This window comes from Rhodococcus sp. SJ-2 (assembly GCF_053750035.1).
Map to the genome: position 1 here is coordinate 5,723,303 of NZ_CM132340.1, position 50,613 is coordinate 5,773,915.

The 50,613-nt window shown below is 65.3% G+C and carries 73 protein-coding genes and 1 tRNA gene (1 of these 74 running past the window's edge); 11 read left to right on the plus strand and 63 right to left on the minus strand.

Annotation, left to right across the window (positions count from 1 at the left end; translation table 11 throughout):
• Nucleotides 1-795, plus strand: partial view of an AMP-binding protein gene (locus tag ACSYG9_RS26725; RefSeq protein ID WP_440125270.1) — the 3' portion only. Its footprint begins 735 nt before the window's first position; only the last 795 of its 1,530 coding nucleotides appear in the window; the start codon falls outside the window, past its left edge; the stop codon is at nt 793-795.
• Here the strand turns inward: ACSYG9_RS26725 and ACSYG9_RS26730 are convergent.
• Complete coding sequence (locus ACSYG9_RS26730) at nt 774-1,139, minus strand: YybH family protein (RefSeq protein WP_440125271.1); 366 nt, start codon at nt 1,137-1,139, stop codon at nt 774-776. The two genes, ACSYG9_RS26725 and ACSYG9_RS26730, sit on opposite strands and share 22 nt — an antisense overlap.
• 70 nt (nt 1,140-1,209) lie before the next feature.
• On the opposite strand from ACSYG9_RS26730, the gene ACSYG9_RS26735 reads away from it, so the two are divergent.
• Nucleotides 1,210-2,085, plus strand: coding sequence for a LysR substrate-binding domain-containing protein (locus tag ACSYG9_RS26735; protein ID WP_440125272.1), 876 nt, complete (start codon nt 1,210-1,212; stop codon nt 2,083-2,085).
• Here the strand turns inward: ACSYG9_RS26735 and ACSYG9_RS26740 are convergent.
• Nucleotides 2,080-2,361, minus strand: coding sequence for a cupin domain-containing protein (locus ACSYG9_RS26740; RefSeq protein ID WP_454840558.1), 282 nt, complete (start codon nt 2,359-2,361; stop codon nt 2,080-2,082). The two genes, ACSYG9_RS26735 and ACSYG9_RS26740, sit on opposite strands and share 6 nt — an antisense overlap.
• 185 nt (nt 2,362-2,546) lie before the next feature.
• Between ACSYG9_RS26740 and ACSYG9_RS26745 the strand changes: the two genes are divergently transcribed.
• Entirely contained in the window at nt 2,547-2,819 is a 273-nt protein-coding gene (locus tag ACSYG9_RS26745) for a hypothetical protein (protein ID WP_440125273.1), read from the plus strand.
• Between the two features lie 23 nt (nt 2,820-2,842).
• Here ACSYG9_RS26745 and ACSYG9_RS26750 read toward each other — a convergent pair whose 3' ends face one another.
• On the minus strand, nt 2,843-3,514 hold the full coding sequence (locus ACSYG9_RS26750; protein WP_440125274.1) for an NAD-dependent epimerase/dehydratase family protein: 672 nt from the start codon (nt 3,512-3,514) through the stop codon (nt 2,843-2,845).
• 61 nt (nt 3,515-3,575) lie between these two features.
• Between ACSYG9_RS26750 and ACSYG9_RS26755 the strand changes: the two genes are divergently transcribed.
• Both ACSYG9_RS26755 and ACSYG9_RS26760 read left to right on the plus strand, forming a co-directional pair.
• Nucleotides 3,576-4,331: an alpha/beta hydrolase gene (locus ACSYG9_RS26755; RefSeq protein ID WP_454840559.1), complete on the plus strand. Its 756-nt coding sequence runs from the start codon at nt 3,576-3,578 to the stop codon at nt 4,329-4,331.
• Nucleotides 4,332-4,409: 78 nt separating this feature from the next.
• The gene (locus ACSYG9_RS26760) at nt 4,410-5,093 is read left to right on the plus strand and encodes a type 1 glutamine amidotransferase domain-containing protein (RefSeq protein ID WP_454840560.1); all 684 of its coding nucleotides are present in this window, start codon (nt 4,410-4,412) and stop codon (nt 5,091-5,093) included.
• 98 nt (nt 5,094-5,191) lie between these two features.
• Here the strand turns inward: ACSYG9_RS26760 and ACSYG9_RS26765 are convergent.
• From ACSYG9_RS26765 to pgm, 5 genes are all read right to left on the minus strand, one after another.
• Nucleotides 5,192-5,264, minus strand: a tRNA-Ala gene (locus ACSYG9_RS26765).
• Nucleotides 5,265-5,389: 125 nt separating this feature from the next.
• Entirely contained in the window at nt 5,390-6,139 is a 750-nt protein-coding gene (locus tag ACSYG9_RS26770; RefSeq protein WP_440125277.1) for a thioredoxin domain-containing protein, read from the minus strand.
• Entirely contained in the window at nt 6,136-6,666 is a 531-nt protein-coding gene (locus tag ACSYG9_RS26775) for a MauE/DoxX family redox-associated membrane protein (protein WP_440125278.1), read from the minus strand. The genes ACSYG9_RS26770 and ACSYG9_RS26775 overlap by 4 nt, the downstream gene beginning before the upstream one ends.
• 25 nt (nt 6,667-6,691) lie before the next feature.
• Nucleotides 6,692-7,927, minus strand: coding sequence for an MFS transporter (locus ACSYG9_RS26780; RefSeq protein ID WP_454840561.1), 1,236 nt, complete (start codon nt 7,925-7,927; stop codon nt 6,692-6,694).
• Between the two features lie 62 nt (nt 7,928-7,989).
• On the minus strand, nt 7,990-9,618 hold the full coding sequence (pgm, locus tag ACSYG9_RS26785) for a phosphoglucomutase (alpha-D-glucose-1,6-bisphosphate-dependent) (protein ID WP_440125280.1): 1,629 nt from the start codon (nt 9,616-9,618) through the stop codon (nt 7,990-7,992).
• 311 nt (nt 9,619-9,929) lie between these two features.
• On the opposite strand from pgm, the gene ACSYG9_RS26790 reads away from it, so the two are divergent.
• The gene (locus tag ACSYG9_RS26790) at nt 9,930-10,598 is read left to right on the plus strand and encodes a DUF2637 domain-containing protein (RefSeq protein WP_454840563.1); all 669 of its coding nucleotides are present in this window, start codon (nt 9,930-9,932) and stop codon (nt 10,596-10,598) included.
• Nucleotides 10,599-10,693: 95 nt separating this feature from the next.
• On the opposite strand, the gene ACSYG9_RS26795 is transcribed toward ACSYG9_RS26790, so the two are convergent.
• The 17 genes from ACSYG9_RS26795 to ACSYG9_RS26875 form a co-directional block, all read right to left on the minus strand.
• Entirely contained in the window at nt 10,694-12,268 is a 1,575-nt protein-coding gene (locus ACSYG9_RS26795; RefSeq protein ID WP_454840564.1) for a hypothetical protein, read from the minus strand.
• Between the two features lie 2 nt (nt 12,269-12,270).
• Nucleotides 12,271-12,606 (minus strand): phage tail fiber protein, encoded by a 336-nt coding sequence (locus ACSYG9_RS26800; RefSeq protein ID WP_454840566.1) that lies wholly within the window; start codon nt 12,604-12,606, stop codon nt 12,271-12,273.
• A gap of 1 nt (nt 12,607) precedes the next feature.
• The gene (locus ACSYG9_RS26805; RefSeq protein ID WP_454840568.1) at nt 12,608-12,928 is read right to left on the minus strand and encodes an LtfC-like domain-containing protein; all 321 of its coding nucleotides are present in this window, start codon (nt 12,926-12,928) and stop codon (nt 12,608-12,610) included.
• Nucleotides 12,925-13,332, minus strand: a complete 408-nt coding sequence (locus ACSYG9_RS26810) for a putative phage holin (protein ID WP_454840569.1) — start codon at nt 13,330-13,332, stop codon at nt 12,925-12,927. The genes ACSYG9_RS26805 and ACSYG9_RS26810 overlap by 4 nt, the downstream gene beginning before the upstream one ends.
• Nucleotides 13,329-13,469, minus strand: coding sequence for a DUF7620 family protein (locus ACSYG9_RS26815; protein WP_454840570.1), 141 nt, complete (start codon nt 13,467-13,469; stop codon nt 13,329-13,331). The genes ACSYG9_RS26810 and ACSYG9_RS26815 overlap by 4 nt, the downstream gene beginning before the upstream one ends.
• Nucleotides 13,470-13,531: 62 nt before the next feature.
• Nucleotides 13,532-13,816 (minus strand): hypothetical protein, encoded by a 285-nt coding sequence (locus tag ACSYG9_RS26820; protein WP_454840572.1) that lies wholly within the window; start codon nt 13,814-13,816, stop codon nt 13,532-13,534.
• A 3-nt stretch (nt 13,817-13,819) separates the two neighbouring features.
• Complete coding sequence (locus ACSYG9_RS26825; protein WP_454840574.1) at nt 13,820-14,176, minus strand: hypothetical protein; 357 nt, start codon at nt 14,174-14,176, stop codon at nt 13,820-13,822.
• Complete coding sequence (locus ACSYG9_RS26830; RefSeq protein WP_454840575.1) at nt 14,173-15,426, minus strand: peptidoglycan DD-metalloendopeptidase family protein; 1,254 nt, start codon at nt 15,424-15,426, stop codon at nt 14,173-14,175. The genes ACSYG9_RS26825 and ACSYG9_RS26830 overlap by 4 nt, the downstream gene beginning before the upstream one ends.
• Before the next feature lie 2 nt (nt 15,427-15,428).
• The gene (locus tag ACSYG9_RS26835) at nt 15,429-15,890 is read right to left on the minus strand and encodes a hypothetical protein (RefSeq protein WP_454840577.1); all 462 of its coding nucleotides are present in this window, start codon (nt 15,888-15,890) and stop codon (nt 15,429-15,431) included.
• Between the two features lie 10 nt (nt 15,891-15,900).
• The gene (locus ACSYG9_RS26840; RefSeq protein WP_454840578.1) at nt 15,901-17,736 is read right to left on the minus strand and encodes a fibronectin type III domain-containing protein; all 1,836 of its coding nucleotides are present in this window, start codon (nt 17,734-17,736) and stop codon (nt 15,901-15,903) included.
• Nucleotides 17,733-18,143, minus strand: a complete 411-nt coding sequence (locus ACSYG9_RS26845; RefSeq protein ID WP_454840580.1) for a phage gene 29 protein family protein — start codon at nt 18,141-18,143, stop codon at nt 17,733-17,735. The genes ACSYG9_RS26840 and ACSYG9_RS26845 overlap by 4 nt, the downstream gene beginning before the upstream one ends.
• Nucleotides 18,143-19,825 (minus strand): Gp37-like protein, encoded by a 1,683-nt coding sequence (locus ACSYG9_RS26850; protein ID WP_454840582.1) that lies wholly within the window; start codon nt 19,823-19,825, stop codon nt 18,143-18,145. Before ACSYG9_RS26850 ends, ACSYG9_RS26845 begins: the two co-directional genes overlap by 1 nt.
• Nucleotides 19,826-20,740 carry a hypothetical protein gene (locus tag ACSYG9_RS26855; RefSeq protein ID WP_454840584.1) on the minus strand — a complete coding sequence of 305 codons (915 nt, stop codon included), beginning with the start codon at nt 20,738-20,740 and terminating at the stop codon, nt 19,826-19,828.
• Complete coding sequence (locus tag ACSYG9_RS26860) at nt 20,737-24,609, minus strand: phage tail tape measure protein (protein ID WP_454840586.1); 3,873 nt, start codon at nt 24,607-24,609, stop codon at nt 20,737-20,739. Before ACSYG9_RS26860 ends, ACSYG9_RS26855 begins: the two co-directional genes overlap by 4 nt.
• Before the next feature lie 282 nt (nt 24,610-24,891).
• Nucleotides 24,892-25,287 carry a DUF7426 family protein gene (locus ACSYG9_RS26865; RefSeq protein WP_454840588.1) on the minus strand — a complete coding sequence of 132 codons (396 nt, stop codon included), beginning with the start codon at nt 25,285-25,287 and terminating at the stop codon, nt 24,892-24,894.
• Nucleotides 25,288-25,524: a hypothetical protein gene (locus ACSYG9_RS26870; protein ID WP_454840590.1), complete on the minus strand. Its 237-nt coding sequence runs from the start codon at nt 25,522-25,524 to the stop codon at nt 25,288-25,290.
• A gap of 5 nt (nt 25,525-25,529) precedes the next feature.
• Nucleotides 25,530-25,952, minus strand: coding sequence for a DUF7426 family protein (locus ACSYG9_RS26875; protein WP_454840591.1), 423 nt, complete (start codon nt 25,950-25,952; stop codon nt 25,530-25,532).
• 71 nt (nt 25,953-26,023) lie between these two features.
• Here ACSYG9_RS26875 and ACSYG9_RS26880 point away from each other — a divergent pair, with 71 nt between their 5' ends.
• Nucleotides 26,024-26,224, plus strand: a complete 201-nt coding sequence (locus ACSYG9_RS26880; protein ID WP_454840592.1) for a hypothetical protein — start codon at nt 26,024-26,026, stop codon at nt 26,222-26,224.
• A gap of 10 nt (nt 26,225-26,234) precedes the next feature.
• Here ACSYG9_RS26880 and ACSYG9_RS26885 read toward each other — a convergent pair whose 3' ends face one another.
• The 38 genes from ACSYG9_RS26885 to ACSYG9_RS27070 all read right to left on the minus strand — a co-directional run bounded on the left by ACSYG9_RS26885 (nt 26,235) and on the right by ACSYG9_RS27070 (nt 47,540).
• Nucleotides 26,235-27,677 (minus strand): polysaccharide deacetylase family protein, encoded by a 1,443-nt coding sequence (locus ACSYG9_RS26885; protein ID WP_454840593.1) that lies wholly within the window; start codon nt 27,675-27,677, stop codon nt 26,235-26,237.
• An 86-nt stretch (nt 27,678-27,763) separates the two neighbouring features.
• A complete protein-coding gene (locus tag ACSYG9_RS26890) occupies nt 27,764-28,528 on the minus strand; it encodes a phage tail tube protein (RefSeq protein ID WP_454840595.1) in 765 nt (254 codons plus the stop codon).
• A gap of 11 nt (nt 28,529-28,539) precedes the next feature.
• The gene (locus ACSYG9_RS26895; protein ID WP_454840597.1) at nt 28,540-28,977 is read right to left on the minus strand and encodes a minor capsid protein; all 438 of its coding nucleotides are present in this window, start codon (nt 28,975-28,977) and stop codon (nt 28,540-28,542) included.
• A 145-nt stretch (nt 28,978-29,122) separates the two neighbouring features.
• Nucleotides 29,123-29,437, minus strand: a complete 315-nt coding sequence (locus ACSYG9_RS26900; RefSeq protein WP_454840599.1) for a hypothetical protein — start codon at nt 29,435-29,437, stop codon at nt 29,123-29,125.
• A complete protein-coding gene (locus ACSYG9_RS26905; protein WP_454840600.1) occupies nt 29,434-29,601 on the minus strand; it encodes a hypothetical protein in 168 nt (55 codons plus the stop codon). Before ACSYG9_RS26905 ends, ACSYG9_RS26900 begins: the two co-directional genes overlap by 4 nt.
• Before the next feature lie 8 nt (nt 29,602-29,609).
• Nucleotides 29,610-29,942, minus strand: coding sequence for a hypothetical protein (locus ACSYG9_RS26910; RefSeq protein ID WP_454840602.1), 333 nt, complete (start codon nt 29,940-29,942; stop codon nt 29,610-29,612).
• Nucleotides 29,936-30,349, minus strand: a complete 414-nt coding sequence (locus ACSYG9_RS26915) for a hypothetical protein (protein WP_454840604.1) — start codon at nt 30,347-30,349, stop codon at nt 29,936-29,938. The genes ACSYG9_RS26910 and ACSYG9_RS26915 overlap by 7 nt, the downstream gene beginning before the upstream one ends.
• 149 nt (nt 30,350-30,498) lie before the next feature.
• Nucleotides 30,499-30,687 (minus strand): hypothetical protein, encoded by a 189-nt coding sequence (locus ACSYG9_RS26920; RefSeq protein WP_454840605.1) that lies wholly within the window; start codon nt 30,685-30,687, stop codon nt 30,499-30,501.
• The gene (locus ACSYG9_RS26925; protein WP_454840607.1) at nt 30,687-31,688 is read right to left on the minus strand and encodes a major capsid protein; all 1,002 of its coding nucleotides are present in this window, start codon (nt 31,686-31,688) and stop codon (nt 30,687-30,689) included. Before ACSYG9_RS26925 ends, ACSYG9_RS26920 begins: the two co-directional genes overlap by 1 nt.
• 18 nt (nt 31,689-31,706) lie before the next feature.
• Complete coding sequence (locus tag ACSYG9_RS26930) at nt 31,707-32,342, minus strand: hypothetical protein (RefSeq protein WP_454840609.1); 636 nt, start codon at nt 32,340-32,342, stop codon at nt 31,707-31,709.
• 85 nt (nt 32,343-32,427) lie between these two features.
• Nucleotides 32,428-33,630: a phage minor capsid protein gene (locus tag ACSYG9_RS26935; protein WP_454840610.1), complete on the minus strand. Its 1,203-nt coding sequence runs from the start codon at nt 33,628-33,630 to the stop codon at nt 32,428-32,430.
• A gap of 3 nt (nt 33,631-33,633) precedes the next feature.
• Nucleotides 33,634-35,250 (minus strand): hypothetical protein, encoded by a 1,617-nt coding sequence (locus ACSYG9_RS26940; RefSeq protein ID WP_454840611.1) that lies wholly within the window; start codon nt 35,248-35,250, stop codon nt 33,634-33,636.
• Nucleotides 35,247-36,536 (minus strand): terminase large subunit domain-containing protein, encoded by a 1,290-nt coding sequence (locus ACSYG9_RS26945; RefSeq protein WP_454840613.1) that lies wholly within the window; start codon nt 36,534-36,536, stop codon nt 35,247-35,249. Before ACSYG9_RS26945 ends, ACSYG9_RS26940 begins: the two co-directional genes overlap by 4 nt.
• A 2-nt stretch (nt 36,537-36,538) precedes the next feature.
• Nucleotides 36,539-37,063 (minus strand): helix-turn-helix domain-containing protein, encoded by a 525-nt coding sequence (locus ACSYG9_RS26950; protein WP_454840614.1) that lies wholly within the window; start codon nt 37,061-37,063, stop codon nt 36,539-36,541.
• A 223-nt stretch (nt 37,064-37,286) separates the two neighbouring features.
• Entirely contained in the window at nt 37,287-37,964 is a 678-nt protein-coding gene (locus ACSYG9_RS26955) for a hypothetical protein (protein ID WP_454840616.1), read from the minus strand.
• A 75-nt stretch (nt 37,965-38,039) separates the two neighbouring features.
• Nucleotides 38,040-38,483: a hypothetical protein gene (locus tag ACSYG9_RS26960; protein ID WP_454840617.1), complete on the minus strand. Its 444-nt coding sequence runs from the start codon at nt 38,481-38,483 to the stop codon at nt 38,040-38,042.
• Complete coding sequence (locus ACSYG9_RS26965) at nt 38,480-39,058, minus strand: hypothetical protein (RefSeq protein WP_454840618.1); 579 nt, start codon at nt 39,056-39,058, stop codon at nt 38,480-38,482. Before ACSYG9_RS26965 ends, ACSYG9_RS26960 begins: the two co-directional genes overlap by 4 nt.
• The gene (locus ACSYG9_RS26970) at nt 39,055-39,390 is read right to left on the minus strand and encodes a hypothetical protein (protein ID WP_454840620.1); all 336 of its coding nucleotides are present in this window, start codon (nt 39,388-39,390) and stop codon (nt 39,055-39,057) included. Before ACSYG9_RS26970 ends, ACSYG9_RS26965 begins: the two co-directional genes overlap by 4 nt.
• The gene (locus tag ACSYG9_RS26975) at nt 39,387-40,112 is read right to left on the minus strand and encodes a phage antirepressor N-terminal domain-containing protein (protein WP_454840621.1); all 726 of its coding nucleotides are present in this window, start codon (nt 40,110-40,112) and stop codon (nt 39,387-39,389) included. The genes ACSYG9_RS26970 and ACSYG9_RS26975 overlap by 4 nt, the downstream gene beginning before the upstream one ends.
• 121 nt (nt 40,113-40,233) lie before the next feature.
• Nucleotides 40,234-40,995, minus strand: coding sequence for a hypothetical protein (locus ACSYG9_RS26980; protein ID WP_454840622.1), 762 nt, complete (start codon nt 40,993-40,995; stop codon nt 40,234-40,236).
• Between the two features lie 151 nt (nt 40,996-41,146).
• Nucleotides 41,147-41,335 carry a hypothetical protein gene (locus ACSYG9_RS26985; protein ID WP_454840624.1) on the minus strand — a complete coding sequence of 63 codons (189 nt, stop codon included), beginning with the start codon at nt 41,333-41,335 and terminating at the stop codon, nt 41,147-41,149.
• Nucleotides 41,332-41,589 (minus strand): hypothetical protein, encoded by a 258-nt coding sequence (locus ACSYG9_RS26990; protein ID WP_454840626.1) that lies wholly within the window; start codon nt 41,587-41,589, stop codon nt 41,332-41,334. Before ACSYG9_RS26990 ends, ACSYG9_RS26985 begins: the two co-directional genes overlap by 4 nt.
• Nucleotides 41,586-41,975 (minus strand): hypothetical protein, encoded by a 390-nt coding sequence (locus ACSYG9_RS26995; RefSeq protein WP_454840627.1) that lies wholly within the window; start codon nt 41,973-41,975, stop codon nt 41,586-41,588. The genes ACSYG9_RS26990 and ACSYG9_RS26995 overlap by 4 nt, the downstream gene beginning before the upstream one ends.
• A complete protein-coding gene (locus ACSYG9_RS27000; RefSeq protein ID WP_454840629.1) occupies nt 41,972-42,142 on the minus strand; it encodes a hypothetical protein in 171 nt (56 codons plus the stop codon). The genes ACSYG9_RS26995 and ACSYG9_RS27000 overlap by 4 nt, the downstream gene beginning before the upstream one ends.
• A gap of 94 nt (nt 42,143-42,236) precedes the next feature.
• Entirely contained in the window at nt 42,237-42,809 is a 573-nt protein-coding gene (locus tag ACSYG9_RS27005) for a hypothetical protein (RefSeq protein WP_454840630.1), read from the minus strand.
• Nucleotides 42,806-42,928, minus strand: coding sequence for a hypothetical protein (locus ACSYG9_RS27010; RefSeq protein ID WP_330134182.1), 123 nt, complete (start codon nt 42,926-42,928; stop codon nt 42,806-42,808). The genes ACSYG9_RS27005 and ACSYG9_RS27010 overlap by 4 nt, the downstream gene beginning before the upstream one ends.
• Complete coding sequence (locus tag ACSYG9_RS27015) at nt 42,925-43,593, minus strand: hypothetical protein (RefSeq protein WP_454840632.1); 669 nt, start codon at nt 43,591-43,593, stop codon at nt 42,925-42,927. Before ACSYG9_RS27015 ends, ACSYG9_RS27010 begins: the two co-directional genes overlap by 4 nt.
• Nucleotides 43,590-43,901: a glutaredoxin family protein gene (locus ACSYG9_RS27020; RefSeq protein WP_454840634.1), complete on the minus strand. Its 312-nt coding sequence runs from the start codon at nt 43,899-43,901 to the stop codon at nt 43,590-43,592. The genes ACSYG9_RS27015 and ACSYG9_RS27020 overlap by 4 nt, the downstream gene beginning before the upstream one ends.
• On the minus strand, nt 43,898-44,290 hold the full coding sequence (locus ACSYG9_RS27025; protein ID WP_454840635.1) for a hypothetical protein: 393 nt from the start codon (nt 44,288-44,290) through the stop codon (nt 43,898-43,900). The genes ACSYG9_RS27020 and ACSYG9_RS27025 overlap by 4 nt, the downstream gene beginning before the upstream one ends.
• Nucleotides 44,287-44,607 (minus strand): hypothetical protein, encoded by a 321-nt coding sequence (locus ACSYG9_RS27030; protein ID WP_454840637.1) that lies wholly within the window; start codon nt 44,605-44,607, stop codon nt 44,287-44,289. Before ACSYG9_RS27030 ends, ACSYG9_RS27025 begins: the two co-directional genes overlap by 4 nt.
• Complete coding sequence (locus tag ACSYG9_RS27035; protein WP_454840639.1) at nt 44,604-44,828, minus strand: helix-turn-helix domain-containing protein; 225 nt, start codon at nt 44,826-44,828, stop codon at nt 44,604-44,606. The genes ACSYG9_RS27030 and ACSYG9_RS27035 overlap by 4 nt, the downstream gene beginning before the upstream one ends.
• Nucleotides 44,829-44,926: 98 nt before the next feature.
• On the minus strand, nt 44,927-45,712 hold the full coding sequence (locus tag ACSYG9_RS27040) for a Rad52/Rad22 family DNA repair protein (protein WP_454840640.1): 786 nt from the start codon (nt 45,710-45,712) through the stop codon (nt 44,927-44,929).
• Nucleotides 45,709-46,221 (minus strand): hypothetical protein, encoded by a 513-nt coding sequence (locus ACSYG9_RS27045; RefSeq protein ID WP_454840642.1) that lies wholly within the window; start codon nt 46,219-46,221, stop codon nt 45,709-45,711. The genes ACSYG9_RS27040 and ACSYG9_RS27045 overlap by 4 nt, the downstream gene beginning before the upstream one ends.
• Nucleotides 46,218-46,355 (minus strand): hypothetical protein, encoded by a 138-nt coding sequence (locus ACSYG9_RS27050; RefSeq protein WP_454840644.1) that lies wholly within the window; start codon nt 46,353-46,355, stop codon nt 46,218-46,220. Before ACSYG9_RS27050 ends, ACSYG9_RS27045 begins: the two co-directional genes overlap by 4 nt.
• Nucleotides 46,356-46,452: 97 nt before the next feature.
• Nucleotides 46,453-46,653, minus strand: coding sequence for a hypothetical protein (locus ACSYG9_RS27055; RefSeq protein ID WP_454840645.1), 201 nt, complete (start codon nt 46,651-46,653; stop codon nt 46,453-46,455).
• Nucleotides 46,650-46,898, minus strand: a complete 249-nt coding sequence (locus ACSYG9_RS27060; protein WP_454840647.1) for a hypothetical protein — start codon at nt 46,896-46,898, stop codon at nt 46,650-46,652. Before ACSYG9_RS27060 ends, ACSYG9_RS27055 begins: the two co-directional genes overlap by 4 nt.
• 1 nt (nt 46,899) lies before the next feature.
• Nucleotides 46,900-47,187: a hypothetical protein gene (locus ACSYG9_RS27065; protein ID WP_454840649.1), complete on the minus strand. Its 288-nt coding sequence runs from the start codon at nt 47,185-47,187 to the stop codon at nt 46,900-46,902.
• A gap of 83 nt (nt 47,188-47,270) precedes the next feature.
• Nucleotides 47,271-47,540, minus strand: coding sequence for a helix-turn-helix transcriptional regulator (locus ACSYG9_RS27070; RefSeq protein WP_454840651.1), 270 nt, complete (start codon nt 47,538-47,540; stop codon nt 47,271-47,273).
• Nucleotides 47,541-47,755: 215 nt separating this feature from the next.
• Here ACSYG9_RS27070 and ACSYG9_RS27075 point away from each other — a divergent pair, with 215 nt between their 5' ends.
• The 4 genes from ACSYG9_RS27075 to ACSYG9_RS27090 are packed head-to-tail and all read left to right on the plus strand — an operon-like array spanning nt 47,756 to nt 50,546.
• On the plus strand, nt 47,756-48,253 hold the full coding sequence (locus tag ACSYG9_RS27075) for a hypothetical protein (protein WP_454840653.1): 498 nt from the start codon (nt 47,756-47,758) through the stop codon (nt 48,251-48,253).
• 47 nt (nt 48,254-48,300) lie between these two features.
• A complete protein-coding gene (locus ACSYG9_RS27080) occupies nt 48,301-48,741 on the plus strand; it encodes a hypothetical protein (RefSeq protein WP_454840655.1) in 441 nt (146 codons plus the stop codon).
• A gap of 31 nt (nt 48,742-48,772) precedes the next feature.
• On the plus strand, nt 48,773-49,249 hold the full coding sequence (locus ACSYG9_RS27085) for a hypothetical protein (RefSeq protein ID WP_454840657.1): 477 nt from the start codon (nt 48,773-48,775) through the stop codon (nt 49,247-49,249).
• Entirely contained in the window at nt 49,242-50,546 is a 1,305-nt protein-coding gene (locus ACSYG9_RS27090; RefSeq protein WP_454840658.1) for a site-specific integrase, read from the plus strand. Before ACSYG9_RS27085 ends, ACSYG9_RS27090 begins: the two co-directional genes overlap by 8 nt.
• Nucleotides 50,547-50,613 lie beyond the last annotated feature (67 nt).

The window sequence follows — 50,613 nt, forward strand, 5'->3', positions numbered from 1 at the left end:
CTGCGGGCCACCCGGCCGACGTTTCTCGGATCGGTTCCGCACGTGCTCACGAAGGTCTGCAACCTCGACAGTGGGGATCTCGGTGGTCGATTGCGTTTCACGATCTCGGGTTCTGCACGGTTGAGCACCGAGGTGCTCGAGCGCTTCGAGCGTCGCGGAGTACCCGTCCTAGAGTGCTACGGGATCACCGAGACTGCCGGACCCGCATGCGCGAACCTTCCCGGGATGCGGCGCATAGGTACGGTCGGTGTTCCCTTGCCCGGCACACGGATTCGCATCAGCACCTCCGGTGAACTCCTCATCCGCAGCCCCGGGGTGATGACGGGATACGACCACGACCCAGCGGAGACAGCCGCAGCGCTCGACTCAGAATACTGGTTCCACACGGGCGATCTCGCTCGAATCGATGCTGACGGGTTCGTCACGGTCACCGGACGCAAGAAGGAAGTCTTCAAGACCAGCACCGGTAAGTACGTATGCCCAGAGGCGATCTCCGAACGGTTTCGTGCAGTGCTGCCAGGTGCCGAACTCGTCGTCGACGGCGAATTACGCCCATACTGTGTGGGACTCGTGTTCACCGCACTCCCCGATCCGGCGGTCGATGCCGCCCTCGACCGGTTGAATGCAACCCTGAACCGTTGGGAGAAGGTCCGCCGGTTCGCGGTGATCCGCACACCGTTGGACACGCACGACCGGAACGAGGCCGGTAGACCGATCCGCGACCGGGTGCTCGCACGATACGCGGCAGTCGCTTCCGGCCTGTACGAGCATGGTCAGCTCCGGAATTCCGGTTGATCGAGCAGGCGTAGCCAGCTGCCGTCCGACTGCCGGCGCACGACCTGCACTCGCGCCCCGGCACCGTCACCGGGAGGCGTGCTCGTCAGCGCTATGTCGCCGCTGACCAATGTCGGCAGCGGCGCTTCCAGCTCGAATCGTGGCCGGGTGGCGAGGACCGCAGCCCACAGTTCCCGGATCGCAGCCCGTCCGACGGTTGTCTGCCCCGGCGGGTACGCCATCACCGCGCTCTCCTCGTAGAGTGCTGCCACACCGTCCGCATCGCCCGCGTTGGACCGTTCGACGAACATCCTTGTGAGGTCCTCTGGGCGGTAGGCCTTCTCGTACTGCATCTCGTGTGTCATGCCTCCAGCGTCGAGTACCTCGGTTGAGAAGTCCAACAGATTGTTCTTGCCAGAACTAGAATCTCTGGTTATGGAACTGAGGCAACTCGAGTACTTCGTAGCGGTCGCCGAGGAACGCAATTTCACTCGTGCCGCCGAGCGCGTGCACATCAGTCAGTCGGGTGTGAGCGCGCAGATCCGGCAGCTCGAACGCGAACTCGGCGCCCGGCTGTTCGAGCGTTCGTCGCGTACCGCCGGACTCACTACCGCAGGCAAAGCCGCCCTCGAACACGCCAGGGCAGCACTGGATTCCGCCAGGGCGATGCGAATCGCGGTCGATGAGGTCGGGGCGGTGATCCGAGGCGAGCTGACTGTCGGAATGGTCACCGCGTGCACGGTAACTCCCCTGTTCGACGCATTGTCGCTGTTCCATCACGCTCATCCCGGCGTCGAGATCGCACTGCTGGAGGACGCGTCCGATCGCCTGGTCGAGCGAGTACGGTCACGTGAGATGGATGTTGCGCTCGTCGGCACGGCGTACGGCCCTCCCGACGGTGTGGAGTCGATCCTCCTGATCCGCGACCGGCTCGTCGCGGTGGCACCCGACGAACATCCGCTGGCGCGGCGGCCTCGAGTCGGGCTCGCCGAGGTCACGTCCCACCCGCTGGTGTGCCTGCCCACCGGTACCGGCATCCGATCGGTCCTCGACATTGCATGCCGTACTCGCGGTATCGAACCGGCCATGGCAATGCAGGCGAGTGCGCCCGACGCGGTGATCGATCTCGCCGTGCGAGGCCTCGGCGTTGCGATCCTGAGCGAATCGATGGTGTCGCAGCGGGCAGGGCTTTCGATCACCGTCATCGACGACATCGACGTCTCAGCGACGTTGTCGCTGATCTGGTCGGCCCCGGCAAGTCCTGCGCTGGGAGCCCTGCTCACCCATCTGCGACACGCGTTCGGCTCATGACTCGGTGCTCTGGTAGGTCCGATACGCGTTTCGGTAGTCCGAGGGCTGGACACCAGCGGTCCGAGTGACGAGTTGAGGCGCGATTCCCGACTGATCGGCCACCGTGTACGGCGACTGCCCGCTGACGATCAGGACGTCACCCTGCCCGGCCCGGACCGACTCGGCCTCGTCGGGGAGCACCCACGTGTGACCGTCGATAACCATGACGAGCATCAACGGTGCGCCATCAGCGATACGAATCGACCAGCCACGGGCCATCCCGGCCCGATCGAGCACCGCACCGCGGGATCGGACCCCATCGAGAAGATCGGTCAGAAGGTCGATGTGACCAGCTTAGATCGGTGAGTTCGCCGGTTCGGTGTACGCGCGCCCCATCTGTACGAGAGTCGCAAGGATGGATCACTCTCGGCAGCGTCGTTGACTGGACACGACACTACGACCGATCGAACGGGAGGAACCTCATGAACACCATCGTGATGACCGTCGGCAGTTCAGGATTCGGAGAAGTCGCCGCACAGCTGGCCTGCCAGGCGGGCATGGATCTGCTCGTCGGTGCGCGTACGGTGTCGCCGGACTTCATTCCGGTTGATCTGGCGTGCCTCAATTCTGTCCGCACCTTCGCCGACCTGCCCCGGGAACACCTCAGCAACACTCCCCTCGACCTACTGGCTCTCAACGCGGGGTCAATCATGTACCGGGGAGAGCGCGTAGCGGGCGCAGCCGAGGCGAGGTAGTCAGGCAGCTCCGGCTCGAACTGCTATCCGTTGAGGATCCGGGCGATCCCATCGCGGTAGGTCGTGACGTCGAAGCCGGGAAAACGGGCTGCGAATTTCGAGGAGTCGAAGAGGTTGTCCTGGCGATAGCGAGGCATCAGCTCGTTCGCCTCCTTGACCGAGGCGTTGAACAGGCCGAGAACTTTGAAGGCCGCCTCCGGGACGGTGTGGTAGGGGATATTCCTGCCGATCACGTCGGACGCGATCTCGATCATCTCCGAATAGGTGAGGCGGTCGGGGTCGATCGGGAGGTGCCAGGTCTGGCCGTAGGCGTCGGGAGTATTACCGATCAGGCCCATCCCGCGGCTGGCGTCCGGGGTCCAGATGATGCTCCGCCGGGCGTGGGCGTTGATCGGGACAACGGGCCGCTTGCCCTGCTTGATCCGCTCGAAGATGGCCGTGTTGGTGAGGCTCTTGGTCTTGCCCGGTCCGTAGAACTCCGGCGCGCGGCAGATGACGGCCTCGATGGTGCCGGCGCGCATCTCGTCGAGAAGCATGTTCGCGATCCTGGCCCGCACGGTCGCCTTGCGGCCGATCGGCTGAAATGCGGTGTCCTCGATCTGCGGCGTGTGGGTGCGCGGGTACATGTAGGTGTTGTCGAAGAACACCAGCTTGGTGCCGTGCTTCCGGCAGGCGGCGATGGTGTTGGCCATCATCGCCGGGAATTGCTGCTCCCACAGCTCGGAGTCGATCGGCAGGCCGACGGTCAGGTAGGCGATGTCACTGCCCTCGACGGCTGCGGTGGTGGCATCGCTGCCGGTGGTCTTCTACATCCACGGCGCCGGTTGGGTTTTCGGCGACGAGTACACCCACGATCGACTATTTCGCGAACTCGCCGTCGGCGCCGGCGCAGCGGGAGTGTTCCCGGTCTACGATCGCGCACCCGAGAAGGGCTACCCCACCCAGGTCGAGCAGAACTACGCCGTCGGCCTGTGGGTCCTTGCGCACGGAGCCGACCACGGCCTGGACTCCTCCCGCATCGCCGTCACCGGCGAGTCGGTCGGGGGCTGCATGTCGACGGTCTTCGCCCTCATGAACAAGGACCGCGGCGGCATCGATCTCAAAGCCCAGGTCCTCCTCTACCCGGTCACCAACGCCGACTTCGATACGCCCTCCTACCTGCAGTTCGCCGAGGGCTACTACCTCACCCGCGACGGGATGAAGTGGTTCTGGGACGCCTACACCACCGACCCCGCTCAGCGGGCCGAGAAGTACGCCGCCCCGCTGCAGGCGACGCTCGAGGACTTGAAGGGCCTGCCGACCACGCTGGTGATCACCGACGAGGCCGACGTGCTGCGCGACGAGGGCGAGTCGTACGCCAACAAGCTGCGCGCGGCCGGTGTCGACGTCACCTCGGTGCGGGTGCAAGGCATGGTCCACGACTTCCTGCTCCTCGACAGTCTGCGCGACACCAAGGCCGCCAACGTCGCCCGGCACCTAGCGATCGACGCACTCGAGACGGCCCTGCAGTAGCACCCGCACCGAACAAGCCCTCCGGCCCTGGCATCACCCAGAGCCAGCGGACATCACCTCCGCCCGAAGGACCAGCCCATGCCCAAGCGCATCCTCAACGTCGTCACCAACGTAGGCCACTACGACGACGCCGACCATCCGACCGGACTGTGGCTCTCCGAGCTCACCCACGCCTGGCACGTCTTCGACGAAGCAGGGTTCGAGCAGACCCTGGTCAGCCCGGCCGGTGGGGCCGTACCGCTCGAACCGCGCTCCCTGAAGTTCCCCAACTACGACAAGACCGCAAAGGCCTGGCGCAACGCCCCCTCCAAAATGGCGCTGCTCGAGAAGACACTCCGCCCCGACCAGGTCGATTCCGCCGACTACGACGCCATCTACTTCACCGGTGGCCACGCCGTCATGTACGACTTCCCCGACAGCGAAGGACTGCAACGCATCGCCCGCGAGATCTACGAGCGCGACGGCATCGTCTCCTCCGTCTGCCACGGCTACTGCGGACTGCTCAACATCCGGCTCACCGACGGGTCCTACCTCATCGCAGGCAAGAAGATGACCGGCTTCGCCTGGATCGAAGAAGTCCTCGCTCGCGTCGACAAGCTTGTCCCTTACAACGCCGAGGAACGAGCCAAAGAACGCGGCGCGCTCTACGAGAAGGCCAAGCTGCCCTTCGTCTCCTACACCGCCATCGACGGCAACCTTGTGACCGGGCAGAACCCCGGATCGGCCAAAGCAACCGCCAAACGGGTTGTTGCCCTTCTCTGAAGCCGTGCGGTACCGAATCATGACGCCCGCCGCAGCGACCTCGTAGTTCCCGGAGCGCGCGAAATCCCCTCCGATGATGTCGGAGGGGATTCACTCGGTGGAGCTAAGGGGACTCGAACCCCTGACCCCCACACTGCCAGTGTGGTGCGCTACCAGCTGCGCCATAGCCCCATATTCTTTTTCGCACCGGGGTGACCCCTTGCGCTGAAAGAAAAACTACACCATCGCTCTCTGAGCCAACAAATCGCCTGGTCAGGGCGGCGACAAGCACGAGCGCTCGTCGCCGCCCGACGCCTTCAGCCTGCGAGTTCGGACACCCAATTGTCGTTGCCGAGCGCATCGATGACGGTTCCGCTGCGGATTACGGCAGGGGTTCCTGCTGCACCTGTGGTGGCAAGAAGCTGCCGACCGGCCTCCGCAGACACCGTTGCCTGCTCGACGCGGGCTCCGTCCGCGATGCAGGACACTGCGTCGTCCGAGGCTCCGGCGTCTCGTGCCATCTGCGCGAGCTGCTCGTTGCTGTGATCGCTGTCGCCGCCTTCCCCGGGCTGATTGTCGGGAGAGAACAGGGCGGCATGGAAGGCCGAGAATGCGATCGCGTCACCGGTCTCCGCGACACACTGGTTCGCAGCGACCGCTCGGGTCGAGTAATCGCCACTGCTCGACAGCCGGTCGAGGAACGCGAGGATGTGGTACCGCACCGCGACAGTGCCTTCGTCGATCGCCTGTGCCAGTTCCTGTCCGTGCTTGTGCTCGAGTTCGGCGCAGTACGGGCACATCGGGTCTTCGAAGATGTCGATGGTGGTAGCAGCGTCCGGCACGCCGAGCAGGATCGTGCCGTCGTCGTCGAGGGTGACGTCGACCGCAGCGTTGCTGACAGCGCCGTACCCGTCATTGCGGGAGTCGGTGCTTCCCGACTGCCACAGCACTCCTCCGATAACGAGGACCGCAATGATCACGACCGCGATACCACCGAGGATGTAGGTGGATGTGTTCGATGTAGGCTCCGGCGAATACTTGACCGGCTTGACCTTCTTCGCACTCACGAATGCTGTCCTTCGTTCATCGGTGAATTGTCCGGCTCCACTTTGCCACCGGGGTCTGAGTTCATCCTGAGAGCCACCCTGGAATGCGGACCGAGCGCAAGGGGCGTGCGCGGAAAGACGGCCAGCCACACCGACAACGCGAGGAAGCCGACATCGCGGGCGATCTCGCGGGCATAGTCTCCGCTGTCGATCCCTTCCACCACGCCGCCACCTCCGAAGCATCCGCAGTCGATCGACAGACCTCGGCTCCAGGCCGACACGATCGCACCGATGAGCACAACCAGCGTCACCCCGGACAGCACCGCCGCCGGCCGCACCGCGAGCCCTACCAGCAACAGGAGCCCGAGGACGAGTTCGACCATCGGAAGCGCCGCGGCCGCAGGTCTCACCAGGTCGGTAGGAAGAAGTTGATATGCGCGCACCGCGACAACGGTCTGCGTCGGATCGGCGAATTTGATCCACCCGGAGATCAGCCACACCGCGGCGAGGCCGAGCCGTGCCGCTGCGGAGACGATACGAATCCACACGGGCACGACACTACAGACCCACCGGTCAGCGATCCGTATCGCCGGTCACAGGCTTCTGTACGACCGGTTCGGTCGCCGGCGCATCCTGACGCGGTGCCCGCGCAAAGGCCCACGGAATCACCGCCGCCAGCATGATCGCCCCCGTCACACCGAACGCCACCGAATAGGACCAGCGCTCAGCGATCATGCCTGCAGCGATCGGGCCGACCACTGCCCCGATGTCCGAGGTCATCTGGAACGTGGCGAGCACTGGTCCCCCGCGCGCTTTACTGCCCACCACATCGGCGATCGCAGCCTGCTGCGACGGGTTGATCAGGCCGGATCCCACGCCGGCCACGGCAGACGTGATCAGGAACACCGTGAGGTCTGAGGACAAGCCCATCACGACGGTGCTCACACCGCAGACGACGAGCCCGGTGAGCACGAACGGACGCCGTCCGTATCTATCGGACCATGCACCGGACTTGACCAGCACGAGCGCGTTACCCACCGCGAACGCGGTCAGTGCGACGCCCGCGATGCCTTCGCTCTGGTTCAGGGCTTCGACGACGAACAGCGGGACCATGGCCACCCGGACACCGAACACCACCCATCCGTTGGCGAAGTTCGAGGTGAGCGCCGCGCGATAGGTCGACGACAGGAGCGCGGTGCGCAGCCTCATCACGGGAGCGCCATCACCCGAGGCCGGTTGCGCGAGGTGAGACTTGCGAAGACTGATCCAGACCACCGAGGCCGCCAAGAGCAGCGCGACCGCGTAGATGAGGAAAGGTGCTCGCAGGCCGAGGCCGACGAGAGCCCCGCCGAGCAGCGGCCCTGCAATGTTGCCGAGCAGAAAGCTCGTCGCGTACAGCGCGGACACGCGTCCGCGCGCATCAGGCGGAGCGATGCGCACGAGCAGCCCCAGCGCAGCCACGGTGAACATCGTCGAGCCGATACCGCCGAGCCCCCGGAAGACCAGGAGCTGCCAATAGGTCTGGGCGAAAGCGACCGCGCCCGTGGAGACCGCGACGATGAGAACACCGGTGATGTAGATCGGCCGCTCGCCGAGCTTCTGGACGAGCAATCCGCTGGCCGGAGCAAATGCGAGTCGCATGAACGCGAACGCCGAGATGACCACCGTCGCCGCGGTGATTCCGACGTCGAAGCTCCGTGCGAATTGCGGCAACGCGGGAGCGACGAGACCGAAGCCGAGGGCGATGACGAAGCTCGCCGCGACGAGTACCCAGATTTCCCGCGGCAGAGCCACGTCACGTGTACGCATGATGCGGCAATGTTAGCGATGCGCACGACCGTGCTCGGTGCGAGCCCGACGTGCGCCGTGTGTCAGCCCAATACCGACGACACCAGTTCGCGTGCCGCGTCCTGGACCTGAGCGAGATGTTCGGGGCCGTTGAACGATTCGGCGTAGATCTTGTACACGTCCTCGGTGCCCGATGGACGCGCCGCGAACCACGCGTTCTCGGTGGTCACCTTCAGCCCACCTATCGCCGCGCCGTTGCCTGGTGCCTCGGTGAGCGTCGCGGTGATCGTCTCGCCCGCAAGCTCGGTGGCGCTTACCTGCTCGGACGACAGCTTCGCGAGGATCGCCTTCTGCTCTCGCGTCGCCGGCGCGTCGACCCGCGCGTAGGCCGGATCTCCGTACCGGCCGGCGAGCTGGGTGTAACGCTGCGAGGGCGTCGCACCGGTCACCGCGGTGATCTCGGCGGCCAGCAACGCGAGCACGATGCCGTCCTTGTCGGTGGACCACACCGACCCGTCGCGACGCAGGAAGGAGGCACCCGCGCTTTCTTCTCCCCCGAATCCGAGGCTCCCGTCGAGCAGACCCGGCACGAACCATTTGAAGCCCACTGGCACTTCGAGCAGCTCACGTCCCAGCCCGGCCGCGACGCGATCGATCATCGACGAGCTCACGAGCGTCTTGCCGACCTTGCTTGCATCCGACCAGCCCGGCCTGTTCCGGAAGAGATAGTCGATGGCCACCGCCAGATAGTGGTTGGGGTTGAGCAGACCACCGTCGGGGGTGACGATGCCGTGGCGGTCCGCATCCGCGTCGTTGCCGGTGGCAAGGTCGTATTTGTGGCGTGCACCGATGAGCGACGCCATCGCGTTCGGTGACGAGCAGTCCATCCGGATCTTGCCGTCGGTGTCGAGTGTCATGAATCGCCATGTGGCGTCGACGAGGGGGTTGACGACGGTGAGGTCGAGGCGGTGCCGGTCGGCGATTTCGCCCCAGTAGTCGACGGACGCACCACCGAGCGGATCTGCTCCGATGCGCACCCCCGCACCCCGGATCGCGTCGAGATCCACGATGTTCGGGAGATCGTCGATGTAGGTGGCGAGGAAGTCGTAGCGGCCGGCCGCCGCAAGTGCGGCGACCGCCGGTACGCGCTTGACGCCCGCGAGGCCCGCCGCGAGGAGTTCGTTGGCGCGGGCTGCGACGGCAGAGGTGGCCTCGGAGTCGGCTGGTCCGCCATGCGGCGGGTTGTATTTGAAACCCCCGTCGCGGGGCGGATTGTGTGACGGGGTCACGACGATTCCGTCCGCAGCTACACCGGCGCCGGAGTTGTGGCGCAGGATCGCGTGGCTGACCGCCGGGGTCGGTGTGTACCGATCACGCGAATCGATCACGACGTCGACGTCATTGGCGATCAGAACCTCGAGCGCGGTGGTCCACGCGGGCTCGGACAACGCGTGCGTGTCGCGGCCGAGGAACAGCGGCCCGGTCGTTCCCTGTGCTGCGCGGTACTCGACGATGGCCTGGGTGGTGGCGAGGATGTGCTGCTCGTTGAAGGCGGCGTCGAGGCTCGACCCACGGTGCCCTGAAGTGCCGAACGCCACCTGCTGAAGTGGGTTCTCGGGGTCCGGACGGACCGTGTAATAGGCAGTCACCAGATGCGCGAGGTCGACCAGATCCTCGGGTGCTGCCGGTCGCCCCGCTCGTTCATGCGCCATGGGTCCTCCTCGTCGAACGCGTGTGGTGACCATCTTGCCCGCGACGGGCGGCACCCGACCGCGAACACGACGAAGGCCCCGGACCGAATCTGTGATTCGGTCCGGGGCCTTCGTGCGTGTTGGTGAGGCTTCGACGGTCCGGTCGGACACTGTGGTGCGAAGTGGGCTACAGCCCATTTGTCGCTTCTGAGCGTGGGTTTCCGGTGTGAGTCACTCCGGTCATTAGTGGGTCATTGTGGGCATCTGCATTACCGGTACGTATGCGGTACATCGCGAGGCGGGAAGTGCCCGCCGGTGAATGGAGGGAATTTGTGAAGACGCTTCGTGTGTCACCGAGTGACACAGTCTTGATCTACGGGCTCGGCATCGCCGCACTCGCCCTGTCCTACACCGCCCTCGCTGACCTCGCGTCCCGGGCCAGGCTCGGCGAGTGGCAGTCAGCGGTGTGGCCGCTCGTCGTCGACGGGTTGATCATCGCGGCGACCCGGGCGGTGGTGACGCTCGGCGACGGTGACGCACGCAGTTACGGGTGGGTGCTGCTGTGGTCCGCCGCGGTCGTATCCATCGCCGGGAACGCGGCGCACCTCCTGTTGCCTCCGGGCCCGGTGCATCCGGTGGTCGCGACGGCGGTCGCGGTGGTGCCGCCGGTGGCTGCGCTCGCGGTGACGCACCTGGCGATCGTGCGGGCGAGAGCGCGCGCGGACGTCGAAACCGGGGGTGAAAATATGCCAAAAAATATGCCAGTGGCGATGGATGACGCACCTGCGACGCATGCGACACCGCAGCTCACCGCCGTACCCGAGACGCACACTCCCCTGCCGGCCGACGAGGGTGACGCACCCAGTGACGTGGGTGACGCGCTGCGTCGTCGTGCGCGTCAGCTCCGCGCCGACGGGTTGAGCAACTACGCGATCGGTGAGGAGATCGGGAAGTCGGAGGCGACAGTGCGGAGGTGGTTGGCGATGCCTGTCGCGTCGTGAGACATGCGCGACCTCGGCCCGCATCGGCACCGTCCGCCCGATAGCCCAGGAAACGACGAATGCGCCCCACCTCGATCGAGGTGGGGCGCATGTCGCTACGGGGTGTAGGCCTTGAAGTCGTCGATCCGACCAGGAGGGCCACCGCCGCCGGAGACGAGCTCGTCGTTCTGAATCGTCGCCCCGACGTACCGTCGTGAGAACGGGATCACCGAGTTCTCGACCGTGCCCTGCAGCATGATCACGCCGTCGACCCGAGCGGTGTACAGGTTGCCCTCAGCGCGCAGTGTCACGACCGCACCCTCAGGGAACTTGCTCGTGTTCACGTACTGGGCGACACCGGTCACGGGGACGAATCCGTTGGTGGCGTCGTAGTCCTCGTAGTAGAGCGCCATGATGCCGCGCGTCCACGAGAACTGCACACCGAACTGGACACCGGGATTGACGACCGGATCCTGGAACGGATCCGCCCGGACCACCAGCCCGCAGGCCGAGTGCTCAGGGTCGCGGCCATCCCACCGCACAACACACTCGACCTGCTGCGTGTCCGATGGCATCGGCTCGTGCCACCACGCATACGACAGCGGCACCGATGGGGTGTTCGTGCCGTCGAGACGCCCGTTCGCCCGCACGAGGGTTCCGCCGCCGGTAGTCGCCCAGTTGGCACTGAGTGATCCGTCTCCGTCGAATGCGTCCGAGGCACGTTCGATCAACTGGACGACCGGAGTCAATGTGATGAAACTGCCGACGCCACCGTTGATCACGTTTCGCCCGAACGAGCTCGAGGTCGAGAATCCCTGCACCGTGACGAGCTGAGGAGCGCCGGTCTCGTTCTTCCACCTGAAGGGGGCCAGTGTCGCGACCGCACTGTTGGCTGGAGTGCCGGCCGTCTCTCCGATTTGCGTCGCCCCGGCCATCACCCGTATCCGCATACCGTTCCCGGAGAACGAATCCTGGTAGCTGTAGGTCAGCTGCCCCACGATGTCGACTTCCACGCCATCGGGTACCTCGACACCGTTCGAGACGATCACTGTGTCCGGGTATCCGCTGCGGATCGACCATCCCGTGACTGGTGTCCACGTGTTGGTCGTGATCGTCTGGGTTCCGGACTTGTTCATGCCGGACGGGCTGAACGACGCGTGTGCGGTCACATCGACCCCAGCAGTGCCAGAACTGACGACGGCACCGGCGACCGCGGCCGACGGCCACGCCCCGACGCCTGCCGTGCCGACACCCTCCACCGCTGCAGCGATCGCCACCGCGGGCGTGACCGACACTGCAGCCGTGCCCGCCCCGGATGCGTCCGCGTCGACCGTGAGCGACGGGGTGACCACTGCGGAAGCGGCTCCAGATCCGACGACGTCCGCCTCGATGATCTCCGCGAACCGTGCGACTGCAGTGCCTCGCCCGGACGCAGCCGCATCGAACGACACCGTGGACGACACGGCGACACCTGCAGTGCCGACACCGACCACATCCATCGGATAGACCGGCGTCGTGACCAGGTCGGCCGACGCGGTTCCGGCGCTCGCTACTGAGGCGTCCAGAGGCATCGTGAATATCGGCGGCGTCGGGAAGACGGCAATCCCCGTATCGGCACCGGGGAAGGTGGCGACCCCGACATCAGCGCCGGGGAACTCGACGACCCCCGTATCGGGGCTCGGCCACCACACTGTCATTCCTGCGTGTAGCTGGGGTTCAGCTTGAACTCACCGGACGGCGTCACGGTCGCGTCAGGGTTGTCGATGATGTCGAGGAGTGTGGATCCACCCCAGCGGCACACGTGCGTGACAGTCGTCGATGCCGACACCGCGTAGGTGCACTGCGTTCCGGTGACGATGCCACCGGAGGCGGCACCAAACACGGTGTTCTGTCGGGAGTAGGAGGCGTCGGTGACCTCGTTCGCGAGACCATCCACACCCGGGTTTCCGGTGTGCAGACTGTAGGTGGTACCGAGTGACGCCCAGTGGTCGGCGAGGCTGTTCTTCGTTGCAGTAACGGACAATGCCATGTCAGTCCTCCATATCGGTGCGGTACGCGCGGCCGCGTATCCACGGGTAGTCGTCTGTCGTGCTCGTCGTGTTGTTGGGGTAGTGCACCCAGATCACGAACGGTGTTCCGTCGGGGATGATCGCCGGAGTGCAGGCTTCGGATTCGATGCGCCATGAGAGGGTGCTTCCGTCGACAGTGCCCTCCCATGTGACCGTGTTTCCCCACACCACCTCGGCGGTCATGCCGGGAACGAAGGGGCCTTTCGGGTTGGTGCGCTCGAAGATCCAATCGCCGCCATTGAGGCAAATGTTCTCGTAGATCGGTTTCCAGCCGAGCATCATGCCTCCGTTTCGTCGGAATGATCAGTCACCACTGCACCTCGCCTACCCTCGACCCGGTCACGATCCCGACGCTGCTGCGCAATCAGAGCGATCAGCCGATGCAGCAAAGCCAGCACCAGGACCGACACAGTCACTGACCGCACTACGTCACGGCCCGGGTAGTCGCCAAGCCACCACACGCTGATCAACTGCGACCCGATCAGTACCAGCGATCCAGCGACATACATCAGCGACCGGCCGCCCGGTGTAGCGCGCCAATCCGACACCCACGCATACCGGATCACGAACACCGCAGCGAGCACCGTCATAGAAGTCAGCAGGATCCGGGCCTCAGCCTTCGCATCGAAGATCAGGATGATGATCGCGCACGCCAACGCTGCCGCGGTCAGGATGAGGTGCCTCACGCGTGCCTCCTTCGCTTCATCGCAGCCGTTGCTGCCGCCCCGAACCCGTTGACCCGGAGCGCCTTGTCGGCACGCTCCGCCAGATGATCCACATACGCGCGGTCCGCCCGGACCTCCTCCAGTTGCTGCTCGGTCATCTTCCGTTCCGCCCGGGCGCGTTCCAGTTCCACAGAGTCGCCCCCGGTCTTCCGAAACCACCTCACTGGCCCTCCCCTTCACCGAGCTTCTTGAGGGCGTCAGCGATGTGCACGGACAGCTCGATCTTCGGAATGAGCGTCGAAATCTGCTGGGCCTGCTCGTCGATGATTTCGCGCTGAGCAACCTTGTCTGCGCGGAGCTCCGCATTCTGCTTGTCCTTCTCTTCGAGCTCGCGATTGTGCTGCCGCCACGGGATCAGTCCACCGAAGACGACGAGTAGAACGACCACGGACAGGAGGCCGCCGAGTCCGATGTCGGACACGACGAAGTCCGCCACGGATTCCATGCGTTACCTGCCGAGGAGTCGCTCGGCTTCGGCGCGGACGCGCTCCAGCTCCGACTGGGCATGCTGGCCGGCCCGTTCGATCACGGCGTCGACTGCTGGTGATGCAGCCCAGGCGGCCTGCTCGACCCCGACCCGCACAGCGTTCTCGATCTTCTGCTCCTGCGCCGGGGACGTCTTGTCCACGAAGAGTCCGGCGACGACGAAGCCGATCGCGCCGAGGAGGGTTACGGCCTGGGCGAGCCACTGGTCGGCGTCGTCCTGGGTGATCCATCCTGCGCCTGCTGCGAGCGCGAGGGCCGCGGCGAGGAGGCCGTAGACGACCTGGCGGATGGTGGGCCAGTACTTGGCGAGGTTGCTCATGCCTGGCCCTCCATCTTCTTGAGGATCTTCGCGGTGTTCGCGTGCGCGTTCGCTGCGTGGTAGTCGGCGGTGCGGATCAGGGTTCCGGCAGCGAATGGCTTGCCGTCGACCATGGATGGTTCCGCCTTGACGAGGAAGTTCCAGAGGTCGCGAGTCTTGTCGAGCAGTTCGCGCTGCTCCTGGTCGTTGAGCATGTCGAGGAAACCTCCTATTGAGGGAAGGAGTCGGGTACCGAGATTCAGGCACCGTTGGTAACGAGTGGAGCGGTCGGCGATGCCATTCAGGCCGCCGTTGATTGCGCGCGTGACACCGTCGAGATTCCGGTTGTCCGCGAGTGAGTTGATCTGTGGACGGGCGACCGTCCAGTACCACGAGGCTGCGAGGAATCCCCAGTGTGGATCGTCGCGCACGAGCTGCGGGCGCTGCTCGAAGTAGGTCGGTGAGTCGACCCAGCCCTGGGCGTGGCACCACGCAGAGAAGGCGCGGAAGTTGGCGCGGCCTGTGAGCTGGATCGGGCCGGAGCCCTTGAACAACCGTCCATCGCCGTCGACCTCCGGGGTGTTCCCGAGGTCTGTGCGGGTGTCGTAGGCGTCGCCGCTGGCGATCTCCTCCATGTACCGAAGCCCGGCACTCTCATGCCCGATCTGGGCGCACCACATCGCGGCGCGCTCTACCGTCGTGCACTCCGCCGCGATCATCGCGTTCGTGAAGGCGGGGAGGAGCTCGCGGTACCGCTCGATCGGCAGACTCCCGCCCATTGCTTCCGAGAGGGACTGTGCGTCCATGCCTCCCCCTGCGGGTGTCGATGGCGGAGCCTCACCGGGGAAGAGTGCGCCGTCGAGAAGTGGCAGCGGGTCGAGCCGGTTCGGTCCGGGTGGTGACCACACGTACCGGTGCCACTCGAGGTGTAGGTGTGGGGCGACGCCGCCGTTCGTGTTGCTGTCTGGGTTGATGCGCGCGATGCGCTGCCCGGCCTCCACGCGCTGCCCGAGGTACACCTCGGGGATGATGTGCCCGTAGACGGTGGTGCCGGATCCGTCGGCGGTCGGGTGGTCGAGAACAACCCACTGCCCGAATCCTGATGCGGGGCCGACGTGCGTGACACTGCCGCCCTGCACGGCGTGCACCGCCATGCCACCAGAGCCGCCCTCGCGCCCGAAGTCGGTTCCCCAGTGTGTTGTACCCCAGCGGGCACCGAATCCTGAGGTGACCATGTGGCCCCGCTCGAGGGGCCAGTACTTCAGTGCCATAATCAATCCGCCCCCTCATCTCCGAGAATGCCTTTGCGGGCCTTTCCGTTGCGTTCCGCCTCCAACACCCGCGCCCGTTCGGCGGGGTCCGCCGTGGCGAGGTAGGTGTTCACTTCGTCGACGGTGTGCGCGGACGGGTCATATAGCTGCGATGACTCCACCTGCTCGGCGTCGGGGACGACTTCCTCCTCGAGGAGTGAGTACCCTCCGGCGAGCTGCAGCGCGAGGGGATGATTCGGGTCGCTGGTGACGTGCGTACCCGGCTGCGGTCGCACATCCGCACCGAACACTGCGCCGTATTGGGTGGCGAGGAGGACGACGAGTTGCCCGTCCTGCCCGAACATCGGCGACTGGTAGAACAGCATCAGGTGGTCGGTGCCTTTGAGTGGCGGGTCGATCCGGTACAGGGTTGCAGGGCCGGGGAAGCCGCCCACGTTGTCGGCGACCATCACTGCTGTAGGCATGGGTTTCCTGTCATTTGAATGCGATCGTCGCGAGCGCTGCGGTGCCGCCAGAGTCGGACACAGTCACCGTCGGTGTTGTGCCCGCCACTGGCAGGGAGAGCTGGGCTGTAGACAGACTGACCCCGGCCTCCACTGTTGATCCGTCGCCGTGGTCGGTAATTTCCGTTGCCCCACTCCATGTCTTGGAGTAGTAAGAGGTCGCCGATGTGACCGCGGCGTACAGCACGAGCGTGTTCGGTACCGTTGTTATGACGGACGGCAGGGTGCGTGTGGTCGCGCTGGCTTCCGTCGATCCGGACGAGACGTCAACACCTTGCGCGTAGCGGACCGCGATGATCGCCGCCTGCCACTTCTGTGCTTCCGACGCGGACATACCCACCACTGCCGGTTCACTCGTTGACGCAACCTTCGTGAACACGTAGATGCGTTGGGGTGAGTTCGCACCGAACGCGACGAGCTGCTGTGTCCATCCCGATAGTGTGGTGATGGTGGCGTTGTTGCGGGTGCCGACGATCGCGACGAGAAGGTCCAGCGGCTGATGTGCCGGGACGGGGATGTCGTAGAAGTTTTGAACGCCCATGACGTAGCCGCCGGTCGCCGACCCCACCACCTCGGGTGGCAGGCTCATGCCGCCGGTGGTGAGGGGGAGTGCCGCGGACTCGGTTCGGTTGCCGTTGCCGTCGATCGCAACCACGGTGATGCCGTACGTGAACCCGGATTGCAGGCCGGTCAGGTCGTAGGTGATCGTCGAGGTCGACCCGTGTCGGACGCCATTCACCAGGACCTCATATTCGGTGACCGCAACGTCATCGGTAGAGGCCGTCCACGTGAGTGTCGCTGACGTTTCGGTGACGTTCGATGCGGTGAGGTTCACGGGCACAGTCGGCCCGGTGAGCTTCTCATCGTTCGTGTAGGTGGTAATGATGCACGCACCGCCGCCAGCGTTACCGCCATTACCCGACGCGATCGACCCAAGGAGGGCACCCACGCCCGCACCACCGCCACCGCCCGGGCCGGACGGCCAACCACCTTGACCGCCACGGCCGCCAGGGGTGTTGGCGGTGGAATGCGCAGGGCCGCCGCCGCCGCCCGCGGACCCCATACCGACCTGACCTGAGGTGATCTGGGCTGCGGTGACACTGAAACCGTTCTCGCCCTGCCCGCCTGACTCTGCGGATCCGTAGCCGCCGCGAGAGAAAGAACCAGCCGATCCGTTCGTGGCAAGACTGTTCGAAGTGATTTGCGCACCGTCGCCGCCACGCATCCGGAACGTTTTGTTCCCGGTGCCGTATGCGTTTGACGTAGCTCCGGTCGCAGGGATTCCGTACTCACCGAACGTCGTATCCCCACCCGGGGCACCCGACGTGTTCACGGAAGTACCACCCGCGCCACCCGGGCCGATCGTCACCCACACCGCCGACGGCAAATCCTCAGCGTCATACTCTTCGACCACCCAGCCGCCAGAGAACCCGCCCATACCACGCGGATAAGAGCCGTCACCGGGACGGTTAGATCGGCCACCACCGGACGAACCAGCCATCTTCTGCACCACAACCCGCGACGCCCCCGGGGGTTTGATCCACCACCCGGACGTCGACATCGTCGCGATGTACGTGGTTCCGGTATCGCCAGCGATTTCGTCGATACGGTTGTCGAGACGATCCACTTCATGCTGCACAAACGGAGTCCCAGCGAACGTATTGGCGAACCCATCATGCGACCGGTCGTACGGGTCGAGTGCAGAGCTGATGATCCCCGCCCGCCACGACGCCTCGTCCAGGCCACTCAGACCGGACAGATTGTCGTCGAATGTTCCGCCCGGAAAGTTGCCGCCGGGGACTGTCACGACGCACCCCCATCACGTAGGCCTGGATCGTCGGGGAATTCCTCGCGTAGACGCCGCAGCATCTCCTTCTTGATCTGCGGGCGGATTGCATCCAGGCGTTCAGCGAGAACGTCCTTTTCCGGATCCGGCTCATCAGCCGGCACCCACCGTCCACCGCCGCCCATCATCGGGTCCTCGGTCGCGTCGATACGGAACTTCTTCTTCGGATCCTCACGATGTCCGCACTGTGGGCACTGGATCATCACTCCACAGTCGACGAGGTGGGCGGACACCTTCCGCCACCACTTGATAGGGAAGACGAGCATTGCGCCGATGACATCCGGCAGGCCCATGAAGAATGGGAGGAATACCTCTGCCGGATTATTCGGATCGCAGTTCGCGAGGGTCGGTAATTCGTTGTCCTGCATCAGAGCACACCCAACATCTTCATGCCTGTCACTAGTTTCTGAATTCTCTTGAGAATCAATCCGAATGCATCCTGTGGATCTTTCGAGCCGAGCCGGATATCGAAGCTCGGCGCACGACCCGGTGCCGCCGACAGGCGTAGAGACTTCACCCGTGGAGCCTCGATCCGCCCCGACCGATCACCCTCGGTCTGAACTAAGATGCGGTTCCCGAGGTCGAAATGCCCATGCCCTGGCGCGCCGACCAGCCACGGTGCGCCGTCGATGATCTGCATGTCTGCGGAGTACTTCGTCTCCGTCGCCCGGACTGCCTCACGCAGCACCAGCGTGGCACTGAGTGTGTATGCCTGGTCTGCCCCGTCGACCCACATCTCGTACAGCGAGAAGTGGGACAGGTACTGGCTGCGGTTGACCAGGTAGACGGTCATGAACGCCAGGATCGTGTCCTCGTAGAACGGTGCGAGTAGCGCATCGGCCACACCGCCGAGGGGTGGAACGAACGGAATGGCTGCCAGCGCGTCGCCGATCGCCTGGATCGCCACCGAGATTATTTCGTTCACGCCCGGCATCGAGTGCCCGCCGCCGGTCAGCCTGTGCCCACGCGCCAACCTTAGAGACGCCTTCTGGGACACCACCCCCGGTGATCCTGCCGGGTAGAACACGAACGGCACCTTCGGGTTGGTGCCCAGATAGCCTGGCTCCTGATACTCCGGCACCGGCGGCAGGCCGACAACCGACTGTTCGGAGTTCTCGATCGGTAGCGATCCACCGCCGAGACCCTCAGAGAACGCGGACACGAAGATCCGCACCAACTGCCCGACACCTTCCCAGAAGGAACCCGTCACAGTTGGGGCGAGACCGCCCGAGTTGTTCTCGAACCAGATGACCAACGTGCCGTAGGCGACCTGTGCACCCTCCCACGGCAACGGATCGCCGGGCATGTACCGCCGCCACCGGACGGTCAGGTCCGCGTCGTGCAGCATCGACTCGGCGCACTCGTGCCACGTCTTGAACCGCGAGAGCACCAGGCCGGTGACGGTGCCTCGGGTGGCGGCCGTCTCGTAATCCAGTGGAGCGAGGACGATCGGCCAATTCGTGTAGTCCGCCGACCCGTTGGCGAGGGGATCATTCCATCCCATCCCGGCCGGCCACCCGTGCGCGCGGGCAAGGTTCAGCTTGAGTGCGGTACCCAGCGCCCAGTCAGTGGGGCCGCCGAGCATGAACACTTTGAACGGCTGGAACCCGGCCGGGGTGGTGGGGGTGGCCCACAGGTCCCGCCACTTCAGCTGTTCGTAGTCGGAGAGAAAATTCGCGGTGACGATGGACTGGCCGAGGTCGTTGGTGTCGATGTCGACGGTGTCGAGGAACCCTGACCAACGCCTGCCGACGTAGTCGACTGTGACGAGGACGTCGATGGTTTCGCCGCGGTCCTTGCGGCCCCGGATGTCCCACAGCCACTGCGCTTCTTCATGATCGGAGTCGATCTTGATGACGCCGGTGCCGGTGTCGTTCTCGACATCCAGCCAGTCGTATTCGTTCTCACATCGCACGACGTACTGCAGGTTGATGTTTCCGTCCCACAACTGCACGACGGGCGCGTACAGGCGCGACATGACCAGGGCGGCCTCGCGTTCACGGACAGCGGCGAGACCGTCCGCGCACGCCTGCTCCAGTGCAGTCGTCATCTACATTCCTCCGAGGCAGTTCGACCACAGACGCGGCTGATGCAGCTCCGCCCGCGCCCCACCCACCGGCGCATTCGTCACCGAGATCGGCAGGCGTGTTAGCGGGGTGTGTGGCGGGATGGTGTGCATGAAGTAGTAGCCGCCGCCGACGAGTCCCATGACGTTGATGCCGGATGCGTCCTGCATCATCACGTGCATCGGATCGAGCTGGATCGTGAGCGACCCCATAGCCGGGGTGACGGGCTGCAGGGTGATCGACCGTGACGGGTACAGACCCCCGGGTGTGCGCGCGCGGGGGCGGCCCGTCCACGACACGTCCGGCACCGTCCACGTCCCCGGCGTCAGGACCCACGTCTGGAACATCTCGACATCGGTCGGGTTGGACACTTCGATCGTGCCCGACCCGGACGTGCCCGCCGTCTCCCATGCCTTGACGATGGGCGGGGCCTCCCAGAACGACTGTCCGGCGCGCAGCTTGTAGAAGACGTTCCCGTACTGGAGCACTTCCGGGCTGATCTCCGGAACGAAGTCCGGTTCCTCGAACATCTGCACCGCGAGGCTGCGGATACCGGAGTCGGATTCGGCGCGGATGCGGGCGAGGGTGTCGCCCGGCCACCACGGGTCCAGCTGATAGGTGAAGCAGGAGCGGAGCAGGGTGTCCGTCTCCTGCCATGTCTGGCCGGGGATGGCGCGGGTACGGAAGTTGAGCTGCATGTCGCGTGCCGGGTTCTCGAGCCCGGCGAACGAGCCGCCGCGCTGGCGCCTGGCCCGCTTCCATTCCGTGTCCACCGGCGCGTGGTAGAAGCCCTGCACCTGGCCTTTGCCGAGGCGGATTCCTTCCGCCCCGGCGAAGTCGCCCGCGAGGTGGATCTCCGGGCCACCTCCGGCGCCGAGGATCGAAATGTTCAGGCTCACGGTCCTGCCCCTCCGTACTGCATCAGTAGCCGCTTCGTCGTCTCCAGTAACTTCCGGATCTGTTCCTGGTCGTTGGAGACGGTGATGTTGTTGGCGATCTGCACCCCGTTCCGCCGCATTGATGGCGAGGTGCCGCCGGGGCGGTCCTGTTCGTTCATGCCTGCGAACGCCGACTGTGTGTCGCGGATCGCCTTCCAGTAGCGATGGTTCGGGTCGAGCAGGGTGCCACCCAGACCGAAGGCGTCGAGGGCGGCCTGGGTGCCGATCTCGCCTGCCTGCGTCCCGAACTCGCCGAAGCGTGTCGACAGCTGCTCCCCCGGGGTGGGGGGTATCGGCAGGCCCGCAGTCTGCGGGGTGCCCCCACCGGATCCACCGCCGCTGACCGACACTGTCTTCGGTTGCGGGGTGGTGCCTTCTGCCTTCCTGGTGCCACCGAGGGTCGCCGGCCAGTTGGTGACGAACACCCGTTGCCCATCGGTGGACATCACTGTGCCGCCGTCGGTGGTTCCGGTCGTGCGTCCGGTGCGAGGAACCCCGTTGATGTCGTCGACCAAGTCCTGCTCGGTGAACGTGCCCGTGCGTTCGGTCGACGGATCGTCCCCCGAGGTCGCGCCGGGCCAGTGCCACACCTCCGGGAAGTCCTGAGCACCGTCTGCGCCACCGCCGTACTGGATGCCGTTGGTGCCGTCCGACTCGATGTTCGTGCCATGCAGGGTTCCGGCCATGTGGCCGTTGACACCGACTCCGCCGTTGGTACCGATATTGAAGCCGTCCGGGTCATAGCCCGGCTGCCAGCCCATCGCCGCGAAGTCGGAGTCAGTGGTGAACCGGACGTTCTGCCCGGTCCCTGCGTTGAACACGGCGCTGAGGTATCCGGAGCAGTCCAGGCCGCCGTACACGTACGGTTCCCCAGCGTGCGCCATAGCCTTCGCGACCGCGGCCTGGGAGTTGAACCCGGACCCTTCCCGGATACCACCGTCGGCCATCTTCGGGAACAGGCGACGGTTCATACCGAGCAAAAGGTCGGTGATCGGGTTGTCTTCCTGGATGCCGTACTTGGCGAGGCTCCCGTCGTAGTCGCCGTTCGCGATAGCTGCACGAGCGCCGAGGATGACATCGATGAGCGGATGGTCTTCATCGATCCCGTATCGCGACAGCTTGCCGTCGTAGTCGCCACCGAGCAGTGCGCGCCACCCGGTCGGGTCGGTGCGGTCGGTGAGCGACGACGGGTCACCCTTGAACACCTTCTGCGCCTCGGATGCGATGACGTCGTCGAGCGAGACGACACCGAGCCCGAACCTGCGCGCCACCTCCTGGAGGATCTGTATAGACCGTGCCCGCTTCGACGGGGCTCCCGGGATGTACGCCTCCCATCCGGTCTCGCCCTCTGCGTAGCGGACAGGCCCGAGTGGGGTGTGCTTGACGATGCCCTTGCCGCGCCCCTGCTCGATGTGTGGGGAGTCGATCATCCCGAGCGCACGCTGACGCACACCACCGTCTGCGAAGCCGCCCTGAGTCGACGGGTCGTAGACCGGTCCGGCAACACCCGGCGCGACTCCGAGCTCGCGGCGTCGGGCTGCGATGTCGACGTACATCGAGACGTTTCGCCCGTTGTTGCGAGCAATGAAGTCGTCGATGATCTGCTGACCCTCGTCATCGTTCGCCGAGACGTACACCGTGCCATCGGGCAGGGTCTCCACCTTGAGCCCGAGAGCTTCGAGACGATCGACCGCGTCCTCGGTCAACGCTTCGGTCTGGATCGACTTCTCGTCCGGCACCGCAACGACCTTGTCCTTGAGGACATCGAGGTCGTACTGCGCTTCAGGCATGCCCGGCTGCCCGATCTGCGTGTCCACGAGATCGGGCACGAGACCGTAGCTGTTGACCAGTTCGAGGGCTTCCTGGTTGGTGAGCCCCATCTGCATTGCCTGGCTGATCAGCTGGTCACGGTTAGCTGCGTACTGCCGGGTGAGTTCCTCCACGGTCGCCCCGGCGAGGAGACCGGTGCGGTTCTGCTCGAGGAAGGCTGCCGACAGTCCAGACAGGGTGTCGTGCATGGTCTTCTGGGCAGGGTTGGCCTGGTCGAGTTTGCCGGTCCAGTTCTCGATCTTCGCGACCGAGCCATCCATGTTGACGCCGAATTCGGAGATCTTGTCGTTGACCTTCGAGATCTCGTCATTGAACGCCGCCGACAGTTGCATGTTGCCCGCGAACTCGCCGAACCGTTCCTGCGCGGTACCGACGGCGGGGATGAGGGTTCCTTCGATGAACTCGGCGCCCTTGTTCAGTCCGTCCGCAACCGCGGTCCCGCCGGATTCGGCGGCGTCGGCGAGTGCGTTGATCTTGTCCCCCGCATCGCCGAGGTCGGGGATCAGGTCGCCGAGGAAGGGGATGTCGGACAGGAATGCCAGGCCGTCGACCATGTCGGCGACGCCACGCAGGAACTGCACCGACATCTCCGAGCCTGCCTGCGCGAACTCGGCGAGCCCGCGCATGCCGTTCGCCACGAACCGCAGCACCGCCTCCGCGCCATCGAACGCTGCGTTACCGACGTCGATGAAGAACCCGATCACACCGGCCCGGTTGTTCGAGATGGTGTCCGCGAACTCCGAGATGTACGGCCCGAAGGCTTCCGCAAGGGCCGCCTTGAGTCCATCAGAGGCGCGCTGAATGGAGCGCATGGCCCCCTCAACCGAGGTGGCAGCGTTCCCCGTCATCACCTCGATGGCAGACTTCGCGGCCCCCTCGTAGTTGTTGAGCTCCTGCACTGCGGTGGATAGGTCCATCGCGTACATGGCTTCGCCGAGGTCCTCGGCTTTGGTGCCGAAGAGGGCGACTGCGGCTTCGTTCCGCTTGAGTGGGTCTTCGATCTCGCGGAGCTTGGTCAGTACCTCGCCGAGCCCTTCGGCTGCGCCCTCGCCGCCCTGGGCGATCTTCGCGGACATCTCCTCGGCGGACATGCCGAGGATCTCGTAGCCTGTTTTGCTGGTCTCGGACATGTCGATTGCCCGGATCGCGAACTCTTTCAGGGCGTCCGCTGCGGTGTCGGTGTCGCGGGCGCCGGCCGCGACGGCTTGACCCATCAGGCCCATGGCTTCAGCCCCGGTGAGGCCGAGTTGCCGGAACTGGGTGCCGTACTCGTCGATGGTGTCGAGCCAGTCCTCCGACACGTTCAGGCCCATTTGGGAGCCCTTGACGAGGAGGTCGAAGGCGTCGTTCGCGTCCTGCGCGAATCCGGTCTTCACGGCCTGTGAGGCGGTGCGGGATACGCGGGGGATCTCTTCCCCGAGGATGCGTGCCACACCATCGAGGGAACGGATCATCTGTTCCGCGTCGCGCTGGGTGGCGCCCGGGTCGAGGAGTCCTGAGGCGAGGGCGTGCCGGGCGGTGTCGAGGTTTCCGGCGACGGATTCACCGAACGTGTCCGCGTACGCCTCACCTGCCGCTTGCGCGAACTTGCGGGCCTGCCCGACGGTGACCCCGGTCTGGGCCTGGAACATGTCGCGTCCCAGTTCGGCCTGCATGCCGTCTTTGATGGCCCCGGCGAGGGCTGCCCCTGCGGTGAGCCCGATCGCGGCGACGCCGAGCAGTGAGGCACCGATTGGGCCGGTCTTCGACCCGAGGTCGCCGATCGCACTAGCGAATGACGATAGGAAGTTGCCGCCTGCCTGATCGCCTGCCGGTCCGCCGCCCTGGCCTGCCTGCCGGTAGAGGTCGTCCAGTTCGCCTTGTGCGTCGCGGAGTTGATCGCGGAGCCGGTTACCGAGGTCGATGTCGTCGACCGCGCCCGCGGCTTGGCGTGCGCCCGCGCGGATCTGGTCGAGTTCGTCCGCGGCCCGGCGCGCCTCATCGAGTAGGCGGGAGTTCATGACGATGTCGTCGACGGACTGATCGGCACGGCGTGCGTTGCGCTCGAGCTCCTGGATGCGATCGGAGACCCGGCGGGCTTCCTGGTCCAGTCGGTCGTTCAGCTCGACAGCTTGCGCGGCCTGCCCTGCCCGCTGGGCAGCGCGGGTGATGTCCTGGAAGCTGTTGCTGATCCGCTGTGTGGCCTGCCGGGATTGCTGCTCGGAACGTTGGGTGCCCTGGATGAATCGGGAGTCGTCCAGAGTCAGCCTGGCGACGAGCTCCCCTACGTCGAGCGCGATGACTCAGCCCTCCTTCGTCGCCGCCTTCTTCCGGGCGGCGATCAACTCGGCGTGCGCGCCGAGGATCTTCTCGATGTCGGCCATGCGCGGGATGTGCGCCATGGCCCAGTGGATTTCGCCCCAGTCCGGGGACATGCCGAAGTGCAGGATCGCGGTCCGCCCGGAGTGCAGGATCATCGGCCACGGAAGTCCGTCGGCGACCATCTCGTCGAACGCGGGCCCGAGGGCTGCGATCGCCTCGTCGGTTTGCTCGACCGGCGGCATGCCCTTCTCCGCGACCATCTCCCGCATCTTCTTCGCTGTGTCGTAGTCCGGCGCGGGGACGCGGTATCGCTTCCCACGGATCGGGAGGTGAAGGTCGGGATCGAATCCGGTTTCGGTGAGGTCCTTGAGCGCCACTCATGCGCCTTTCGTCAGAGCCTTGTGCAGGCGAGATGTGGGGTTCGCGGCGATGCGAGTGATGTGCACCCGCAACCACCGCCAGGAACGCTCGTGGAGGATCCCGGATTCGATGTCGATGCCGTCGGCGTGCAGGTCCAGCTCGAGGACACCCCAGTGATTCAGGCAATCAGTGAAGGTGTAGGCGTCCTGCCCGGATTTGAGTCGGGCAGGGGTGTCGTTCCACCATTCCCGCACCCCGGTTACGGGGTCGTACGGGCCGCCGCCAGGATCATCCGGTCCGTACGTTCCGGGCGCTGAAAGATCGACCGGAGTTTCTCCCCCATCCGTTCCTGCTTCGGGGATGGGGGGATGGGATTTCCCGGCACACCGGCGCTCTCCCACATGGCTTGTCCGGCGGCTTCGGAGTGTCCGAACCAGAGCATGGCGACTCGGGCGGCGTGGGCGATGGTGGGCCAGCCGATGCCGTCGTCGACCATGTGCTGGTAGGTGGGGCCGAGCATTTGGAGGACTTCGGTGCGCTCTTGTTCGTCATTGAGTTGAGCGCCTGTGGCGATGAGTTGGTGGAGGTGGAGTCCTTGCCAGGCTGTGCAGTGGATCGGGTAGTCGCGTCCTTGGATGGGTAGGTGTAGGTCGGGGTCCATGAAGGTGGCGAGGTCTTCCACCGGGCTCCTTTCTCGGGTCAGATAACGGCATCGCGGGATGCGTTACGGGCGGGTGCGTGCCAGGATCAGCTATGCCTTACACCCTGTTCGTTCAGCAGCTCAGAGCAGCTGGCGTCACCGAGAAGACTCTGACCGCGTACCTCGCCGACGAGACGGGTCAATTGAGTGAGGATTTGCGCGACTATCTCGACAAGCGCGCTGCCGAGAAGGGGCGCGACCAATTGCAGCAGGCGCTGATCCGGTGGAACATCAACTACCCACTCAAGGGGTAATAGCAGGAGGTCAGACCATCGCCATGACCTGCCGCATGGTGCGGACCTTCGCGCCCGACGTCGCGATGTAGTCGACGATCCCCTGGAACGTCGCGGTGAGAGTGTCCGGACTAGTCGGGCTCGAAGCCTGGATGCCGTGGAACACGACAACGACCCAGCCGTTACTCGCGACTGCCTTGTCGATCATCGCGCTCACGGTCGATACCGGGGTCGCAGGTCCGACGCTGACCGCACGCACCCGATACGGCATCGACGGGGGCAGGGTCTCAACGAACTTCGTGGCGTTGCCTCGCGCTGCCTGGAAGTACTCCGCGACGATGCGTTCACCGAGTGCGTCGTAATAGCCGATCGGGTAGGCGTACGACGTCGGTGCGAACCCGCGTGCGGTGTACCAGTCCTTCATTGTGGTCAGCTCGGCGCGCATCGCCGCTTCGGTGCGGCCGTTCATCCCGAGAGCGTGCTCGGCGTTGGTGTTGGCGTGTGCGCCGATCTCCCAGCCGTTGTAGTTCTGGAGCGCCCGCATCTGCTCGACACTAATGCGTTCCGGGTTGTCGACCTGCTCAAGGATCGGGAACAGCACACCTGGATAGCCGTGGCGGTCCATGTACGGGCGGGCGATCGTGTACGCCGACAGTGACGAGTCATCGAAGGTGAGCGTGACGACACCACCAGCGGCCTGGTCGGGTGGGTCGACCAGCGCGAAGCCACCGAAACGCACAGTCAGCGGGCCTGTGGCGTTGTCGTAGGCGCGCAGCCGGAACGTGTTGATCTGCGTCAGGTCGGGGGTGCCGGCCGAGGCTGCGAAGTCGGCGATCGCCATGTCGACGGTGACCCACTCGCCGCCCTTGAGGGCAGAGGCAGTCTCGGGCAGGGCTCCGATGAACGGTTCACCGGATCGACGGTTCGCGAGTCCTCCGGATCCGAGCCAGATCGAGATCTGCCCGAGCTTCGAGTAGTCGCTGATTTTTATCCACATCCGCAGGTACTTGCCTGTGACGTCGACGGGCGTGGTGATGGTCTTGTCGATCCCGAAGCCTGTGCCACCGGTGCCGTCCGTGGTGTAGCGGAACGACTGGGAGCCGATCACCGCGTCGGTTGTGTCGTTCGGCTCGGCGGTGATTCCGGTGCCGGATGCGGCCCACCCGTGGCCCGGTTGGTTGGCGGGGGCGACGAAGTTGGAGACGGGCGGTGCGGGGCTGCGTGGAGCGATCGAGACCGCACCACCACCGGTGGCGATCGCCACGTTCCCAGCCGCGTCGGGTGCGGAGCCGTTGACGGACTTGACCACCTCATCGCCGAGTGAGACCGGGGCATAAGTTGCGTTAAGTACCTCTTCGGACAGGCGCCCGTCGATCTCTCCGTGGGCATCGGCGATACCCTTCGTGATCGAGTCCACCAGCGCCTTGGTCAGACGGGAAACCCCACTGACAATCGTCGGTCTCACATACGTCATAGGGGTTACCCGTCCTTCCTAGCCAATGATCAGATCCGGCCCGATGACCGGCGCATCCTCATCGGTAGCGCCGATCATCGGGCCGACTAGGGGTTTGCTGCAGTGACCGTGACGTCCGGAGTGGTACCACCGGTGAGGCTGGAACCATCCGCGGTGAGCGTGCCGCCACTAGCGAGGGTCACGTTGTACGAGCCCGCGCTACCGGTGACTGTCGCGTTGCCCGCGCCGACCGTGGACAGAGCCTCGAGAGCGGACTGCACAGCGGCGGCGGTCGCGTCATAGGCGATACCCGCAGTGGTCTGCCCGCCGACACTGAGGGTGAAGGTGCCGCCCGTCGGGGAACCGGTCACCGCCACATCCCACACGGTTTCGGATGTCGGCTTGCTGATCTCCTGCGGCTTACCGCGGCCCTGCAGCGTGAAGGAGAACTCCTGCAGCGCGTTGACGTCCGATGCTGCGGTGTCGGTCCACTGCACGGCATATTCGGACTGGTAGGCGTCGGGCAGTTCGTCGCGGCGGTAGACGCGGGCCTCGATGATGTTGTCGTAGCCGACCTTGCGGCCCTTCTGGCGCAGGAAGTTCTGCCCCGGGTCGTCGGCGAATCCGGTCGTGTTTTCGCCCTTGCGCTTGCCGCCGCCTTCGACGCGGTGCGCGAGGCCGGTGGCGATCTGCGAGGCGTAGCCCTCGGAGTCGATATCCGAATCGTCCTGCAGTGCACCTTCGAAGATGGGGGCGACCGAGGAGAGGCCACGGACGCGGGTCCATGCCGGGGAGACGCTGGTGCCGGTATTGACCTCGAGGATCCAATCCCTGGCGAGGGTGGAAGCGAGAGCCTGGGTGGGTGCGGTCATGGTTCGTCCTCCTAGGACGGATTGACGGTGATCACGTATGAGTCGGGTCGGGTCCAGCGCCCGTTCGCATCGGGATCGCGGGGGGCGCGCACGACGCGTCGGCATTGGAGGACCCGGACACTCCCCCACATCTGGTGGGTGGTGTCGTGGAGCTGGTCGAAGATCGCGTCCATGAGCCGGTCCACGGCGCGTGGATCTCGGCCGGCTGATCGTCCCCGGATCTGCAGGTAGTAGTCGGGGTTGTGGTCGTCGCGGCTGCGGTCGTCGTTGTAGGTGTTGATGACGAGGGCGGTGTCGGGTGTGTCCGGCATCGCGCCGAAGAACACTGCTGGTAGCCCTGTCGCGCTGTATATGCCGCCGGGTTCGTATCGCGCGAGCCCGAGAGCGGCGAGGTGCTGCGCGAGTGCGCCCTCGAGGGTGGTGGTGTCGGGTGCGCGCGCGGTCGTCATGACGCCTCGATCTCGGTTACGAATCGAGAGATATGGCCGCACAGTGTGCAGGTAACGACGAGGAGGTCGAATCCCCCGCCGCCGAACTCTCGTTCCTGAAACGTCTCAGACTCGAGCACTGCGCTGGGGTGTACGCATTCGGTCGTCACAGGGCCCTCCGGATCGCTTGGGCGATGACCTGGCCGACGACGGGCCGGACGGCGATGCACGCGTTCTCGAGGAACTTCGCTTCGCCGTGGTCGTGCCGATAGCCGAGCTCCTCATGCTGGCGCACTGCGTACGGCAGCGAGTACGAGACAGCGGCCTCGAGGTCACCGGAGTGCGTTGTGCAGTCGTTGCGCAGCGCCCCGGTTTCCTTTGGGGTCCGCTGGATCGACTCCTGCTTCACCACTTCGGCGGCGTCGTCGAGGCCACGCTGTGCTGCGGCCCGGATGGCGGCCATGTTGAAGTTCAGCGTCACCAGATCCTCTTCTCTGCGAGCGACACCGGGCCATCGACGAGAGTTCCGCAATCGAGGCAGCGCAGGCGGAACCCGCCGCTGTGGTTGATTGCGTCCCCGTAGATCCCGGTGAGCGCGGAGTGTGGGCAGTGCTTCCGCTTGCGATGGTCTTTCCACCAGCCCATGACGCCTCCTACGTGAGATCGATCGAGTAGAAGTTCGGGGTCCGGCCCAGACCGTCGTGATGCAGCTGCTCGACGAGGACTTCGGCGGTTCGCCCACCGAAGTCCGGAGGCAGAGTCACCAGCGACCCCGGTGGTATCAGCGCGGTGGTCGCAGGCATCGACACCCGAGCCTCCGAGATCACCTCGGAACCATCCGGTGCCATCACCTTCTTCCGCTTCGCCGTGACCTTCCCGAACACCGTCACCTCATCGGCGAACACGGCACCGTACGGGCTGTCACCGATCTTGCGGCGCACATCGACAGGCCACGCCCACCACGCCGCCAGCGGATCGCTCACCATGACCGCACCGCATTCGACGCGAGCCCAGCGAACCGGAGGATCCGCATCGCGGTCGGATACAGGAACTTCACCGAGTTCAACCGGTCGGGCGCGGTCAGGTACGTGTCGTAGCTGACCGATGCGCCGTCGATGGCAGACACCGTCATGCGGGGCTCTTGCCCGCCCGCCCCTTTGGTGGGGTCGGTATCGGCGGCTGCCCAGTGCCCGGCCTGTGCGCACGTTGCGTCGCGCATCGCGTCACGGTAGGTCGAGTCAGTGGGCATGCCGGTGTCGTCCACCTCGTAGATGTCTGCGAGGCAGGCATCAGCGACGAGGACGGATGCTTCCCGCAGGAGCATGGTTGCGTTGTCGGGGGCGTCGCGCCCCATCCATGCGGTGAGTTCGGCGGGTGTGGCGTAGATCAGCACAGCGCCTCCTGGTGGGTGTGGTGGTTGGTGCGCAGGTACGCGCTGCTACAGGGGCCGAAAGGAACCCGGCGTGGGAAACCCCCAAGCGGCCTTCGCGTGCGTATTCGATGCCTGTGCCGGGACACGCGGTTGACGCACCAACCACCAAGTCAGTCGGCCGACTCGTCGTCGGCCTTGGCTTTGCGCGGTGCCCTCTTCGGCTTCTCGGCCACGTCGTAGCCGTGTCGCCGGAAGTACGCGAGCGCGTTGTCGTCGTCGGTGTCACCCTTTCCGTCGACGAAGGCGACACCGGCGACCGTGCCGGTGAAGCCGTCGACGGGGGTGGTCACGGCCGCCATCAGGACACCTTGATGTTGCGGAACACCGAAGCGGCCTTGGTGGCCTTGAGGGCGCAGCCGACGGGGCCGAGCTCGACCTCACCCTTCTTCACCGCACCGGCGGTGGAGAAGTCGGGCAGCCACGTCTGGACGAGCTGACCGCCGACGGTGGACACGCCGTGGAAGCCGTCGAGGCCGACGCGGTAGGCGTACAGATCGGTTAGTCCGGTCTGCTCGGTGCCGACGGTGCGGGTCTCGATGGGGATGACCGGATCGTTCGAGCCTGCCTTGATGCCGGCGTCGACGAGCAGGATTCCGCCGTACGTCTCACGCTCGACCGGGCGACCGTTCTGGCCGATGAGCCCTTCGACGGGGTCCTTGACATACTGGCCTGCGCGGCGCGCGAGGGCGCGGACGCGGGCGAGTGCGCGGGCGTTACCCACGATCACCGTCGGCGCACCGTCGAGGAGGGACAGCCACTCGTCGAGGACGTCAAGCGCCTTGAACGCGGATCGCTCGTCGGTGTCGAAGTCCGTCCAGGCGGTGACCTCGTCGGCGTTGAACTCGGTGGAGGATCCTGTGAGGGCCTTGTCGAGTCCGTCGAATCCGTTGGCGTCGACTGCGACGTCGCCGTTGATGAGTTCGTCGTTGAACTTCGCGTTGGTCGACTTGACCTTCTGCGAGATGTTCAGCGACACGTTGCTGGACGCAGCGGGGCCGAGCTTCGCGAGGACGCGGTCGACCTCGAAGCTGCCGCCCATCACAGCGAGGGTGATGGACTTCTTCTCGGTCGTGACGTTCTGCGGCGTGTACTCGCTGTTGTAAGCGCGGGTCGCGGCGGTTGCCTGGGTGACCAGGCGCCGGTATCCGTAGTCGAGGGTGCCGCCGCCGGTGGGGCTGACGGCGTCGTCGAAGACCAGCGAGTCGAGGACCGCGTTGGTCTTGCGGAACTCGTCGATGACTGCGGGGTCGTAGTCTTCCTGCGCGTTTAGCTTGGATTCGGCGAGGGTGATGGGTGCCATGGGGTGCCTCCTGGGCGGTTAGCTGTAGTGGGCGCCGATGGCGCCGTCGAGAGTGGTGGGCTTCGGCTTGGGCCGTTCGCCGCCGACGCCGTTGCCGGATCGGCCGGCAGGCTTGGCGGTTGCGGCGATGCGCTTGGCGAGGGCGTCGACCTTGTCGGCGGGGATGCCTTCGAGGAGTTCGAGGTCCTTGTCGTCGGTCAAGCCGTGTTTGCGTGCTGCTCGCTCGATGGCGAGTTCGGCGCGGGCCTTCTCGGCTTCCTCGGCGGCCTTGTCGCGTTCTGCTTCGGCGCGGGCCTTCTCGTCGAGCTTGGCGAGTCGGGCCTTCTCGTCGGCCTTGTCGCGTTCGGCGAGTTTCTTTTCGAGTTCCTTGGCGCGGGCGCGTTCTGCCTGGAGGGCTTTCTTGCCGCCTTCGCCGAGCTGCTCGTCTTCGCTGTCGGGCTTGTTGCCGGAGTCCGTGTCGGCGTCGGGCTTGCCGTCGTCGTCTGCACCTCCACTGTCAGTGCCGCCCTGGTCGGTGTTGCCGCCTTCTCCGCTGCTGTGTCCTTCGTCGTCGCGACGGGGGTGCATGCGGTTGGGCCAGCGGCCCGATCGGGTGAAGGGGTCGAGGCCGAGTCCGGCGCCGATGATCAGGGCGAGTGTGGTGGTGGTGCGCATGGTGCTCCTTCGGGTGTGCGACGTCGCGTCGCGGATGACCCCGGCACCGTCGCGGTGTCGGGGTGTCCGCCCAGGGGCGGAAGTCTCAGATGGCGCGGTTGATCTGTTCGCGCCGGGGTCTACGAGCGAGGCCTGTGGCTGCGGTATGTTCGCGCAGCTTCGCCTGATAGGCGCGGATGCGGGCTGCCTGCTTCTTCTTGGCTTCGTCGGTGACGGCGACCGCCTGGAGTTTCTTGGCGTCGCGGACTTGCCGTTCGAGGTAGCGCTGGTGCTGCGTCGCCTTGTAGCCGTCAGGGTCAGGCTTAGTGGTGTACGTGCGCGAGGCGCCCGGCACCATCCTGGATATGGCGTGTCCGCAGTTCGGGTGAAACAGGCCGCGGGACTTCGCCTCGGCGAGGGTGGCCTTCACCTTCACGCGCACGGTGCGGCCCGTCGTCGCCGACTCCCGCTCCACCGTCCCCGACTCGCTGTCCAGCGAGAGCACCTGGCCCTCGTATGGCTGGCACTGCGGTGCGGGGTTCGCGTGGGAGGACACAACGACGAGGTTGTGACCGTGCTCGAGCGCTCGGTCGATGTGAGCCTGGCGCATCTCGTCGTTGACGATCGACCGTGACGCCATCTCGATGTAGGACACCAGGTTCCAGTTGCGGCCACGAGCATCACGGAAGCCAGTCACACCACGGGCAGTGAGGATGTCAAACGCCTGCTGCGCAGCATCGAGTCTGGTCCCGGTGGCGCGTGGTGCACCGAGGGTGCCTCCCGTGCGCGTGCCCGCGCGGGGAACATCCCGCGACCGGACTTGGATCTCGGTGGTGACTTGTTGATAGAGGGCGGTCGCGTTGTCGGGTAGGCGTGCAGTGGTGCGGGAAAGGGTTGTCCAGGCGGACTGTGCGGCTGCCATGGTGCGCGGATTGACACGCCGGCGTGATGTCGTGGCCCCGGCGACCGCACCGGCCCCCACCGTGGTGCTGGCTGCTGTGGCGGTCGTGACTGGCGTGTCCTCGTCGGGCTCCACATCGTCATCTGCAGCCTTCATACCGAGGTCTGCAGCCTCAGTGACCATCTGCTCGATCAGATCCGGCAGAGCGCGCTGCAACTGATCAGCGATCAACTCGACCTGGCGACGGAACTGGAGGAGCCGCTGCGTCTGCCGACTCTCCCAGTCTTCGTCGTCGATGCCGGTGGTGATGGACTCGGCGAGAAGGGCGAGGAGTGCGAGTTCGGCGGCGGTGAACAGGTTGATGATCTGGTTGGGGATGTTGCGGGCGTCTTCGGGGTCGAGTGCCACCTGCTACACCTCCTCGGTCTCCTGCTCTCCGTTGGCCTGCTCCTCGTCGTTGGCGTCGCTAGTGGACTGTCCGCCGCCGAAGCCGCCGCTGTCGGAGCCGAAGAACGATGGTGTCTCCACCACATTTGCCTCTTCGATCAGTGCAACCTCATCGTCGACCTGCTGCTCGTCCCAGTCTTGATGCAGGTAGCGGACCATCGTCTTCGTCGACGCAGCCTTCGCGACCGACCAGGCCTGCACCGTCTGACCACGCGACAGGTCGGACTCCTGCGCAAACGGAGGCCAATCGATGTCCAACGGCTCAGACGGCGACACACCCAATCCAGGGAACTTCACCGCATCGATCCGCATCGCCGCGGTCGTCAGGTGCTGCAGCGCGGTTCCGAAGTAGCGGGCCTTCCCCTCGGTGGTGAGGACGGTCCACTCCTTCTTGCCGGCCGCCTCTGTTGCGGTCTGGGCTACCTCGTCAGACATGCCGAACGAGACGGGGCTGTATCCGGTGCGCCGGAGTACTTCACGGAGCAGCATTTCGCCGCCCTGATCATGCTCGAGGACACGAATCGCGGGCTGGTACGGCTGGAAGATCGACTCCATGCCGTCGTTATTGAGGCCCATTCCGACCTGGGTGAACATCTCCTGATCCTCAGGTAGGTGCAGGCCTGCCCCGGCGCCGCGATGCTGCAGCACCGAGTCGGAGGCGAACACTTTCATTGCGGAGAGTCGGAAGTCGCGCATCAGGGAGCTGTAGATGCGGTCGATCTCGTGGTACATCGGGATGATGTCCGCGGCGATGTCGGAGCCGCCGAGGTTGCACAGCTTCGGATCGTTGTCCCACTCCGGGTTCGGGAGTTTGTTCGGGACGTAGTCGACGGCGAGCACATCGGGCACACCGAGGTCGACGTACGAGTAACCGTCCGACCCGAGCTCCACAGCGATTCCCGCGGTGGCGTCGTGCGCCTCGAGTGGTTCGAGGTGTCCGAGGTTGTGCGGGGTGCCCTTGTACAGCTCGTGGACGATGCGGCCCATCTCGTAGCGTTCGAGGTGACGCCACACGACACGGTCATCGTCGCTGTCCAGCTCGGTGAAGAACGTGACAGCGCGGAGCCGTCCCCGATGCCACTCAGGGATCGCGTGGTCGGGTGAGATCCACTCGAGCCATGTGCCCTGCTGAATGCTGTCGTCCCACACCACCCGTCCGTACACGCCCGTGAGCGCTGAGGCTTTCTCTGCGGCGGTGTAGAGGGCGGAGTGGGCTCGCGGGATGTTGAACAGGGCGTCTGCGCGTTCCTGTACGGCTGCGCCCTCAGTGTCGGCAGCGACGATCGTGGGCGGCTTCGCGAACAGGGACACGGCGGAAAGTTGGGCGATGTCCGCTGCGATGGGGGCGTGTAGCTTCCGCACCGGCTGGGATGCGGTGCTCTGCTGGCGTCCCCACCATGCGTTCCATGCGGCCTGAGCCCTCGCCTTGACGCCAGATGGTGAGGTGCGGGCGCTGGCGCCATAGAACTCTTCGAGCTTGTCGGGGTTACCTTCCCACCAGACCCGGCATTCTGCGACTCGGGCGGTGACCTTCTCCAGTTCTGGCGGAGGCCAGTTCTGCCCGGGTCGGATGCTGGTCATGCTGCGGTGTCCTCACTGTCGTGGCGGTGGGGGTCGGTCAGGGGCACGGTGTGGCGCCACATGAACTGCGAGGTGGCGACGCTGTAGCGAAGCGCATCACAGAAGTCGTCGTTCTCTTTGATGGGCTTGTCCTCGCCCTTCTCGACGGCTTTGGAGTCCCACACGTAGCCGGGGATCTCATTCAGCAGATTCGTGCACGACGAGTGGATCAAGAGCTGCTGCGTGGACAGCAGCGACGCGACCAGCCCGATGCCGAGCTTGTGGCTATTCGATGCGTTGACGACACCGGGGAAGCCTTCGCGGGTGAGCTGCATCTTCAGTGCTGCCGCGCTGGGGTCGACGAAGTGGTAGGGCACGTCGCCGTGCTCGGCCTCGAAGCGACGCAATAGTCGTGCCCTGTCGGCTGGTGTGCCTGCGGGTGGCGCGAACTCGGCCATCGCGTACAGCCTGTTGTCGACACCGAGCCCGAGGAGAATTCCGGCTGCGGGGTGGTTGACGCCGTCGTCGATGCCGACACACAGGAGCTGCTGCATGTCGGGGAGTCGGTCGACGACGTGGAGGGCTGGGTCGAACATGTCGTAGATGACCCCGTCGGCCATGGTCCACAGGCCGCGGATGAAGCGGTCGTGCCACAGGCCGGTGTACTGCTGCGAGAGGTTCTCGATGTATCCGTCGGGTAGGTATCGGCGGTTGTCCTCCAGCTCGAAGTGGAACACCCGGTGTCCGCGTTCGTGCCGGCGGTCGATGTAGTCGCGTTTGAGGAAGTGGCGTGGCCCGTCGGGGTTGGTGGTGGCGCCCATCCAGGCGTTCTCCACCGAGTGCCGTGCCATCAACTGATTGACGAACTCTTCGGCCATCAGGGTGATCTCGTCGCAGTACGAGATTTCGATGGTCATACCGCGGATGGTGGCTTCGGAGCGGACATCACTTGAGCCGAGGACGTGGACGGTGCGGCCCAGTATCTCGGCTGTGGGTGCGCCGCGGTTGTATTTCACGTGTGCTGCCCAGTCGCCGAACATGTTGACGTCCTGCAGTGAGGAGATCAGGTTGCGGTAGGCGGTGTCGCGTGTGCGGCCGATGATGACGGCTTCACCTCGGCCGGATGCTTTCGCCATCTTCTGCATGTAGGCGTGGAGTGAGCCGACGGTTTTGCCGGATCGGACTGCGCCTTCCCACAGGTTCATCTGCGACTTGGACGCGTCACCCTGAGCGAGTCCGATGGACAGGGCCTGCTTACGGGAGATGGGGAGTTGGTCGATGGGGTCGATGACCTCGATCACTGGCATGGTTACTTCTCCGGTGGTTCGAGGCTGGCGAGGTCCTCCTCGGTAGCTCCTGTGACGAGGTTGGCGAGGACGTCGTGCATCTGCGCCAACGTCGACTTCGCAGAGGTGGCATCGGCGCCGGTGTTCAACTCGTGCAGCTTGTTCGCTTCCCGCAGCGCAATCGCCGCGGTCTGCATGATGTCCTTCTGATTCCCGAACGTCGGACGATCGATCTCACGCTCTTCATACGTGTTGTCCTTACCGCCGAAGTTGAAGACGAGCGTCGGCTTCCACATCTGGTCGACGACCTTCGATGCCTCCTCGAGCAACCGCTCCTCGAGTGCGACACGGCGCGCCTTGTTGTCGACGTGCTTCGCCTCCGCAGCCTTCGCAGTATCCGACCGATTCCAACTCAACCCAAGGGCCTGAGCCCATTTGCTGATCGTCTGCTTCGACCGGCCCATTTCCTTGGCGATCGAATGCAGCGACCGGCCGTCTGCGTGCAGCTCGCGAAGGCGCCGGCTCTCCTCATCGGTCCACGCGGCCATGAGCCACTACGTGCGCGCGCGAGACAGGAGGCAAACGTTCACTACGACCGGTCATCGTTGTCCTCCTTCAAGTTGGTGCCCCGCGCTCCCAGGTAGCGAAACCGGACGCGGGGCGGTCCATCCGAGCACTCGACTGCCAGGTGCGGTGCTTCGAGGACGGACGTCTGAAACGACGATGCGCGAGGTCCCTGGTGGGATCACTCGCGCCTATGGCGGCAGCCTATCAAACGGCCGGGGATAAGCGCTGCTGACTATGACCCCTGTTGCGTGTTGCTGTAGCCAGGTGTGCGTCCATGACGTCGCCGAGTCGATAGATCGGGATGCCCTCGAATTCGCGTACGGGTGTGATGCGTCGGGTCTTGCGGAGGCTCTTCACGCGCTCGTGGGTCAGGCGGGCGTATTCGGGGCCGAGCTCCTTCGCGGCCACGGCGATGGCAGCGGCGTTGAGTTGAGTGTCGCGGGCGACGTGGGTGGAGCTGTAGCGCCACGTCTCGGGCTCGCCGGGGAGGCGCGCTGCCCTACGTGCGGAGCGGATGACGCGGCGGAAGGCGCGGGGGGCTTCGTCGGCGCCGGGGGTCATGGCGAGGGAGGTCATGTGTCGGCGGAGCCAGTCGGCCATGCCGATGGGGGTGACGGGTCCGTCGTAGCGCTTGTGGCGGTGTTCGCATACGTGGTTGGCCCAGGTCCAGAGTTCGTTGTCGAGGTAGTCCGCGGCGTCGTCCGCGCTGGTGTCGATGGGGGTTCGGCTGGTGGGGCTGGAGGTGACGCGGGGTTCGTACGAGATGCGTTGTCCGTATCCGTCGGCGCGGATGCCGGCGAGTGCGTCGATGATGTCGGGGACTTGGGCGAGGAGCTGGGTGAGGTCGGTTTGTCCGTCGAGGTCGAGGTAGTAGCCGTCCATCGGGGTTCTCCTGCGTCGCCGTCGGGTGGGGATGGGTCCGGCCCCGTGCGCGCTCGAAACGCACGGGGCCGGTGTTCAGGTGGTTTGTTTCCGTTTGCCTTTCGAGGAGTAGCACCGGGTGCAGTAGCCGCGGCCTTCGTGTCGTACTTCACCTTCGGGGTGTAGGGCGGGCCGCATTGTCAGTTCGCATCCGAGGCAGTGGCTCGGCGGGCGCTGGCGTTTGGCCTTCGTGCCGGGGGTGCGGCCTTCTTTGATGGCGCGGTAGCAGGATTGACATTCGTCGGCGCTGGACCGAGCGACGGTGCCGGGGTGGTCGACCGCGTAGGAGTGGTAGGGGCGTAGGCGATCACCACAGTGCTGGCAGTTGTCGGCGATCTGGACGGGTGCTGCTGCGGGTTCTGTGAGGAGTTCCGCGAGACGTGGGTCGTATTCGATGGGGCTGCGTGCTTGGTGGCTGCGGGCCCAGGCATCGAGTGCGCGGCTGTCGTCTGCGGTCCATTCGGTGAAGGTGGCGGTCACTGGTCACCGCCGACGATCTCGGTGTACGGGCCTGTGGTGACGCACGGGTAGGGAGCCCCGTCGGTGTTGGCGCCTCGCCATAGGCGGTCGAATGCGGCGCGTTGGAGTGTGAGTCCGTTGACATCGGTGACGTCGCGGACGTTGCTGGGGATGTCGAGGAGGCTGGCCCATTGGCGGGGTGTGCGGTCCCATTCTTCGGCTGGGTCGGCTCCGGGGTCGCCGTAGCCGTCAGCGCGCGCTTCGGTTGCGGCTTGTTCCTGGGTGATACCGAGGACCTTCTCCTGGTATTCGGCGGCTTCGATCGGGTCGGTGATGAGGTCGCGTTCCGCGTCGAGCACTGCTCGGATGCCGCGGGCTACGTCGTCGGTGCTCATCACCGTGTCGTCGCCGGTGGTCTGGTATGCAGCGCGGAAGAAGATCGTCACGAGTGCGTCGATGTGCTTCTCTTCGGCCTGCTCACGCTCGACACGGTCGGCCATGGAGCGCACGGCGCCTGCGAGGTACGTGTTGCCGTGGGTGGAGATCCATTCCGCGACGGCACGAGCGAGCTCCGGCGTGATCTCAGGAGTGCTCATGCTGCACCGCCCTCGATCACGCGAAGCGGACGACGGAACGAACGTTCCTCGAACTCGATCGGCATGGACCGAAGCAACCGGACCTTCGCCCCGTAGTGCTCGAGGAGCAGCGCCCGATCAACAGCGGCTGTGCGTGACAGGTACACGCGGCGGACGGCCGGCCAGATGAACCTGGTGGTCTGGAATCGTTCGATGTATTCGTCGTCGGGTTCCCAGCCTGCGGGCTTCCAGTCGGCTCGCTGTGCGCCTGCGAACCATGAGGGTTCGTGGTCTTCGGGGAAGAGTGCGTCTTCGGGGTATTCGACGTCGAGTTTCCACACGTACTCGTTCATGCCTGACGCCCTTCGAATGCGATCTCCCACACCCAGGCGGGGAGCGTGTTCACGAGGCCGTACAGGGCGTGCTGCACCTTGACCGGCTCGATGCCGTTGGCGCGTGCGATCGACGCGGCCTGTCTCCCGACCTTCGCGAGGTACTGGGTGCTGGTGTTCGGGATGTCGTGGAGTTTCGCGTAGCCGACTGCGGCGAACCAGTCGTGGCGGCCTTCGATGGCGTCGAGGCGAGCCTCGGTCTTTGTGGCGATCGCCTTGGCTTCGTCGGCGGTGCGCTGTGCGGCCTCGAGCTGGTCGATCTGCGCGCGGAGGATGTCGAACGTCGACAGTGAGGTTCCGCGTGGGTTGGTGGCCTGCCCGGTGTGGAAGTACGCGTCGAGCGCGTCAGCGGCTTCGGCCTGGAATGCAACGACGGTGGGCTTGGCGGTTTCGGAGACGCGGTTCTCGTCGAGGGTGGCGAGCCACATGGTCATCGTGCGGCGATCGATCATGACCATTTCCTGGAGTCGGCCGCTGGAGTCGTGCGTTGCCTTCAAAGCAACGCACGCCCACGACCTGCCCTGGAGCTTGCGGTACTGGGCCGCGTAGCTGAGTCCGATCGCGTCGCACATCGGCCGGAGGGCGACCATCGGCTTGCCGTCAACCTCGGCTGCGGCGATCGTGGCGGTCGTGCCGGGGACGGCGATCTGCACCAGCTGTCCGGTAGTATTTGCGACTGACATCGAGTCACTCCTCGGTGTTCACGCCCCGCAGAGTTGACGCTCTGGCGGGGCACTTTTTTGTTTGGCCTGATCGACATTACGCGAGTGACAAGCGGGTATCAACCCACTCGCCACTCGCGTCCTAGGCGCTTTTTCGCTCAGCTTTCGCCTGCTGGAACAGCTCATTCAACGACGGGCGACCCGACGGTGCCGGAACGTGCGTGCACGGAGCCATGTCGACGTACCCGTCGTCGTCGCACAACGAGCACTCCGCGATCGCCCGACGCCGATCCTCCGCCCGTTGCCACGCCTCATCCGACCGCGCCCGAGCCGACTCCCGAGATCGATCCGCCACCCAAGTGTCGTGAGCGAGGCGGGCGTCGCCGCAGGCGCGGCACGCTGGCGGATTCGGCTCGTTGATGTGCCTCGGGCATTTCGAGGGGGGTTCTTCGCTCGCGCCCACGTTACTTACGTGAGCTACCTCCTCTACGTAACCTTCTTGTTGTTGTAACTGTCTATGTGGTGACGCGACATCGCGCGACACACCGCGCGACTGTCGCGCGACATCCTCCTCCTTTTCACGCTTCCTCCGGATGCGCTCGCGGTCCGCTTTACGCTTCTTGACCTGGCGTTCCAACGGTTCATTCCACTTGAACCAGGCCGGGAAGTCGTACCCCAAACCGTCGCACGATTCCGTCATAATCCCGTTCCGAATCAGCTCATCAACTCGTCGCGAAAGCGCCCGCAAACCGAGCTTCTTCAGCGCGCTTTTGGCGATGTATCCGGAGTCCTCGTTGTCGGCGATGTACGCGAGTGCGCGGGTGAGAAGGGTCTGCGCCGACTCGCTGACGCCTTGGTCGTCGAGGTCGAGGTAGTACTTCGACGACAGCGCGAACCACTCCATCAGGCGATGCTCCTTTCGTGTTCGATCCATTCGAGCGGGACGTAACGCCCACTCATCGGGCACATGTTCAGCGCCGTGTCGCGGTGTGTGGAGACCTGCCTGGTCGTCACAGAGGCACGCACCGAACGTCGACACACCGGGCAGCCGATGATCACGGCACCCTCCCGAGTTCGGCGAGTACGGCGCGGATGCCGGCGCGTACGTGGTTCTTGGGGCGTTCCTCGCCGAGGTCGTCCCAGTGGACGCCTTTGACGGTGTCCCAGTCGTCGGACCAGGCGTCGAAGTAGATGCGGCAGAGGTGGTCGAGGGGGTCGTCGAAGAGGCCGGGTTGATCGTTCACGGTTGCCTCCCGGTGAGGTGGTCGATTTCGGCGTGGTGAGCGGGCCATGCCTCACGGCTTTCAACCTCGGTCATGAACCGACCGTGATCACCGGGACGGACGACGCGGCCACAGCGGCAGAAGGTGGCGTTCATGCCGGGGTTGTGGGTGACGGGTTCGTGGCGGTCAGCAATGCATCGCCAGCGGGTTTCGATGTTGTGGGGGTGGGTTGAGCCGCCGATGGGGGTGAGGGTGCGGTGGACGGTGGCGGTCATTGTTCGCCTCCGATGATGCGTTCGAGCGCGGCAGCGGTGTTGTCGTACGGCAGGGCGTCGTAGCGGCGGCCCATCTGGGCGAGCTGCACACCCATGTCGCGGAGTCCTTCGGCGTAGTCGCGGATGTGGCCGAGGCGGGCTTGTGCGTCGGCGAGATCTTCCCGCACGCGTTCGAGGGCCGATTCCGCCTTCGCGGCGCGGATAAGATTGCGGTCGACTTCCGCGATCGTGAGTTTGGCGACGATCCGAGCCTCGGTCGCCTGGCCCTGCGCCTGGTCGAGTGCGTCGAGGAGTGCGAGCACCTTGTGGCCGGGGATGTCGTGCCCGAGCTTGGCCCACGTCCCGATCGCGACGCGCCCCTCGGCGGTGGTCGGATCAACGCTCATCGCAGTGGACCACCGATGTCGAGTGCGCCTCGAGCTGCGTCCCATCCGGCCATGAACGCCTTACGTGCTGCGGCCATCGGGTCATGGCCGATGCCGTATTCCTTGCGGTAGTCGACCCACGCGATGCGGCGTGCATCGTTGTCGTCGATGGTCGGATCAACGCTCATCGGAAGACTCCTTGACTCGGGTGAACGTGCTGTGATGCCCACGGATCTCGAGGCCGGGTTTGCGGACGATCGCCAGGATTGAATGGGTTGTCGCTCACTGCTCGACCTCCTGCCACGGTCCGGTGGTGACGGTGCGGGACACGGCCGGACGAGCCCCGCGGTAATCCTCCGCGATTTCTCGTACACGCTCCTCTGTCGGTTTCGTGACCACATACGTCGATCCGTCCGACACTGAGTGGCGATTCCCCCATTCGGTGCGGGTGTCGGCGGCCGGGTCGACCTTCCGCCAACCCAACTCGTCGAGGAGCAGAACAAAGGCGACGGCCTCCTCCAACGCATCCCACATCGGATGCCGAGACAGCCCGGTCTCGTTGTCGATGCAATCCCACGTCATGTGGTTCGGGCACCACTCGCATCCGCGTGCCTCGTGGGTGTCGGTCTCGCCGACTTCGATGTCGTCGGTGGTGTAGCCCTGGTGTTTCAGCCATGCGTGCGCGGCGTCGCGGATGTCGTCACGGGCGCTGGTGCTCGTCGGCTTGGCGGTGCGCCGTGCGAGGCAGTCCGCGCATGTCACCTTCGCCCAGTCCCGCGTGTACTGCCCGGCTGCAAGAGGCGATTGGGCGCAATCGGTCCGGAGCGGATCCGGGCTGATGTGATGGGTAATCATTCGTTGCTCCCGAGGTGTGTGAGTGCTTGGCCGGCGTAGTCGGTGAGCATCGCTGCGGCGGTCAGCCATCCAGCAGCGCAGAACACGACGAGGCCGAGGACACGGAATGTGGGCTTCATGGCTGGACCACCTGCCGGTACTTGGCGATGCCCCAGGCGATCGCGTGGCAGGCGTACAGGAAGTGGTCGTCGTAGTCCTTCACGTCCCACTCGTACGTGTCATGGAAGAGGTAGTCGTCGTAAGACCAGCTGTCGACAGCGTTGTAGAACAGCGACTGGTCGTAGTTGTCGATCTCGTCGAGGACGTTGATGCGCAAGTCCCGGAACGCGTCCGCGGTATCGCCGGAACGGTAGTGCCGCTGCTCCAGGAATTCCCGGACGACGACGGCCTTCGCCTTCTCGGAGCAGAACTTCCGAGTCCCCCGCTGCGCGTCGTAGTTCGTGATCTTCTCCGACCAGTAGTGCGGGTTGATGCCAGCGCCGTGGATCTGAAAGAACCCGAACATGTCGTGCTCACGGGAGAAGGTGTAGGACTCGAGGTCGCCACTGATCGCGAGATGGCCGGGCCAGGTGACGAGGTTCCAGGACCAGATGCCGGTGCCGGGCTGGGCGCATCGGATGTGCCGGTACACACCGTCGTCGTGAAGGATCGCCATCTCGTGGTCGGCGGTCGACACCTTGAAGTATTCGGCGGCGCGCTGCTCCGCGGTCCTGCGCGGCGCGGCCTTCTGGCGCTGGCGAGTTCCGGGGCGTGCGATCAATTCGGGAGTGAAGTCGGTGCTCATGCCGCGCCTTCTTCCGCGAGGTACTCCTCGGCCGCGGCATCCAACTCGGCGACGTCCGCCGCGATCGTGTGCAACCTCCCGAGCTGATCCAACTTCCCGGGCCGGTACCCGGACCAATGCATGTCACCAGCGGTCACCACCGGCACCGCCTGGTAGCCGAGGAGCCGCACCGTGTCCGCAGCGGTCGGGTCCTGGTCGACGTACCGCACCGCGTACGGCGTGCCCTGACGATCCAAATGCCGTGCGGTGGCCTTGCACTGCTGACAACCGGACGTCTTCGCGTACAAGGTGATCTGAATGGGATTCACTGGGAGTCTCCGATCGTGATGGTCAGCCAGAGCGAGCCCTCTCGGCCCTTCTCTGCAGGATGGATCTGGGGCATAAGTTCAGTGACGTACGGCGGGCAATCGTCGGGGACCAGGCCGTAATCGACCAGGCCATCGAGAAGCGCCTTCTGCGTAGGCATCAGATTCGACGGGTCACGCTTCCGATTCGCCTTCGGGCGGTAGTGGAGTTGCACCGTGATGCGCAGGAAGATGCAGGGCGGGATCTTCGCGGCCTTCGCGAGGATGTGCGCGTCGGATCGCATCATCCTGGTGAGCTTCGACTTCGGCCCCCAGTGCATCCGGCTGTTAGCGGTCAGGGGCGGCTTGTCGTACGGCAGGGTGAGAGTGAAGGTGGCGACTGTGACGGTCATTGGGGTACCGCCGCGCCCGTGCTGGCCAACCGGGCCGCAGCGAGCAGCGCGGAGGCCAACTCCACCGCCTGGTCGGGCGTGAGGATGTCGTCGTCGATCCACAACATGTCGCCCGACACCCGCACCAGCTCGAGACCGTCCGGCGCCTGCCATATGACACCGGACAGGTCCTGGAGCGCAGCGAACGGCAACTCCACCACAGCGTGACCTTCGAGGAGGTCGGAGGCCACTGCTTCTGCTGTGTCGAATACAAGACCCGAGTCGTCCGGCATCAACGTCTCAGCGACCACCTGGGCCACCTGCTCGACCGTCCTCATGCCGACACCGCCGGAGAGTTACGACGCTCATCCAGGAACGCATCGACGTCCGCCCGATCCCAGTACAGGGGCGAGTTGGGGGCGGTGCCGATCTGGAACGCCTTCCCGAAGAACGGGTGCAGCTTGTGACGGCGGTACTTCTTGATGCTGCCGCGGGTCATATCGAGGGCTTCGGCGACCTCCCCCATGGTCATCATGTTGGGGTTGAGGCTTTTTCGCATGGTGTTCCTTTCGGGTGGGGGTGCCGGGGGTGGTGTGGTGCGCACATCTGGTGCGCCGGATCAGGACTCCGTCTTCCGCACCACCACCCGGCAGGTCTCTAAACTCCGAGCGTCTGCTGCTCGGGCTGCTCGAGGTCCTGCGAGCGCGCCTTGATCAGCTCGCGCACCTCGCTCTTGCGGGCCTTGTCGGCGACAGCGGCCGACTCACGCCACAGGTTCTGCAAGGTCGCCTTGTCCGGCGCCTGCTCCACCGCAGCGAACAATGAATCGAGATCGACCTCGACCGGCGGGGGTTCCGGATCGTCCTCTTCATGACGGAGTCCGTGATCGTGCGCGGTCTCATCGGTGCCGAGGGACACCTGCTGCTCGACACCGTCCTGCACGTCCTTCGGCGCCTCGACGCCCGGGCGGACCAGGGTGCCCTTCACCAGAGCGGTCCGCTGACCCTTGTTGTACAGCGACAGGCCGAACTGGTCGCCCAACGACTTGGCGCACCGCTTGAGTGACAGGGAGATCGCCGACTTCATCGCGAGGTCGTGCGCATCCCCGCGCTTCTGGTTCTGCGCCGTGCCCGTCGACCCGTCCTCGTAGTGGCACACCTCGTTGCCGTCGGGGTCCTTGACGGTGAGGCGGACGGTCGCGCGGTAGCAGACGTCGTACCGGCTGGTCGACGGCTTGCTGGTCCTCTTGTCGAGTGACGGTTCCTCGAACACCAGGTCGCAGGTGAGGAGGTCGGTGTCCCAATTCCCGAACCCGAACACTCGGGTGAGGTGCGCGGTGATGTCCTGCTGGGACACGTGCGCGTTGCCTTTGCCGTCGGCGAGGACACGTTCGTTGCGGATCGGCTGGAGGAGCTGCTCGATCTGATCTGCGGTGAAGCTCATTCGGACCCACCGCCTTCGAGCGCGAGGATGCTGGACAGGCTCAGCTCTCCACGAGCGGCCATACCCTGCACCAACTCGACGACGTTCTTCGCCGGAGTGAACGACGCGACAGGAGTTCCCGGCTCCGGCACTGTCACCGAGACGCCCGGAAGGTCGAAGTACGGTTCCGACCCTGCCGACTTGTGCGCCTCCAACACGTACGCCTCGAACGACTTGCGGCCCTGATCAGTCAGCACAACGCGCTGCTCGATCACCTCGGGACCGAACTCCTCGACCAGCCACGGGAACATCTGCGCCTCGTCGGTGATGACGATCGAGGGCTTCGCTTGCCGGGGCTTCGACACGGTGGCCCTTCCCAGCTCTTCCCCGCTGGCGGTGAAGGCGTACACGGTGGCCCGCTTCAGCTCGGTCTTCAATGCGGCCTTCTCGCGGGCCTCAGCCTCGGCCAGGAGTTTCTTCGCCGCGGCGATCGCGGCGAGGTTGCGGACTGTGGTTTCGATGTCGGTCACAGTGAGTCCTCTCGGTCGGAGTCGAGCAGCAGCTCGAGGTGGTTTTCGTCGGCGTCGTTGTCGGGCCAGAAGATGTCGCAGTCCGGTTCGTGCCAGTGCGAGATGCGGGCGCAGGTGCAGTCGGGGCGGCTCACGATGTCACCGCCAGGAGAAGCGCGAGCGTGCCGATGAGCAGCGCCCAGATCAGGAGTGCGGGCGGCAGCGCGAACACCAGGCCGCGGATCGGGCCGGTCACGCTGCACGCTCCGATCGGTTGGGGCAGCCGGTGCAGACGCCGTCGGCCCAGCCGCAGCAGAAGACACCGCGCTCCTCGACCTCGCGTGCACCGCAGAACGACTCGTGCATCGGAAACCCGGGTGCCGGACCGCCGCAGGTGCAGTCCTGGCCGCGGTGGTTCTTCGGCGGGACGTAGACGTCGATGGAGGTGGTCACTGTCCACCACCCGCCGCGTAGAGGAGCGCACCGGACGCAGCGCCCATCGTGACCAGCCACGCCCACACCGCGGGGCTGATCCGCTTCGGCTTCGGCGGGATGTCGTCCTCGGGGTCGTCGACGATCTCCAGCTCCCCGCGGTCCACCGCGAACATCTGCGTGAACGTCTCGTGCGCCACCGGGGCCGGTTCGATGCCGGCGGCTTCGAGCTCGGCGTCGGTCAACGGTCGGGTCAGGATCGACATGTCAGGCCCCCTTCGCGGTGGACTCGAACGACGGGGCCGCAGCGACGAACGTGTCGTGCAGGTGCTCAAGGCACTCGCGCAACGTCGCGCCCCGGGCGTACATGAGGTGCCTCGCCGCGCCATGGAAGACGTGCGGTCCGCAGAACTCCCGGGTCACGGCGAGGTGTGCCAGCCATCCGCCGAAGCCGTGCGACGGGGTGAGTGACGGGGTGGTCTCGGGGCAGTTGTAGAAGTCGCAGAGCCCCTCGAGTGCGACGAGGAGTTCGTCGCTGTTAAGCTGCTGGTGCATCTCGATCCCTTCCAGGTGATTGATGTCGAGCCGTCCCGTTGCCCCGGGGCGGCTTTTTTCTTGGCCGCTCACTCCCGTGCGGTTCACGCAGAGATGAGCTGATCGGTGGGCATCTGCCCGTTTGTCACAGCGGGCATGACTGCGGACTCGTGGGCGGTGAACAGCTCCTCCCAGGTGCGGCCGAGGTAGGCCGACAGTGCGACTGCGAGGTCCTCGCTGATGTTGGTGAGCTTGCCCGCTTCGATCTGCCAGATCGTGGCCTGGGTGCGGCGCACAAGGTAGGCGAGCTGGCGCTGTGTGTAGTGCTTCTCCTTGCGGAGTCGCCTCATCTGGTCCGGGCTTTTGACCTTCATCCAGACTTCCCTTCGGATCTTCGGTGGCCGTGCTCGTCCCATTATTTCCTCCACTTTTCGCGTTGACAAGTGAGAGTCTGCCCAACCGTCACCCACTTGTCAAGGCGACAAGTGGGATCTGTCGCCTTGACCTGCAATCATGGGTTCTCTACTTGTCGCGGGGAACGTGCCCCGAACTGGTAATACGGGACGATCTGAGGGGAAAGTTGCTCACCGTGAACGAACCAAGATCACTCACTGAACTTGTCGACCTGGCCATGGAGAAGCAGAACGTCCGCTCCGGACGGGCCCTCGCCAGAGTCGCCGACGAGCAGGGGCACCAGATCACCTACACGACCATCAACCAGATCCGCTCCCGCTCCTACCGATCCACGCCCGAAGAGGACACCCTCCGCACCCTCGCCGAGTTGGCCGGCATCCCCCACGATGTCGCCTACCGCGCGGCCAACCTCCGCACACCGGGGCGCCCTTTTGTCGAGGACCTCCCACCGGGCGTGGACTACCTCGCACCGCATGAGCGGCAGGCGGTCATCGAGCTGCTGCGGGTAATGGTCTCGCAGCGCCGCCAGCTCGACGACGTCAACGATGCAGACTCGACCGCCCCGAATCCAGGACTGAGGCTTGTCGACGACGAGACGCTCGCAGCGAAGAAAGGGAAGTCACGGGCGCATCGGATGGCCGATCAGGAGACGCTCGACTACGGAGACGAGTAGGTCATTCCGGGTGCAAGTGGTTCGCACACCTGTTCTAATCCTCAGGTATGACAGCGAACCGCAAATGGCACCCATGGAGGCACCTCCGAGACCACCACCCACACATCGACGTCACCTTCGCAGACCTCACCGCCCACGGACTCCTCGGTCGCATCACGCACCGGGGTATCGACATCGAACAGTCCTGCGACCAACGCGAACGACGCTCCACCCTCACCCACGAAACCATCCACCTCGAACGCGGACCCGTCCCCAGGCACCCACACTTCGCGCAACGCGAGGAGCGGGTCGTCGAGGAACTCACCGCCCGCCGCATGATCACCCTCATCGAGCTCGTCGACGTGATCGCCTGGTGTCAAGGCCGCACCGACGACGAAGCCGCCGAGGAATTGTGGGTGGAGCTGGATGTCCTGCAGACCCGCATCGACACGCTCACCCTCGGCGAGCGGGCATGGGTCGAACGTCAGATCGCCCGCCGCTGCCACTGATTCACCTCACCGAAAGGAACACGCAAAAACTATGCGTAGATATGCAATCGCCCTCGCAACACTCGGGGCACTCACTCTCGCGGGATGCTCATCCAGTGCTGAGCCCACGCCCGAACCGGACTCCACTGCAACGACGACCACACCCGAAACCGCCACGCCCCGCACAACTTCAGCGATCCCCACGACGACAGTGGAGGTCGAGCCTGCCGAGTACTGGCTCCGCGAGAACCGCGAGGGATACCTCACAATGGTCGTCGACGCCGACTACACCGACGAGCAACTCGAGGACGCATTCCTCGAGGTCCGACGGATGTACAGCAACACCAGCGAGGGAGGGTGGCACGTCCAGGTCGACTGCGGGGATGGCCAGATGTCCGAGGGTGGTGCACGCCAAGCCAACGGCAAGTTCGCCATCGACAACCTCGGCGCAGCGCGGACCGGGTTGGACGTGGGCGACTACGAGTTCAAGCCTCTCAACGGCCGACGGCCCTGCTCGATCGATGGCTAGGCCGTCGCTGCCGATCGGCGCACACGGGAACATTCACCGCACCGAACTGCCGGACGGACGATGGCGCGCCAGCTGTAGGGTCCGCGACGTCGACGGCGTCACCCGCAAGGTCTACCGCGAGACACCCACGGGCCAACGCGACCGCACCGGTGCCGTCGCCGAACGCTACCTCCTCGAAGCGCTCACCGAACGCACCGTTCCCCAAGACGGCGACATCACCGCGGCTTCCAAGGTCCACGTGCTGTGGACGGAGTACCGGAAACAACTCGTCGACGGCGGCCGATCCCCCGCCACCCTCGTGGACTACGACCGCCTCGCAGGCCGCATCGTCGCCGGGGTCGGACAACACTCCATCCGCGAGGCCACCACCCAGCAACTCGACCGATTCCTCCGGGAAATGGCCGACCGGCACGGCGTCCCCACCGCACGCAAGACGAAGGGGGTGCTGTCAGGGATGTTCCGGATCGCAGTCCGCTACGGGGCGCTGACAGCGAATCCGGTGCGGGAAGTGTCCGACCTGGCCTCGCGGCGCACAACCCGGAAACGTTCGAGGTCGATGGACGCGGAGATGCTCGCACAGCTCCTGCACGACGTGCGGCACTCCGAGTTGCCGTGCCCCGTCATCCTCACCGAACACCAGAAGAAGAAGGGCCTGCGCACGACGAGCCGCCCCGGCCAGATCCCCACCGTCGCCGAGTACTGCCACGCCACTGACCTGGTCGCAGTGGTGACGATGTTCGCCGCGACCGGCTGCCGCCTCGGAGAAGTCCTCGGCATCCGCTGGGAAGACGTCGACCTCGACGAACGGACGGTGACGATCTGCGGGAAGATCCTCCGCATCATCGGGGCCGGTCTCGAGCGGGAGGACACGACCAAGACCCCCGCCGGCATGCGCACACTACCCCTCCCTGAGTTCGCGGTGGAGCTCCTGCGCGCGCGCCCGCGGAGGACCGAGATGGTGTTCCCGTCGAACGCAGACACATTCCGGGATCCGGACACCGTGTCGGGGCAGTGGCGCCAAGTTCGCGCCGCCCTCGGATTGGAGTGGGTGACCACCCACACGTTCCGGAAGACCGTCGCCACGCTCATCGACGAGAAGGGCCTGTCGTCTCGCGTGGCGGCCGATCATCTCGGGCACGCTCAGGTGTCGATGACTCAGGACGTCTACTTCGGGCGCGGGCGCTCGCACTCGGCGGTGGCCGCTGCTCTCGATGCTGTAGTTGGTGGGAGTAACCGGTACGTTTCCGGTACATCCGAGCCCCCAGAAACGGCTGAAGCCCAGGTAGTCAACCTGTGAATAGGTCTTCTACCTGGGCTTTGTGGAGCTGCCGGGAATCGAACCCGGGTCCTCCGCCGCCTTGCCA

Bases quoted from the DNA above. Each gene is read 5' to 3' on its own strand.
- ACSYG9_RS26730 (WP_440125271.1), bottom strand. From the start codon at position 1,139: ATGACACACGAGATGCAGTACGAGAAGGCCTACCGCCCAGAGGACCTC.
- ACSYG9_RS26735 (WP_440125272.1), top strand. From the start codon at position 1,210: ATGGAACTGAGGCAACTCGAGTACTTCGTAGCGGTCGCCGAGGAACGC.
- ACSYG9_RS26745 (WP_440125273.1), top strand. From the start codon at position 2,547: ATGAACACCATCGTGATGACCGTCGGCAGTTCAGGATTCGGAGAAGTC.
- ACSYG9_RS26750 (WP_440125274.1), bottom strand. From the start codon at position 3,514: ATGATGGCCAACACCATCGCCGCCTGCCGGAAGCACGGCACCAAGCTG.
- ACSYG9_RS26755 (WP_454840559.1), top strand. From the start codon at position 3,576: ATGTCACTGCCCTCGACGGCTGCGGTGGTGGCATCGCTGCCGGTGGTC.
- ACSYG9_RS26760 (WP_454840560.1), top strand. From the start codon at position 4,410: ATGCCCAAGCGCATCCTCAACGTCGTCACCAACGTAGGCCACTACGAC.
- ACSYG9_RS26780 (WP_454840561.1), bottom strand. From the start codon at position 7,927: ATGCGTACACGTGACGTGGCTCTGCCGCGGGAAATCTGGGTACTCGTC.
- pgm (WP_440125280.1), bottom strand. From the start codon at position 9,618: ATGGCGCATGAACGAGCGGGGCGACCGGCAGCACCCGAGGATCTGGTC.
- ACSYG9_RS26800 (WP_454840566.1), bottom strand. From the start codon at position 12,606: ATGGCATTGTCCGTTACTGCAACGAAGAACAGCCTCGCCGACCACTGG.
- ACSYG9_RS26805 (WP_454840568.1), bottom strand. From the start codon at position 12,928: ATGATGCTCGGCTGGAAACCGATCTACGAGAACATTTGCCTCAATGGC.
- ACSYG9_RS26815 (WP_454840570.1), bottom strand. From the start codon at position 13,469: ATGACCGAGCAGCAACTGGAGGAGGTCCGGGCGGACCGCGCGTATGTG.
- ACSYG9_RS26820 (WP_454840572.1), bottom strand. From the start codon at position 13,816: ATGGAATCCGTGGCGGACTTCGTCGTGTCCGACATCGGACTCGGCGGC.
- ACSYG9_RS26825 (WP_454840574.1), bottom strand. From the start codon at position 14,176: ATGAGCAACCTCGCCAAGTACTGGCCCACCATCCGCCAGGTCGTCTAC.
- ACSYG9_RS26830 (WP_454840575.1), bottom strand. From the start codon at position 15,426: ATGGCACTGAAGTACTGGCCCCTCGAGCGGGGCCACATGGTCACCTCA.
- ACSYG9_RS26835 (WP_454840577.1), bottom strand. From the start codon at position 15,890: ATGCCTACAGCAGTGATGGTCGCCGACAACGTGGGCGGCTTCCCCGGC.
- ACSYG9_RS26845 (WP_454840580.1), bottom strand. From the start codon at position 18,143: ATGCAGGACAACGAATTACCGACCCTCGCGAACTGCGATCCGAATAAT.
- ACSYG9_RS26850 (WP_454840582.1), bottom strand. From the start codon at position 19,825: ATGACGACTGCACTGGAGCAGGCGTGCGCGGACGGTCTCGCCGCTGTC.
- ACSYG9_RS26860 (WP_454840586.1), bottom strand. From the start codon at position 24,609: ATGAACTCCCGCCTACTCGATGAGGCGCGCCGGGCCGCGGACGAACTC.
- ACSYG9_RS26880 (WP_454840592.1), top strand. From the start codon at position 26,024: ATGCCTTACACCCTGTTCGTTCAGCAGCTCAGAGCAGCTGGCGTCACC.
- ACSYG9_RS26885 (WP_454840593.1), bottom strand. From the start codon at position 27,677: ATGACGTATGTGAGACCGACGATTGTCAGTGGGGTTTCCCGTCTGACC.
- ACSYG9_RS26890 (WP_454840595.1), bottom strand. From the start codon at position 28,528: ATGACCGCACCCACCCAGGCTCTCGCTTCCACCCTCGCCAGGGATTGG.
- ACSYG9_RS26895 (WP_454840597.1), bottom strand. From the start codon at position 28,977: ATGACGACCGCGCGCGCACCCGACACCACCACCCTCGAGGGCGCACTC.
- ACSYG9_RS26905 (WP_454840600.1), bottom strand. From the start codon at position 29,601: ATGGGCTGGTGGAAAGACCATCGCAAGCGGAAGCACTGCCCACACTCC.
- ACSYG9_RS26910 (WP_454840602.1), bottom strand. From the start codon at position 29,942: ATGGTGAGCGATCCGCTGGCGGCGTGGTGGGCGTGGCCTGTCGATGTG.
- ACSYG9_RS26920 (WP_454840605.1), bottom strand. From the start codon at position 30,687: ATGGCGGCCGTGACCACCCCCGTCGACGGCTTCACCGGCACGGTCGCC.
- ACSYG9_RS26925 (WP_454840607.1), bottom strand. From the start codon at position 31,688: ATGGCACCCATCACCCTCGCCGAATCCAAGCTAAACGCGCAGGAAGAC.
- ACSYG9_RS26930 (WP_454840609.1), bottom strand. From the start codon at position 32,342: ATGCGCACCACCACCACACTCGCCCTGATCATCGGCGCCGGACTCGGC.
- ACSYG9_RS26940 (WP_454840611.1), bottom strand. From the start codon at position 35,250: ATGACCAGCATCCGACCCGGGCAGAACTGGCCTCCGCCAGAACTGGAG.
- ACSYG9_RS26945 (WP_454840613.1), bottom strand. From the start codon at position 36,536: ATGCCAGTGATCGAGGTCATCGACCCCATCGACCAACTCCCCATCTCC.
- ACSYG9_RS26950 (WP_454840614.1), bottom strand. From the start codon at position 37,063: ATGGCCGCGTGGACCGATGAGGAGAGCCGGCGCCTTCGCGAGCTGCAC.
- ACSYG9_RS26955 (WP_454840616.1), bottom strand. From the start codon at position 37,964: ATGGACGGCTACTACCTCGACCTCGACGGACAAACCGACCTCACCCAG.
- ACSYG9_RS26965 (WP_454840618.1), bottom strand. From the start codon at position 39,058: ATGAGCACTCCTGAGATCACGCCGGAGCTCGCTCGTGCCGTCGCGGAA.
- ACSYG9_RS26970 (WP_454840620.1), bottom strand. From the start codon at position 39,390: ATGAACGAGTACGTGTGGAAACTCGACGTCGAATACCCCGAAGACGCA.
- ACSYG9_RS26975 (WP_454840621.1), bottom strand. From the start codon at position 40,112: ATGTCAGTCGCAAATACTACCGGACAGCTGGTGCAGATCGCCGTCCCC.
- ACSYG9_RS26980 (WP_454840622.1), bottom strand. From the start codon at position 40,995: ATGGAGTGGTTCGCGCTGTCGTCGAAGTACTACCTCGACCTCGACGAC.
- ACSYG9_RS26990 (WP_454840626.1), bottom strand. From the start codon at position 41,589: ATGACCGCCACCGTCCACCGCACCCTCACCCCCATCGGCGGCTCAACC.
- ACSYG9_RS26995 (WP_454840627.1), bottom strand. From the start codon at position 41,975: ATGAGCGTTGATCCGACCACCGCCGAGGGGCGCGTCGCGATCGGGACG.
- ACSYG9_RS27000 (WP_454840629.1), bottom strand. From the start codon at position 42,142: ATGAGCGTTGATCCGACCATCGACGACAACGATGCACGCCGCATCGCG.
- ACSYG9_RS27005 (WP_454840630.1), bottom strand. From the start codon at position 42,809: ATGATTACCCATCACATCAGCCCGGATCCGCTCCGGACCGATTGCGCC.
- ACSYG9_RS27010 (WP_330134182.1), bottom strand. From the start codon at position 42,928: ATGAAGCCCACATTCCGTGTCCTCGGCCTCGTCGTGTTCTGCGCTGCT.
- ACSYG9_RS27015 (WP_454840632.1), bottom strand. From the start codon at position 43,593: ATGAGCACCGACTTCACTCCCGAATTGATCGCACGCCCCGGAACTCGC.
- ACSYG9_RS27025 (WP_454840635.1), bottom strand. From the start codon at position 44,290: ATGACCGTCACAGTCGCCACCTTCACTCTCACCCTGCCGTACGACAAG.
- ACSYG9_RS27030 (WP_454840637.1), bottom strand. From the start codon at position 44,607: ATGAGGACGGTCGAGCAGGTGGCCCAGGTGGTCGCTGAGACGTTGATG.
- ACSYG9_RS27035 (WP_454840639.1), bottom strand. From the start codon at position 44,828: ATGCGAAAAAGCCTCAACCCCAACATGATGACCATGGGGGAGGTCGCC.
- ACSYG9_RS27040 (WP_454840640.1), bottom strand. From the start codon at position 45,712: ATGAGCTTCACCGCAGATCAGATCGAGCAGCTCCTCCAGCCGATCCGC.
- ACSYG9_RS27060 (WP_454840647.1), bottom strand. From the start codon at position 46,898: ATGTCGATCCTGACCCGACCGTTGACCGACGCCGAGCTCGAAGCCGCC.
- ACSYG9_RS27065 (WP_454840649.1), bottom strand. From the start codon at position 47,187: ATGCACCAGCAGCTTAACAGCGACGAACTCCTCGTCGCACTCGAGGGG.
- ACSYG9_RS27070 (WP_454840651.1), bottom strand. From the start codon at position 47,540: ATGAAGGTCAAAAGCCCGGACCAGATGAGGCGACTCCGCAAGGAGAAG.
- ACSYG9_RS27080 (WP_454840655.1), top strand. From the start codon at position 48,301: ATGACAGCGAACCGCAAATGGCACCCATGGAGGCACCTCCGAGACCAC.
- ACSYG9_RS27085 (WP_454840657.1), top strand. From the start codon at position 48,773: ATGCGTAGATATGCAATCGCCCTCGCAACACTCGGGGCACTCACTCTC.
- ACSYG9_RS27090 (WP_454840658.1), top strand. From the start codon at position 49,242: ATGGCTAGGCCGTCGCTGCCGATCGGCGCACACGGGAACATTCACCGC.